Source organism: Actinomadura sp. ATCC 39365 (genome assembly GCF_054392275.1).
In genome coordinates this window covers 8,253,444-8,310,471 of record NZ_CP184335.1, presented here as the reverse complement: position 1 = coordinate 8,310,471, position 57,028 = coordinate 8,253,444, and the positions used below count along the sequence as shown (strand labels likewise).

The following is a 57,028-nucleotide window of genomic DNA, read 5'->3' as shown; positions in this document are numbered from 1 at the left end:
CAGGGTGAGCTTGGGCGTGTTGTTCACCAGGTGCTCGCCCAGGGAGGCCCACTCCTGTTGGGTGATGTGCTCGGCCGCGAGCGGGAGGAGGGTGGCCTCCTCGTCGTGAAGGTGTTCAAGCAGGACCGCGCGGTGCTCGCAGAGGGCGGCCGCCAGGGTGTCGCGTTCGTCGGCGCCCGCGGTGGCCTCCCAGGCGGGGAACGCGGCGTCCAGCCTGCTCAGGGTGGCCGCGACGTGTTCGTGCTGGGCCTGCATGCGCAGGACGATGTCGGCCTCCAGGTCCACCCGGGAAAGCAGCGGCGGCCACAGCAGCTCGTCCTCGCCCTCGTGATGGTTGTGCAGGCCCAGCCGGTAGATGCGGAAGTGGCCGGCGATCACCTTGGCGCGAGCGGTGTCACCCGGGGCGACGGCCGCGACGAGCTCCACCAGCCGCCGTGACTCACGGCGGAGCACGCGGTGGACGATCTCCATGTCCTGGGTGTTGACGCTCATCCGTTCCCGCTCCTTCATCGGTTGCGATGTGTTCAGGCTGCTCCTGGGTGTTTGGAGGGGATTTGGAAGGGATTTGGAACGTCCACGTGAGATGTGCGGATCATGGTCTACATCCGGGGGCTGAGCTCTTTCATGGCCGAGGTCGGCGGCGAGCCCGTTCCCCTGGGCGGGCCGCGGCAGCGGGGCCGGCCTCACTGGCGCGCGCCACGCCGCGGCGGCTTCCCCTGCCCGGCCTGGACGACGCGGCCGTATCCTCGAAGGCCGGTACGTCGCGCTCAGACGGCATCCGCGGCTCCGGACGCTGATCACCGCTAGAGTGCGTGATCATGACGACTGGACGATGGGCGTTGGGCGGCGACCTGAGCGTCGCCAGGGTCGGGTACGGCGCGATGAAGCTGACCGGCTGGCCGAGAGGCGACCGTCCCGGCAGGGACACCGCGCTCGCCGTCCTGCGCCGGGCCGTCGATCTGGGCGTGAACCACATCGACACCTCGCACTACTACGCTCGCGACGGCGTGGCGGCCAACGAGCTGATCCGGGAGGCGCTGCATCCCTACCCGGACGACCTGGTCATCGTGACGAAGGTGGGCGCGCTGGTCGAGGGCTCTGACCTCGCCTTGCCCGCCGAGGGCAAGACCGGCCTTACCCCCGACGGCCTGCGCCGCGGCGTCGAGGCGAACCTGCGCTCACTCGGCGTTGACCGCCTCGACGTCGTCAACCTGCGCATGGGCGACCTCGACCGCGCCGGGACGCCGCTCGCCGGGCCGCTGGAGACGTTGCTCGCGCTGCGCGAGGAGGGGCTGATCCGCCACCTCGGCGTCTCGAACGTGACGCCTGCCGAGTTCGCCGAGGCCCACGAGATCGCGCCGATCGTCTGCGTCCAGAACCTCTACAACCTGGCCAGCCGCGAGGACGACCCGCTGGTGGACGCCTGCGCCGAGGCGGGCATCGCGTACGTGCCGTTCTTCCCGGTCGGTGGGTTCCGGCCGCTCACGGCCGAGCGCCTGGACGCCGTCGCCGCCCGCCACGGCGCGACCGTGCCGCAGGTGGCGTTGGCCTGGCTGCTGGCTCGGTCGCCGAACATTCTGCTCATCCCCGGCACCGGCTCGCTCGCCCACCTGGAGGAGAACGTCGCCGCCGCGTCCCTGAAGCTGACCGAGGAGGACCTGGCCGACCTCGCCGACCAGGCGCACTGACCACGGAGTCCGATCGCCTGCTCCGCTGCCGCGTGGGCGGCGGAGAGGACGGGAGTCACCGGGTTCGCGTCACCAGCTCGCCGATCTCGGGGAGGACGGCGTCCGCGACCGTGATCTTCCGCTCGATGAGCCCGTTGGCGTGGAACAGGTCGGCGGCGTGCTGCTGCTCGGCGACGAACTCCGCGCTGACCGGGTGCAGCCCCCACGGGCGGGTGCGCAGCGCGTGCTCCCACGCGTCGAGGTCGCCGTCGAACAGGGCCGCGGCCTCGCGCGGGTGCTCCTCCGTCCAGCTGTCCGCCCGCTGCAGCGCGGTGACGATCCTGGCCAGCTCCTCCGGCCGTTCCCGGGCGAAGTCGCGACGGGTGAACCAGAGCGAGCGGTGGCTGAACAGGCCCTCGGTCTCCACCAGCGTCCGGGTGCGCGACTCGACCGGCGTCAGGTACGGGTAGGAGCCCACCCAGGCGTCCACGTCGCCGTTCACCAGCAGCTCGGCGGCGTTGCCGTAGGCGTCCACCGGGACGATGTCGCCCCACCCGAGCCCGGCCCGCTCCAGCGCCAGCAGCAGCAGGGTGGTCTGCCAGGAGCCGTGGCCGAGCGCCACCCGCCTGCCCTTCAGCTCCGCCACCGAGCCGATGGGGGAGTCGTCCCGCACCACCAGGCGGCCGTTCTCGACCCGCGGCCCCGAGATCGCCACGTACACGATGTCGTGCCCCTTGGCCTGGGCGGTGACCGGGGGCGTGGAGCCGGTGCCGATGAAGTCGTATCCGCCGTCGAACAGGTGGTCGCCGTGGGCGGACGGCAGGGCCCGGGTGGGATCGACGAGCTCGCCCCGGCCGAGGGCGTTCAGGTCCACCCATTCGACGCCGGGCAGCAGGTCCAGGTGGCGGGCCACCCAGAGCGTGTTGTTCTGCGGGAAGAAGCCGACCTTGGTGGTCATCAGGAGCGTCCTTTCAGTAGCGGCAGAACGTGGCGGCCCACGCGGCGGGCCTCTTCGAGATGGGGGATCCCGGCCAGGATGAGGGCGTCCACCCCGAGGTCCAGCAGCCGGTCGAGGCGGTCGGCGACCTGGTGGTAGTCGCCGACCAGGCCGAAGGCCGGGCCGTCGCGCAGTTGGCTGAACCCGCCCCACACGTGGGGCGCGACCTCCAGGGCGCGGGGATCGTCACCGACTCCGGCGAGGAAGGCGCGGCTGCGTCGCACGCCGACGGAGTCGCCCTCGCCGGCGTCGCTCTCGCGCGGCCGGGCCCGCCAGCCGGCCTCGATCTCCGCCCACGCCTCCTCCTCGCTCTCCCGGGCCAGCACGTCCACCCGCACGGCGAACCGGGGCGGCGTGGCACTGTGCGCGCGCACCGCGTCGAACTTCTCCTCCAGCGCCTCGAACGGCTCCAGCCAGGACAGGTAGTAGTCGGCGTGCCGCCCGGCGGCGTCGATGGCGGCGGGGGAGGAGCCGGAGAAGAAGATCTCGGGGAACGGCTGCCCGGCCAGCTCCTCCGGCAGCCCGGCGTTCTCCACCTGGTAGAAGCGGCCCCGGTGGGTGTGCCCGCCCTGCCAGACGCCCTTGAGCACGTCCAGGAACTCCGAGGTGCGCGCATAGCGGTCGTCGTGGTCGACCTTGTCGCCCCACCAGAGCTGCGCCGGGCCGCCGCCGCCGGAGATGACGTTGTAGACGATCCGGCCGCCGGTGGCCCGTTGCAGCGTGGCCGTCATCCGGGCGGCCTGGACGGGGTGCAGGAAGCCGGGCTGGAAGGCCACCATGAAGCGGTACGACGTGGTCTCGCGGGCCAGCGTCGCGGCGGCGGCCCACGGGTCGTCGGTGTGCGGGAAGTTCGGCAGCAGCCCGCCGGTGAAGCCGCTGTCCTCGGCGGCCCTGGCGACCTCGGCCATGTAGTCGGCGTGGCTGTAGCCGTCGTCCCGGCCGTCCCTGGTGCCGGGGGCGGTGCCGCCGGGGGCGAAACCGCCTCGGCTGCGGACGCGGCGGCGCAGCGAGGGCTGGTCACCCTCCATGTGAATGCGCCAGTAGATGTCAACGGTCAACAGACCGCTCCTTCACGTGCTCGCCGAGGCGGTAGACGTCCTCGGTCTGGAGGAAGAACTCGGTGACGCCGAGCGCGGCGTACTCGTCGGCGGCCTCGATCGAGGGCAGGTGCACGCCGTAGCGCAGGCCGGGCAGCTCGGGGACGAGGGCCGCCAGGTCGTCACCGGCCGCGAAGACGTGCACGTCGGCGTGGCGGCGCGACAGCTCCAGGGCCTCGGGCGAGACGCCTGCCAGGTGCACCTCGGGGAAGGGCGGGGACGACAGCGGCGCGCCGAAACCGCCCTTGACCACCTCGTAGAAGTTCCCGGCGAAGTCGAACGGTCCGCCGCCCCAGACGCCCTTGGCCACGGTGAGGAACTCGTCGGCGCGGGCGAACCGGGCGGCGCCGGTCAGGAAGTCGCCCTGCGCCCTGGCCGCGGCCGGGTCCAGATCCACCGCGAGCCGCCAGCCGAGCCGTCCGGCGGAGAAACGCTGCAGGGACGCCGAGAGCTTGGCCGCGTAGACCGGGGTGGCCACGGCCGGGTGGAACTCGGCCACGACCCGCAGGTGGCGGGTGCGGCGCAGCGCGTTGGCGGCTACGGCGAGAGATTCCTGGCCGGCGGGGTCGAAGGGCGCAAGCGCGCCCGCCCACCCGGACAGGTCCGCGGCCACGGCGGCCCGCCCGGCGGGGTCGCTGAGCGCCGGCCGAACGTCGGTGACGAAGTCCGGCAACGGGGCGAGGGCGGGGCTCCGGGTGGGCAGGACCAGGTGGAAGCGGCCGGTGCGGTGCGCCGTCATGCCGCCGCCCCCAGCGGGACCTCTTCCAGCAGGGCGTCGATGCGCGGGAGCAGCTCCCCGGCCAGCGGCTCGATCTGGGTGTCCAGCACGAACAGGCCGCGCGTGACGTGCCGGGCGCCGAGCACGCTCAGCACCGGGCGCAGGGCGTAGTCCACGGCCAGCAGGTGGGCCGGGGTGCCGCCGGTGGCGATCGGCACCACCGTCTTGCCGGCGAACGCGCCCTGCGGCAGGACGTCCAGGAACGCCTTCAGCAGCCCGGTGTAGGACGCCTTGTAGATCGGGGTGGCGACGACGATCGTGTCGGCCGCGGCCACCTGCGCGGTGGCCCGGGCCAGCTCGGGATGGGCGGTGTCACCGCGCAGCAGGGCCTCGGCGGGCAGGTCACGAAGGCGCAGTACGGTGGCGGGCCGGCCCAGCCGCCCGGCCAGGTGGTCGAGCAGGCGTACGGTGCGCGAGGCGGCCGATGGGCTGCCGGAGATGAGCAGGACGGACATGTCAGATCTTTCCTAGGGGTTCAGCGGAAACGGGCGGCGTCCGGGTCGGCCGCGGCGACTGGCCCGTCTCGTCGAGGAAGCCGGGCGGCGGCAGGTGGTACGGCGGCTCGGCGCCGGCCGGCAGGAGCGCGGGCTCCCGTTCGCGGGAGTCGAACTCCGCGCTGACCGCCGCCAGCGTCTCGGGCTGCTCGACCAGCGTGACCGCCGCCGTGGCCAGGTAGCGGGCGGCGGCCAGCAGCCCGGCGTGTGCGATCGGGGTGCCGGTCGCCGCGGTGGCCGCCCACGAGTGCAGGGGCACCCCGAGCGCCTGCAGCCGCCGCGCGAACGCGTGGTCGGCGTCGGTGAACGCCGGTGGGCCCAGCTCGCTCATCGTGTGGTGCAGCAGCTCGGCGCCCGCCCGGTTGCCGAGCCCCTGCCTGATGGCGGTGACCAGGCGGTGCTCCAGCCGGGTCCCGCTGCCGGCGGCGGCGGCGTGGGCGCAGGTCACGACCTGGTCGTAGAGGGTCCTGGCGGCGGCGGCCGTGGACTCGCGGACGTAGACCCAGACCGTCCGCAGGTCGGGGGTGACGTTGGGGGCGCCGCCGCCGCTGATCGTGTAGCTGACGCGGCCGGAGGGTGAGACGTGGCCGGCGCGCAGGCGCTCGACCATCTCCGTCAGCAGCAGCGCGCCGTCCAGGCCGCTGCGGGTGCCCAGCGGGTTCGAGCCGTGGCCGGGCGAGCCGAGGAAGGAGAACGTGGCCGAGTACAGGGCGCTGGTGACGTCCCAGCCGGTGCCGGTGACGGGGGCGGGGTGCCAGTCGAGGAAGGCGTCCAGCCCGTCGTAGGCGCCGTCGCGCACCGCGTACGCCTTGCCGACCAGGTGCTCCTCGCCGGTGGAGGCGAACACCTTGATCGTGGCCCGGTTCCCCAGTGCCGTGGCGGCGGCGATGGCCGCGCCTGCCGACGCCGCCGCCAGGGCGTTGTGGCCGCAGCCGTGGCCGGGGCCGTAGGCGGGGGCGTACTCGTCGCCCTCGAACGCGACCGGCTCGTGCCGGGCCACGCCGGCCCGCTGGGACAGGCCGGGCAGGGCGTCGTACTCGACGTTGAAGCCCAGCACCGGCCCGCGGTCGCCGTGGGTGGCGACGAACGCGGCAGGCAGGCCGGCCGTGCCCCACGCGATCGTGAAGCCGTGCGCGCGCAGGAGCGCGGCGGTGGCCTGCGCCGAGCGCCATTCGCGCAGCGACGGCTCGGCGTAGGCCCAGATCCGGTCGGCGAGCCCGGTCAGCGCGGCGGCGTTCCCGGCGATCCAGCCGGCCGCCGTCATGGCCCTGCTTCCGGGCGCCGTCATGGCGCCGCTCCCGCCTGGGCGTCCACGCCGAGGTCGGCGAGGAGCCGGCGGCGCAGCTCGACGAAGTCGGGATCGGTGCGGTCGCGCGGCCGGTCGAGCTCGACCCGCACATCGGTGACGAACGTGCCCGCGCGCAGCACCGCGATCCGGTCGGCGAGCAGGATCGCCTCCTCCACGTCATGTGTGACCAGCACCACGGCCGGGCGGTGCCGGGCGCACAGCTCGGCGATCAGGTCCTGCATGTGCAGCCGGGTCAGGGCGTCCAGCGCGGCGAACGGCTCGTCGAGCAGCAGCAGCTCCGGCTCGCGTACCAGGGCCCTGGCCAGCGCGACCCGCTGGGCCTCGCCGCCGGACAGCGTCGCGGGCCAGGCGTCGGCATGGCTGCTCAGCCCCACCTCGGCCAGGGCCGCCAGGCCCTTGGCGCGGGCGGCGCGGCCCTGCCCGATGATCACGTTGGCGAGGGCGCGCTTGGACGGGACGAGCCGCGGCTCCTGGAAGACGACGGTGCGCACCGGCGGTACCAGCACACTGCCGCCGTCGGCCGCGTCCAGCCCGGCCAGGATGCGCAGGAGCGTGGTCTTGCCGGTGCCGCTCGCGCCGAGCAGCGCCAGGAACTCGCCGCGCCGCACGTCCAGGTCAACCCCGTCGAGCACGGCCCGCTCGCCGAAGACCTTGCGCAGCCCCCGGGTGCGTACGGCGAGGCTCATCGGATCGTCACCGCCCTGCGCCAGGGCATCGTGACCCGCTCGGCCAGCCGCAGGGCCAGGTCGGCGGCGAGCCCGATCACCGCGTACAGCAGCACGCACAGAGCGAGGATGTCGGTGCGCAGGTAGTCGGTGGCCCGGGCCATGAGGTAGCCGAGCCCGGCCGTCACGTTGATCTCCTCGGCGGCGATGAGCGCGATCACGCTGAGCGTGGTGGACAACCGCAGCCCGGCGAAGATCGACGGCAGCGCGCCCGGCAGTACGACCTCGCGGGCGATGGCCGGCCGGCCCAGTCCGAACGAGCGCGCCGCCTCGACGACCTTGCGGTCCACGTTGCGCACCCCGCTGGAGACGTTGATGTACATGGGGAACGTGCAGGCCACCCCGATCAGCAGGATCTTGGACGCCTCCTCGATCCCGAACCAGACGATGAACAGCGAGGTCAGCGCCAGGAACGGGATGGCGCGCAGGGCCTGCATCGAGGAGTCGACGAGCTCCTCGCCGAGCCGGGTGAAGCCGGAGACGACGCCCAGCGCCAGCCCCGTGGAGGCGCCCAGCAGCAGGCCGAGCCCGGCCCTGGTGACCGACACGCGCAGCGCCTCGGGGAGCTGGCCGTCGGCCCACAGCTCGCCGAAGGTGTTGACGACGTCCTGAGGGCCGGCGAGCACGTCCTGGGTGAGGGCGCCGGTGGCGGTGGCCGCGTACCAGGCGGCGAGCAGCAGGACGGGGCCGGCGGCGCGCAGCGCGAGCGTGACGGCCGGGTGGCGGCCGGACGAGCGCGGCGGCTGGGGCGCGACGAGCCCTTCGACGCCGGCCTCCGCGTGAGTGGCCACGCTCATGACCGCGCGCTCCCGAGCGTGTTCACGTCCACGACGTGCTGGGAGACGTCCAGCGGCGCGGTGAGCACCTTCTGGTCGAGAAAGAACCTCGCCACGTCCTGATATTTCGTGATTTCGGCGGCGGTGACCGCCTGGACGGGCCTGCCCTTCTTCTGGATGCCGGCCACGAGCTCCTTCTGCTCGCCCTGCACGGCCTGCGGGCCGGTCTGGGTGAAGACGTTCAGATACGCCGCCGGATCGGCGATCTCCTTGGCGCTGCCCTCCTTGATGAACGCGAACAGCGCCTTGACCACCTCGGGATGCTCCTGCAACAGCTTGTTGGCGGCCACGTAGATCACGTAGTTGTCCGACTCGATCGCCTCGCCGTCGGCCAGGACGCGCGCGTCCAGATCGGTGACGGCGGGGATGAGGAAGGTGGAGAAGGTGGACCAGGCGTCCACCTTGCCCGAGCCGAAGACCGGCGCGGTCTGCGGCGGCGGCAGATAGACCCGCTTGACCTTCTCGACCGGCACGTCGAACGTCTGCAACGCCTTGAGCAGCAGGTACTCGCTGGTGCCGCCGTGCCCGACGGCCACGCTGCGCCCGGCCAGATCCGCCACGGACCTGATCGGCGAGTCCTTCTTCACCACGATGCCCTCCCCGGCCAGGTCGGGCGGGACGGTGGCGAAGATCTTGAAACTGGGCTTGACGGCCAGCGCGGTGACGCCCGAGGTGATCGAGCCGGTGGCGATGTCGAGCGAGCCCGCGTTGATGGCCTGGGCGGCCGGGGCGAACACGGAGAAGTCGCCGGCCCACTTGACCTTGGCGTTGACCTTGGCCAGGGCCGCGTCCAGGCTGCCGTCCTTCTTCGCGACGGCCAGGAAGCCGCTGTTGCCGGGGTCGGAGATGCGCACGACGACCTGCTCCTGGCCGGCGGTGGTGGTGGTGTCCGGGCCGCCGCAGGCCGTGGCCAGGAGGGCGAGCGGAAGGGCGAGCAGCAGCTTACGCATGGGTGACTCCTTGGAGCGGGGTGTGGTCGGCCCAGGCGGCGACGTCCACGGGTGATTCGAGGAAGCCGTGGCCGCGCAGGAAGCGCTCCTGCTCGGCCAGCAGGTCGAGGCGTTCGGCGGACAGGTCGAGGTGGAGCGAGGCGCCGGGGCGGTAGGCCGCGGCCACGCCGGTCGCGCCGGCGCCGGTCTCCGCGCCCAGGATCCTGGCCACCTCGGACGGGTGCGCGGCGGCCCAGTCCGCGGCGCGCAGCAGGACGGCCAGGAAGCGGGTGACCACCTGCGGATGCTCGTCCAGCAGGCGCTGGTGGACGGTGATCGGGCGGGGGGTGCCGTTGTTGATCCGCGCGCGCCGGTCCGGCACGGCGTCCAGGTCGATGCCCACCTCCGCGCCGTGGCGCAGGGCGGCCTCGACGGCGAGCGCGCCCTTGACGTAGACCGCGTCCACCCGGCCGGCGGCCAGCGCGGCCAGCTCCGCCTCCCACTGGCCGCCGCCTGGCTCGGCCTCGACGTCCACCAGTTCGGCGTCACCGAGCCCGAGCCCGGCCAGGGAGAGCGCGCCGTGGAAGCCGCGCAGGGCCATGGCCCGCCAGAAGTCGATGGCGATGCGATGCCGGGGCGCCGCCAGCCGCAGGCCCTTGAGCTGCTCGGGGCTCTCCAGGGCGGTGCCGCCGCGCACCAGCACGACCTGCCGCTCCTCGATCCAGGTGAGCCCGATGAGCCTGGTCGCCTCGCCGCGCGAGCGCGCCCACAGCGCCGGCACGTTGCCGCCCTCGCGGAACAGGCCGGTCAGAGCGTGGGTGTAGTGGGTCTCGCGGGGCACGCCGGGGTCGTCGTCCTGCAGCGAGCGGACCTCGATCCCGTCGCCGGCGAACTCTCCCGCCAGCCAGCCCTGGTCGGCCGCGATGCCTGTGGCGGTGGGGACGGGACAGCGGGTGAACCAGATGGCGTCGAGTGCGGCTGTGGTCATGGGGCAGAGTTTGCTAGTAAATTGGTAGGGAATGCAAAGATTGTCCCGCGATGCGGGAAGCGTTCCCGGCTGGACCGGCTCTTACCTGGTCCCCGATCTCCCTACTCGGAAGGCGGAGTTTCCCGCATGGCAACAGACGACAGCGTCCAGTCGGTGCGCAGGGCGATCGGCCTGCTCGGCTGCTTCGGGGGCGGTGACGCCTCGCTCGGCCTGTCCGACCTGGCGCGCAGGATGGGGCTGTCCACCTCGACCACCCACCGCCTGGCCAGGACGCTGGCCGCCACGGGCTTCCTGGAGCAGGAGGCGCGCACCGGCCGCTACCGGCTGGGGACGTCCATCACGGAGCTGGGGCAGCTCTCCTTCCACCGGCGCGGCCTGCACCGCATCGCCCCCGAACTGGCCGAGCTGGCCCGCATCACCTCCGCCACCGTGGACCTGGCCGTCCGCAACGACCGGCACGCGGTCATCCTGAGCGGCGGCTCGCTCAACCCCGACAGCGGCGCCGGGCTGCGCCGCCCCCTGCACTCCACGGCGCTGGGCAAGGTGCTGCTGGCCTGGGACCCGGAGGGCAGCGCCGACCTGGAGGCGCTCGGCCCGCTGCCGGCGCTGACCGGCCGCACCATCGTGGACCATGCCGAACTGCGCGAGGAGCTGGTCCGCGTGCGCGAGTCCGGGTACGCGCTCAACGACGGGGAGTCGGGCGACGGCATCCGCACCGTCGCGGTGCCGGTGCTCGACCGGCACAACCACGTCCGCTACGCGCTGGCCGTGCGCTCCACGCCGCTGGTCATCAGCGACGCGCGGATCGACTGGTTCGCCGCGCACGCGCGGGCCTGCGCCCGCGCGCTGGAGGTGCTGCTGATCCCACCGGCCGAGCGCCGCCTGCGCCCCTCCGCCTGAGTCACGCCTTCCGCCGGCTCCTGCCGCGGCAGGCGGCGCCGTACCGGACGACGGTGGTGACGCGCAGGCCGAACTTCAGCGGCGGATGCGCGCGGCCGCGTCCCCCGGGCGGCGGGCCGCGGCCGCACGGTGGAGCCGGTGACGCGGAAGTGCTCGCCGTGGTGGGTGACGTCCTCGCGGCGGCGGCGGCGAAGTGGGCCGGACGCCGGTAGCCGGGGCCTGCTTGAGGATGTAGCAGAGCAGTCGGGGGCTCATCCGCCGTACCCGCTCCAGATAACCCTGATTTTACGGGGAAGGCATGACGGAGGCGAGGAGTGCCAGCTTCTCGGCGCTGCCGGTGCCGGGGTCCGGGTGCAGGACGATGAGCGTCTGGCCTGCCGCGCCACTCACGCCCAGCCTCTCCCGGTTCAGCCACAGCTCACCGACCTGGGGATGGTCGAGGCGCTTGGGCGCGCCTTCGCACGTGTTCACGTCGTGGCGGGCCCAGAGCCTGCTGAACAGCGGGCTGGCGAGGGAGAGCTCGCCGACGAGTTCGACGAACCGGGGATCGTCGATGTCGGCGCCGACGGACTTGCGGAAGCCGGCGACCATGCCCTGCGCGGCGTTCTCCCAGTCCGGGTAGAGAGCCTGCTCGGCGGGGTCGAGGAACACGTCCCGCAGGCGGTTGCGCCCCGTCACGAGCCGCGGCGACAGGGCGGTCGCCGGCGCGTTGGCGGCCAGGACGTCGAAGGAGCGGCCCTCCACGTACGCGGGCAGCGCGAGCGCGGCGACGAGCCTGGCGATGCCCGTGGGAACGCTCTCCTTGCGGGGCCGCCGCCGTCGCCGCCGGGGATCGCCCGCCCCGAGGCGCAGCAGATGGGCCGTCGCCTCGTCGTCGAGCCGCAGCACGCGCGCGAGGGACACCAGCACCTGCCCGGACGGGTTGCGGTCGCGGCCCTGCTCCAGGCGCAGGTAGTAGTCGGCGCTGATGCCGGCGAGCATCGCGACCTCCTCCCGGCGCAGGCCCGGCACCCGCCGTACGCCCACGGAAGGGATGCCGGCCTGCTCAGGAGTGACGAGCTCCCGGCGGGCGCGTACGTATTCGCCCAGAAGGTTGGATTCGCCGCTCATGCACACCACGGTAATGGCGCACCTCGGCGCGTGCCTGGCCCCCTCACCCCCAGGATCGCGAGGGCTCTGGCTGCGCCGGCGGACGAGCGGAAACCTCACTCGGGAACGAACACCCCTTTGATGAGCAAGGAGCCGCACATGTCAACGTACGTGCTGGTACACGGGGCCTGGCACAGCGGCCGATGCTGGGAGCGGGTGGTCCCGCTCCTGACCTCGGCCGGGCATCAGGCGGCCGCGCCGTCGCTGACCGGCCACGGCGACAAGGCCCATTTGCTCGGCCCCGAGGTGGGACTGGACACCCACGCCGGCGACATCGTCGAGCTGATCACCGCGAACGACCTCACCGACGTGATTTTGGTCGGCCACAGCTACGCCGGGCTGGTCATCTCCTCCGCCGCCAACCGCATCCCGGAACGCATCGCCCACCTGGTCTACCTCGACGCGATGGTCCCGCAGGACGGCGAGAGCGCGGTGGACGTGCAACCCGTCACCCAGGCCCTCATCGACCGCGCCGCGCAGTCCGGGACCGGCTGGCGGATCCCGCCGATGCCCGAGCTGCCGCCGCCCCTGGGCCTGTTCGGGGTCACCGACCCGGCGGACGTGGCCTGGCTGCGGGCGATGCTGTCGGACCAGCCGGCGCTCTGCCTCCAGCAGCCGGTCCGACTGGACAACCCCGCCACGCACGCGATCCCGCGGACGCACATCCACTGCGTCGCGGGCGTACCGGAGGGCATCACTCGGCGGCCCGTTCCGGCGACGCAGCCCAACGGCAGCCCCGCACAGGTGTGGGAGCTGCCGACGGGCCACGACTGCATGATCACCATGCCGGCCGAGCTCACCGGACTACTGCTCAAGCTCGCGTGACCCGGTGGCCTGGGTCAGCCTGGGATCCGGTTGCCGTGGAAGCCCGTGGGGATGCGCACCGGGACGTGCACCTCGGCGAGCGGGGTCGCGGCCAGGTCCAGGCCGCACCGGTGAGCATTGTTCGGATCGGCGCCGAGCCGCCGGGCCAGCTCGTTGCCACCCATCCCTTCGGCCCACACGATGTGGAAACCCGGATATTCGGCCGCACCCTCGAACCCTCGGGCGGCAAAAAGCCATAGATATCGCCCTGCCATTGAATTGCGCGACGTTGTCACCGGACGTACCGAGGCACCGTCTTGATGCCGGCCTCGGTGAGGATCTTGAAGGCGGGGAACTTCCCGCCCCGATCTCGGAGCAGAAAGCGCGCCCGACAACTCGCATGGTCCAGGTCCGTCACCAGGTTCCTTATCGCCTGGGCGACCCAATTTGCGGTGGGGTGCGCAGGCCGAAGTGGGCCGCCCGCCCACGGTCCGCTCCATCCGCATTCTCATCCTGCGCCTTGTTAGCGCGGCGAGAAAGGCCCGATCCTCAGGTGCGCATCTCACTCTGATGTCAGCGCCGAGCCGGCGTTCCAGGACGGTGATCTGGTGACGCAGGACGAGAAGCTCCACGTCCGTGTCCCGATCGCCCTTGGGTGGTGATCGCAGCGCGGCGAAAGCGTTCGTGACGGTCAGGTAGGCCAGGCGAAGCACATCCATGACCTTGGCGGATGTAGCCATCGGCATGCGCAGTGTTCGTCCTGCACCGCAGCCCCGAGAGTCAGCGGTCCGGCAGGTCCAGCAGGTCGAGGAACGCGATCGCCGCCGGGGTACGTCCGACGCCGCTCCAGATGAGGTACTCGACGCGCATGGGTGCGTTGGTGATCTCGATGGTGGCCAGACCGGTCAGGTGGGGGACGTAGGCCGAGGGCAGCAGCGCGATCGCCAGCCCCTTCCGCACGAGCCGGGCCATCATGAAGTCCGCGGTGGTGACCTCGAACGCGACCTCACGGCTCAGACCCGCGGCGGCGAACGCCTCGTCCGACTGCGCCCGCGCGGCCGAGTGCGGGGGCAGGTCGATGAAGGTCTCGGTAGAGAGCCGGGCGAGGTCGACGGCCGGTTCGCCCACCAGCGGGTGGTCGGGGGCGACGACGGCGACCAGCCGGTCCCGGGCGAGTTCACGGGCGTTGACGCCCACCGGTCGCGCGCTGGTGGGCAAGCCGAGGAATGCGACCTCGATCCTGCCCTGTCTGACCTGCTCGGTGAGCTCTTCGCTGCCGCCGACCCGGATGTTCAGCTGGACCTGGGGATATCTGTCGCGGAACCGGCTCAGTGCGTCGGGGATGTCGACGGCGGCCACGGTGGGGATGAGGCCGAGGGCGAGCCTGCCGCGCACCTCGCCGGTCACCGCGGCGACGTCGGCGGCCGCCCGCTCCGCGGCGTTGAGGCTCTCGCGGGCCGCGGCCACGAACGCCTTCCCGGCCGGGGTGATGCGCACGTGGCGGCTGGTGCGCTCGAACAGCCGCGCGCCCAGTTCTCGTTCGAGGCTGGCGATCTGGCGGCTCAGCGCCGACTGGACGACCAGGCACTGCTCCGCCGCCCGGGTGAAGCTGTTCGTCTCGGCGACGGCGAGGACGTAACGCATCTGCTGGAGTTCCATGGATCAATGATGGATCGGCATCGCTGAAGTGACAACAATGCGTTGGACTCATCGCCGGCGCGCCGCAAGACTCGAGTCGTGGCAGGGCCACCATCGGAACTTCGGAGGTGAACGGATCGTCATGGCCAATGCGCCAGAGAAAGTGACCGCGATCGACGTCTGGGTCGATCCGCGCTGTCCGTGGGCCTGGATCACGTCGCGGTGGCTGCTGGAGGTCGAGCGGGTCCGGCCCGTGCGGACACGGTTCCACATCATGAGCCTCTCGGTGCTCAACGAGAACCGGGAGGTGCCGGAGAAGTACCGGCAGGCGCAGATCGAGGGCTGGGGTCCGGTGCGGGTGTGCGTCGCCGCGGCGCAACAGTACGGGGAAGCGGTGCTGCGCCCGCTGTACGAGGCGATGGGAGCGCGGATTCATCTCGAGGGCGCCGGGCTGGGCCGGGACATGATGCTCGTCGCGCTGCGTGCCGTCGCCCTGCCGGACACGCTTGTCGACGCGGCGGAGGGCACCCGCTACGACACGGCGTTGCGCGCCGGCCACCACGCGGGGATGGCTCCGGTCGGCGGCGAGGTGGGCACCCCTGTCATCCACGTTCCCGGTCCCGCCGGCGACCGGATCGCCTTCTTCGGTCCCGTCATCACCCCGGCGCCGCGCGGCGAGGCCGCGGGCGCGCTCTGGGACGGCGTCGTCACCGTCGCCGCGACGGACGGGTTCTTCGAGCTGAAGCGCGGCCGCGACCGCGAACCCAGCTTCTCCTGACCTCGCACTCTTCCCCGCTCGTGCGGGGATGTTCGTAAGGACACGCATGACCACTGTCAGTACTGAATCACGCTCACGGTTGCGGGCGTGGCTGGGCGTCGCGGCCATCACCGCGAGCCTGTTCGTCTTCGTCACCACCGAGCTGATGCCCGTCGGGCTGCTCACCCCGGTCAGCGCGGGACTGTCCGTCTCCGTCAGCCTCGCGGGCATGATGGTGACGCTGTACGGCATCTCCGCGGGCGTGGGGGTGCCGTTCCTGGTCGCGTGGAGCCGTACGGTGAACCGCCGTGCTCTCCTCGCCATGCTGCTGGTGATCATGGCACTCGGCAACCTCGTCACGGCCGTGTCGCCGAACTTCCCGATCGTCCTGGCCGCCCGGCTCGTCACCGGGTTCGCACACGGCGTGTTCTGGGCGATCGGCGTCGCCATGGCGATGCGGCTCGTCCCCGGCGAGAAGGCCAGCAAGGCCGCCGCGGTCGTGCTCTCCGGCATGTCGATCGCCACCGTCGTGGGCATGCCGCTGGGCACGCTCATCGAGAGCCTCACCGACTGGCGCACCACGTTCCTCATCTGGAGCGGCCTGAGCCTGGCCGTGCTCCTCGCCGTCGTGCTCACGCTTCCGTCGCTGCCGTCCCAGAGCGCCATCCCGGTGCGGGAGGTGTTCGCGCTGCCGATCCGGAACGGGCGGCTGCGGGTCGTGATGATCACCGTCGCGCTGTACGTGCTCGGGCACTTCGGGGCGTACACGTTCATCCGCCCCTTCATGGAGCAGCGTGCCGGGGCGTCGGCGGCGTGGGTGACCGGGCTGCTGATCGTCTTCGGGGTCGGCGGCGCGGTCGGCAACTTCGTCGCCGGGCACACGGTCAACAAGAACATGCGCGCGACGTTCGTAGGCGCCTGCACCGGGCTCGTCGCCTCGCTGCTGCTACTCCTGGTGATCGGCGACAGCCCGGCGGGTCTGGCGGTCGCCGTGGTGATATGGGGGTTGTCCTTCGGCGCCGCCAACCTCTGTCAGGTCAACATGATGCTCGCCGCGGCCCCGGACACCTTCGAGGCCGCCATGTCGCTCAACACCATGGGCTACAACATCTCGATCGCGCTCGGCGCGCTGCTGGGCGGGCTGTTCGCGGACGGCTTCGGGACCACGGGCGCGGTGTGGTTCGGCGTCGCGCTGACGGCGACCGCACTACTGACCGCCTTCAGCTCGCACCGCGACGCCGCGCACGCCTGAGAGGGGCACACGTGAACACCAGCACGCACAACGGGGCGATCCGCGTGACGGCACTGGACCACATCGTCCTGAACGTCGAGGACGTCGACCGCTCGCTGCGGTTCTACAGCGACATCCTGGGCCTCGAGGCCGAGCGGGTCGACAAGTGGCGCCGCGGCCAGGTCTCCTTCCCTTCGGTCCGTATCGACGCGGCCACGATCATCGACCTCGTCGAACGTCCGCGCGGGGAGTCCAACGTGGACCACATCTGTCTGGTCGTGGCGCCGCTCGACTGGTCGGCGGTCATCGACGCCGGAGTGCTCGACGTGGTCCAGGGCCCGGTTGTCCGCTCGGGCGCCCGCGGCGACGGCCAGTCGATCTACGTCCGCGACCCCGACGGCAACACCGTCGAACTCCGCTGGTACCCCCAGGACCTCGACCAGCCCCCGCTCGACGGCGAGCTCGTGCGTGACCCGGCGACCCGCGAGCGGGCCGCGGCGGACTTCGGTCACGTCGTGCACACCGTCCCCGAGGCGGTGCTCCGCCCGGGCTCGGTCGCCGACGTCGCCGCCGTCGTGCGGTGGGTGGCCGGCGCCGGCAGGCAGGTCGCTGTTCAGGGCGCGCGGCACTCGGTGTACGGCCGGTCCCAGGTCGAGCGCGGCGTTGTCGTCGACATGTCCGGGCACAACACGATCCACCATGTCGGCGCGGACCGGATCGTCGTCGACGCGGGCGCGACCTGGCGCAACGTCCTCACGGCCGCGCTCCGCGACGGCCGCACCCCACCGGTCCTCCCCGAGTACCTCGACCTGACGATCGGCGGCACCGTCACCGTCGGCGGCGTCGGCGGCACCAGCTGGCGGCACGGCGTCATGAGCGACTCCGTGCTCGCGCTCGAGGTCGTCACCGGCGACGGACACGTCCGCACCTGCTCACCCGACGAGCACCCGGACCTGTTCGACGCCGTGCGCGCCGGACTCGGCCAGGTGGGCGTCATCACGCGGGCGACCCTGCGACTGACGCCGGCGCCAGAGTCCGTCCGCAGGTACCAGCTCCTCTACTCCGACCTCGACGCGATGCTCACCGACCAGCGCCTGCTCCTCGACGAGGGCAGATGGGACTACCTCCAGGGCCGCGCCGTCCCCGGCCGGGAAGGCGGCTGGACCTACCTCGTCGACGGGGCGGCGCTGTTCTCCGGCGAGGTGCCCGACGACGACGCCATGCTCGCGGGACTCGCCGACGACCGCGCGAAGGCGACCATCGGCACACACGACTACCGCACCTACACCGACCGGTTCACGCCCCTGGAGAACGCCCTGCGCGACGCCGGGCGCTGGGATTCCCCGCACCCATGGCTGTTCACCTTCATCGGGGCGTCCCGCGCGGGTGCGGTCCTGGCCGAGACGCTCGCCGGGCTCACCGTCGGCGACCCCGGCGACCACGGCGTCGTCTCGGTCCTGCCGCTGCGGACGAATGCCGTACGCAGCCCGCTGTTCCGGCTCCCCGCGGAGCCGGTGGCGTTCGCGATGAACCTCATGCGATATCCGACACCGGGCCCCGCCGACATGGTCGCCGCCATGGTGGCCGGTAACCGCGCCGTGTATGAGCGGGTCGTCGCGGCGGGCGGCATGCTCAACCCGGCCAGCGCCCTGCCCATGTCCGCCCTCGACTGGCAGGCCCACTTCGGTCCGGTGTGGGACCGGCTCGCCGCCGCCAAGCGGGCGTATGACCCCGGCCGCGTCCTCACCCCCGGCTACGAGGTTTTCCCGAGGCAGGACGGGTGAGGAGTTTGCCCAGGAACCGGCACACCGGGTACTGGCAGAGACCGGATGGCCACCGATCCGGTGCCGGCGGTCAAGCTGGGAGCACTGCTTCGATACGGACCTCCAGCCGCGATGACCATGGGCTGCAGCCCGTGGAGGCCCGGCTGGCGCGGCGGACCTGCCCAGGGCCTGGCGCGCGCCTACTCCTCAGCGGCCCATGCCGCCGCTGCACGTGCCGTCCTCATGGCGGGCCCTGATTTGTGCACACTGGGCGTCCATTCGGGCGTGTGCCCCGGGAGCGGCGGGTGGCCTCCTCGCCGCGCGCCAGCGGCTCCGGTGGTCCAGCTCGACGGCCGCCGGGGTCGCCTGCACCAAGGTTCAGGCGCGCACGGCCCGAACCTAAGCTTGGTCCTTGATGCCGCTACCTGGCGGCTGAGGACAGGTTCGCGAGCGGTGGGCCAGGATGGGCCGCGCCACGGACTAATCACCCACCTATGGACATATGGGTGGTTATCCCTGGATGATTCCCCCGTGAAGATCAAGAAACTGCTTCCCGCCCTCGCGGCGTCCGTCCTTGCCCTGTCTCTGACCAGCGTCCCGGCGCAGGCGTCAGCCGCGACGGGTTACGTGGTCGCCACCACCGTGGGCGGCGGAAGCGTCTACGGCGAGGCCCACCTCGGCCCGAGCGGCGGGCAGACGTACCTGAAGGTCCAGGACTTCACCGACCTCGGCAACTGGCGCATCAGGGGCAGCATCGAGAAGTACTACCGCGGCGAATGGGTCCAGGTCGTCGCGTGCACGGCGAAGGACACCTACTCGACGACCTGCTACGCGAGCATCCCCGTGGGCACGCTGGTCAGGTCCCATGTGTGGGCGTTCCTCAACAACACTGTCCGCTACCACGGCTACAGCCCCTCGACCCGCGTCTGACGAATGCGGTGCGGCCCCAGCTTCCCGGCGGGGCCGCACACTCCCGCAGTTTCCCCAACCGTTGACGACCCGGTCGAGGGCGCCGAGGTCGCGCCGGCAACAGTCATGACGTCACACAGCGCCCATCGCGATGGAACGGGCAGAGAGTCCGCTCATGACTGATGTACCTTCTCCGGCCGGACGATTCGCCGTGGCGGAGAGGCAGACACCGCGTGCGGTGATCAAGGTGGGGGAGTGGCGACAATGACGGACATGTCTGATGGCGCGGTTGTACTAACCGGAGGACGCATGGCCTCGGAAGTCCTCCGCAGGCACGATACGGTCTTGCGACCCGTCTCGGGTTCCTCCGAATTCATGGCGTCACTTCTGAGAATCTTCGATCAACAGAACTTCGTCGGCGCCCCGAGGTATCTCGGCCCAGTAGACGGCAAAGACATGTTCACCTATATCGCGGGTGACGTCCCTGAGAAGTTCCCGGCCCCAACAACGCGGTCTTCCGGAACGGAATGCCGGTTGCGTTCATCGACTTCGAGCAGGCCGCTCCTGGGGGCCGCCTTGAAGACGTCGCGTACATGGCCTGGACCTGGTCCATCTCATCGAAACAGGCCGTGGCGCTGGAGGACCAGGCGGCGCAGGTGCGCCTCATCGCCGACACGTACGGTCTGCGGGAGACAGAGCGCCGCGCGTTGACGGACTGCGTCCTGGAGCGGCAATCGCGCAATGTTCGTTTCTGGGCGGAGCTTGCGACGCATCCGGAGACTGCTCCAGCTGCGCCGGAGGTGCTGGCTGACCGGATTGCCTGGAGCAGGCGGGAACGCCACTTCGTCTACGAGCACCGTGCGGTCTTCGAGGGGGCACTGGCCTGACGGCTGACGGGTGGGCCGCTGATGAAGGCGACAGCCCGTCGGGCGCAGCCGAGCAGGCGCGCGACGACGCTCTGCGCGAGCGGAGCAGACCCTGGCCGAGCACCGGACGCGCCGGTTGCCGCCGGGCTGGTGCTGCCCCGAGCCGGCTGACCTCAGCGGCGACCTCGGCGACGGCGTACGCGGGGTGAGGCTGCCCGAGGCGAGCGTTGCCGTCGCCCGGCTGCTGGACGGCGCCGTGGTGCTGCACCACCAGGGCCGGCAGATCCGGCGAGGACGAGCACACCGCCCTCACGGCTGCGCCCTGGCCGTCGGCCTGCTCGTCCTCTTCCACGACGCCCATGAGCACCTCCTCCGAAGCGGAACGCTTCCCGATGAGCACTGACAAGCCCCCCGCCGGCTGCGGTCTCCGCCGAAAACGGCCCATACAGCCCGACCAGGGATGACTCCTGGCCGAACGAGCCGTCGTCACGGATGCCCCACTGCCACGCAGGGCAAGATCCCGTGACCGCGGTGCACGGCGACCTCGACTCCGACAGACTCGCCCGCATGCTCGGCATCCAGATCGACGTCGCCGTCGCCTGGCAACCAGCCTCCGGCGACTGGATGACCTACGCCGCCAGCGTCAGCCGCCGAAGGAAGGACTCATGAAAGCATCGATAACGGTCGCGCAGATCCCCATCACCTGGGACATCGCAGAGAATCTGTCGACCATCGCGGCGGTCCTGGCCGACAGCCAGCCGGACGAGATCGTTGTGCTCCCGGAGGGCGCCCTGTCGGGTTACGGCTCTGACCTGTCGGTTCTCCACCATCTCGACCCCACGACGCTCGCCCGCGCCATCGACGATCTCGCCACGTTGGTGCGTGCGAAAGCGGTGCACCTGTTCTGCGGCTCGCTGCTGTTCGAGCACGGCGCCTGGTGGAACGCCGCCCTCTACCTCTCGCCACACGGCACCAGATGGACCTATCGGAAGATCAATTTGGCGATGAACGAGCGCGGCCTGCTGCAGGCCGGATCCGAGCTCCCCGCGCTCCAACTTCACCTGGCCAACGGCCCTCTCACCGTCGGCGTCCAGCTCTGCCGCGAGATCCGCTTTCCCGAACAGTGGCAGTACCTGGCCGACGCAGGAGCACAGGCTTTCATCTACCTCACCCACGCCGCCAACCTCACCGAGCCGGCTGGAGTTTGGCGAAGCCACCTGATCAGCCGGGCCGCAGAGAACCAGCGGTTTGTCTTCGCGGCCAACGTCGCCGATCCTCACCAGCACTGCCCCAGCATGATCATCTCCCCTCGCGGAGAGAGCCTCGCCGAGGTGCCCGCCACCGGCAAGGGCATGCTGCGGGCGACCATCGACACGGACGAGGCCGCCGACTGGTATCTCGGCCAGCGGAGGCGCGACGTCGTCCACCTTCGCTACCAGAACAGGCCAACAGGGCATGCATTCGGACGGTTTTGATATCCCCAGTGCGGGAGACGCGGCGCCGCGAGGCCGCCGACCGGGTCGCCACGCTGCAGTTCGACCGGCACGGCAACCGCATCTGGCGGCAGGCCAAGGCGCTGCTGGGCGCTGATGCCAGTACCGAGCGCGAAGTACATGCCAAGCCTCGGGACGTGGAGCCTGAGGTCGGCAGCCAGAGGACCCCGATCCCGGCTCGAGTTCTGCTCAAGAGGCCCTCTTCGGCTCGCGTCAGCGGCTGCACACCGTCTTCGCGCCATTCGAGTCAGGTGTCACTCGTGTCCGGGCGTGCCGCTGTGGTGCAGGTGACCGTACAGGAAGGCGTGGACGCCCGCGGTGACCGTCTCGGTGATCTTCTCGGCGGACAGGGTGGTGTGATGCGCCGGCAACCCGGCTGAGACCAGCAGGAGCAGGTGTAGCGCCGCGCGGTCGGGGTCGTCGATGCGGAGCATCCCTCGGTTCGCCAACCGACGCAGGTGGGCGGCCAGTTCGCGGCGGACCCGCCGTGGTCCGGTCTCCTGCCAGGCGTCGATGGCTTCCTTGGGGATGTGGTCCGCTTCGGCGTTGATCTGTCTGACCAGGGAGAAGTGGGCGGCGCTGTCGGGCCTCGGTGTCACCCAGTCCCGTCCGAAGTCGATGAGGTCGGTCTCCACGTCGGTGACCTTGCGCAGGTGGCGGTCGATGATCGCGATCTGGATGTCGGCGGCCTGTTCGGCGCTTTCCTGGATCACGACGCGAAACAGTTCGGCCTTGTCGGTGAAGTGGTTGTAGATGGTCCGGGTGGACACTCCTGCCTCGGACGCGATCGCGTCCACGCTGGCGCGGGTGTATCCGTCGCGGGCGAACACCGTCAGGGCGCCGTCCAGGATCGCCTGCCGTTTGCCGGTCGGCCCTCGGTGAGGGCGGGGTGTCGTGCTGTCTTCCGTGGTCATATGGGGCCTTCCAGCAATTTTACAAGGAGCGTTGTAATTTTTGCCATACACGTTGTACTTTACCTCGTGTCGCACCCGGGCGGCATCTTGTGAGGAGAGCCACGCATGATCAGGATCGCCATTGTCGTCGGCAGCACCCGTCCGCGGCGCCGGACCGCCGTAGCGGCCCGCTGGGTCGCCGAAGTCGCCGCCCATCACCCCGCCGTCATGGCGGGACAGGCCGCCTTCGAGGTCGTCGACCTGGCCGAATGCGGCCTGTCGGTACTGGACGAGCCGCTGCCCGCCCTGTTCGGCGACTACCGTCACCCGCACACCAACCGGTGGGCCGAGACCATCGCCTCCTTCGACGGGTTCGTGTTCGTCACCCCCGAGTACAACCACTCGGCCCCGGCCGCGCTGAAGAACGCCATCGACTTCCTGTTCGCCGAGTGGAACAACAAGGCCGCCGGGTTCGTCAGCCACGGCGTCCACGGCGGCGTGCGCGCCGTGGAGCACCTGCGGCACGTCATGACCGAACTCCAGGTCGCCAACGTGCGCACTCAGGTCGCGCTGTCGGCCTTCACCGACTTCGAGATCACCGACCCGGCCGAGCCCGGCACCCTCGCCCCCGGCCCACACCAGGAGCCGGCCCTGAACGAGTTGCTCGACGAGGTCATCGCCTGGTCCCGGGCGCTGCAGCCGCTGCGCCAGGAAACCGGTCAGGCGGTGAGCGCATGAGCATGCGATACCGGCTGCTGGGCCGTACCGGACTGCGGGTCTCGGAGGTCTTCCTCGGCGCGATGACCTTCGGCGAGGAAGAGATCGGCGCCTCGCCCCAGGAGGCCCGCCGCATCGTGGACCTGTACGGCGAGGCCGGCGGCAACCTCATCGACACCGCGAACTTCTACTCGGGCGGGCGCAGCGAGACCATCCTCGGCGAACTGCTGACCGGCCGCCGTGACAGGTTCGTGCTGGCCAGCAAGTACACCGTCGCACGCGACGGCAGTGATCCCAACGCCGCGGGCAGTCACCGCAAGAACCTCACCCTGTCCCTGGAAGCCAGCCTGCGCCGGTTGCGTACCGACTATCTCGACCTGTACTGGGTCAATCTGTGGGACCGGCACACCCCGATCCAGGAGACCATGCGGGCGCTGGACGACGCCGTCCGCGCCGGGAAGATCCTCCATATCGGCATGTCCGACGCGCCGGCGTGGGTCATCGCGCAGGCCAACACCCTGGCCGAGTGGCGCGGCTGGACCCCGTTCGCGGCCCTGCAGGCTCCTTACAGCCTGCTCAACCGGGACATCGAACGCGAGCTGCTGCCCATGGCCCAGGCGCTCGACCTGACGGTCGCCGCCTGGGGACCGCTTGCCCACGGCGTCCTGTCGGGCAAGTTCACCTCCGCCGGTGGGCCGCAAGCCGGCACGCGGGTCAGCCCGCGCTCCCTCGGAGCCCGCGAGCACGCCGTCGCCCAGGCCGTACGGGAGGTCGCCGACGAACTCGGCGCCACCTCCGCGCAGGTGGCCATCGCCTGGACCCGGGCGCGATCGTCCGCCGTGCACCCGATCCTGGGCGCCAGGAACGCGGCGCAACTCCAAGAGACCCTCGGCGCCCTGGACCTCACCCTGCCCGACCACGCCGTACGACGCCTGGAGGCGGCCACCGACTTCACCCTGGGCTTTCCCGGCGACTTCCTCGCCCAGGCCGGCCAGGCGGTGTTCGGCGAGGCCTCGGCCAGGCTCGATGGAAGACCTCTGCCATGAGCGAAGAACGCGGGCCCGCGGCCGCCGTCCATCTGGTGGCCGGCGTTCGCGGCCATGGGCACCTCCGCCGGCCGGGACCTCGGTCTCCGCGCTGTCCGGCGCGGACCCTGCGCGGCCTGTACCGATCGGTCTACTTGACGGTTGGGAGGAGGACGCCGCGTCGGAGTGTCCGCCATTCTGGTCTCAGAGCCTTGCGCTCACCCGCGACCGAAACCCTGAGCGGGCTACCAGCTCGAACTGGTTACTCCCGGGTAGAGCCAACCGCTGTTCCATTGTTCCCCTGGGCCGATCACGGCTGATGGCACCCGACACCGGCCGTCGCTGATCGTCCGGCTTTGCCGCGTTTGTCAAATGGGTGTCACCAGAGGTGTACTGCCTTCCGGAAAGCTGATCATCCGATCACGCACGAGGGAGGACCGGTGGACTTCGCGATCCTGGGCACCATTCGCCTCAATGGTCCCGGCGGCCGGATCCGTCTCAGCCGGAAGCAGCGGGCCGTGATCGGGGTCCTGCTGCTCCACCCGAACGCGACCGTTTCCACCGAACGCCTGATCGGCGCCCTCTGGGACGACCCGCCCCGCTCGGCACTGTCCAACGTCCAGACCTACGTCCATCAGCTCCGCCGCTCCCTGGAGGGCAGCGGCCTGTGGCTGGGGACCGAGGGGTCGGGGTACGCCTGCGAGGTCCCGCCGGAGCGTCTGGACCTGCTGGTGTTCGAGGAGGGCGTACGCCGGGCGCGCAGGACACGGGCGAACGGCGACCTGGTGGCGGCCGAACGGGAGTACGCGGCCGCGGTCGCGTTGTGGCGCGGAACCCCGGCCGAGGACGTACCGCTCAGCGGGGCCGTGGCGCCGCGGATCACCGAGCTGGAGGAGCAGCTGGCGGTGGCCAGATCGGAGTGGATCGACGTACGGCTCGCGCTCGGCCACGACGGGCTCGCCGCCGAACTGCGTACCCTCGTCGCCGCCCACCCGCTGCGTGAGCGGTTGCGAGAGCAGCTCGTGGTCGCCCTGCACCGCAGCGGGCGGCGGGACGAGGCCCTCGACGCCTTCCGCGAGGCGCGTGAGCTGCTGGTGGCCGAGCTGGGCATCGAGCCGGGCCCGGAACTGCGCCGCCTGCACGCCGCGCTGCTCTCCGGCGACGCCGATCGCCGTTCGCCGCTGCTCCCCGGCGAGGCCGATCATCACTCGCCACCGGCCGGAGAGGCCGGGCGCCACTCGCCGCCACCGACAGGAGAGGGCGGTCGTCATTCGCCGCCGCCGGCCGCAGACGCCGACCGGCAGGGCATGCCGCCTTCCGCGGACGTCGAAGCGGGCGCGCGGCCGATGGCGTTCCGGGGGCTGTGCCAGTTACCCGGCGATACCGCGGACTTCGTCGGGCGTGCGGGAGAGATAGCCGAGCTGCTGGGGCTGCTGCGGGCGGGCGCGGATCGGCTCGGTCCGCCCATCGTGGTCGTGTCCGGTCTGCCCGGGGTGGGCAAGACCACGCTCGCCGTACGACTGGCGCACCTGTTACGAGCCGACTATCCCGACGGGCAGCTCTTCGTCCGGCTCGGACGGGACGCGCGCGGTCCCCGGGAGCCCGGCGAGCTGCTGGACGTGCTGCTGCGCTCGCTCGGCCTCGACGGCGCGCTCATCCCCGTCCCGGTCGAGGAACGCGCGGCACTGCTGCGTCAGCGGCTGGCCGACTGGGCGGTGCTCCTCGTGCTGGACGACGCCGTCGAGGAGGACCAGCTCCGCCATCTGCTGCCGGGCACCGCACGCGGCGCCGTCCTGGTGACCTCCCGCTCTCCGCTGCCCGCCCTGGAAGGTGCCGTACGGCTCACGCTCGACCTCCCTGACGAGAAGGACGCCAGGCTCCTGCTGGAACGCGTGGCGGGTCCGGACCGCATCGGTTCGGCGCCCGGCGCGGCCGAGCAGATCCTGCGTTCCTGCGGCCGGTTGCCGCTGGCCATCCGGGTCGCGGGAGCCCGCCTGGCCACCCGGCCGGTCTGGCCGGTCAGCGAGTTCGCCACCCGGCTGGCCGGACGGGGCCTGGACGAGCTGGTCGTCGGCGGGCTGGACGTGCGCGCGACGTTCGAGCCGAGCTACGCGGCGCTGCCGGATCCGGCCAGGCGCGCGTTCCGGCTGCTGGGCCTGGCCGGGCTGGACAGCGTGGCGGAGTGGTCGGTCGCGGCCCTCCTCAGACGACCCGCCACGGAAACGGACGCGGCGCCCGCCGGACCGCCTGGCTCGGACGGCGATGCGGACAAGCCGGGGGCGGCCGCGCTGGAGGCCGATGCGCACGAGCCGGGGGCGGCCGTGCTGGAGGCGGACGCGGACAAGCTCGCGCTGGAGGCGGATGCGGCGCTGGAGACGCTGGTCGCGCGGGGCATGCTCACCTCGACCGAGGTGGACGGGGCCGGACAGCCCCGCTACCGGCTGCACGACCTGCTGCGGGTGTACGCGCGGGAACGGGCGCAGGCGGAGGAGACCCCCGAGGGGCGGCGTGCGGCGCTCACCTGGCACGTCCTGGAATGCCTGCGGCGTACCCGGGCCGCCACGCGCCGCCTGCCGATCCTGCTGGCCCCGCCGTACGAGCGCGAGCCGGAGGAGGGGCCGGCGCCCGACGTACGGGTGAGCGAGATGTGGCTGGCGGCCGAGCGCCGTACGCTGATGCTCGCCCTCAGCACCGCCGCCGAGCTGGGCCTGAACGACGTGGCGGCCGAGCTGGGGCACCACCTCACCAGCTATTTGATCATGGATCGGTTCCTGGCCGACGCCGAGCGGGTCCAGCGGATCGTGATCGGGCTGGGCGATGGGCGCGCCGCGCTGCGGGCCCGGCTGCTGCTGGCCACCGTGGAGATCGAATGGGGTCGGTTCCCGTCGGCCGAGGCCATGTGCGGCGTGCTTCTGGCGGAGTTCGGCCGCGCCGGCGACAGGCATGGAGCGGCGTACGCGCTGATCGTCAGGGCCGCCGCGCGGCACGGCATCGGCCATTTGGACGAGGCGCTGGCCGACGCGTACGCCTGCCTCGACCTGATGGCGGCTCACGGCGACGCCGCCGGGCTGGCGTACGCGTGGACCTGGCCTGTCTGGATCCACGTCGAGCGCGGTGAGCACGGGCGGGCCGTGGAGATCGCCAGGGCGCGGCTGGAGGTGACCGAGAAGGACGACTACGCCATCCGCGGCAACCTGCTGCGCGGCCTCGGCACCGCCCTCCACCAGCGGGGCGAGACGGCGGAGGCCGTCGTCCGCTACCGGGAGGGCCTGCTGACGGCGCAGGCGCTCGGCGATCGCGCCGAGACGAGCAAGGCGCTGCGCCGGCTGGGGGAGGCACTGGGTGCGCTGGGCCGCTTCGACGAGGCGACCGAGACACTGGCGGCGAGCCTGCGGCTGTTCGTGGTGAGCGGCGACACCCTCGGCGAGGCGCTGGCCGGGCACACGCTCGGCGTCGTGCACCTGCGCCAGGGCGAGCCCCACCGGGCGGTGGCGGACCTGCGGACCGCGCTGGAACGGCTCGGCGGCGACGGGCCTTCGGTGTGGCGAGCCCGCATTCTCAGGGAGCTGGGCCGGGCCTACGCCCTGCTGGGGCGGCACGAGGAGGCGGTGGCGGCGTGGCGCGGCTCCCTCGCCCTGTTCGGCGACGCGGCGGAGGGACGGGAGGTGGCCGCGTTCCTGACGCCCTGACCCACGCTATTCGCCGAGCCGCCACACGACCGGCACGCCCTGCGTTCCCGCCAGCCTGGCCTCCTTTCGCGCCAGCCCCGGTGTGGCGCCCTCGGCGACCAGCACGCCCTCGGGCGACAGGGCGGCCCACATCCCGGCGGGCGCGTCGGCCACCTCCAGCGCCCGGTTCACCTCCGGCCGGGCCGGGGCGGGCGTCCGGCGGGCCTGCCACCGCCGCCAGTACAGCCACTGCACGACGATCAGCGGCCCGAGCACGGTCAGCAGCGGCAGCAGCCGGCCATGGGACAGGACGAAGGCGATGGACAGAGCCAGCAGGACGGCCTCCAGACCGGCGGCGCACCACGCGGCCGCCTTCCCGTACGCCCGCAGCGCCACCACCGGCCAGATCGACAACATCAGGCAGTCGCCGAGCCCGATGAGGGCGGGATCGTCGCCGTAGGAGGAGGCCAGCACGGGCGCGAACGGCAGCCCCTGCATCCGCTGGACGAAGTCGGCGGTGAGCGACGTCAGCCCGGTGGCCAGCGTGTCGTACAGGGTGAGGGCGGCGGCCAGGGCGGCCACCTGCGCGGGCGTGATCGCCGCCTGCACCCACATGTTCACCACGCCGACGACGAGCAGGATCAGCAGGGCGTCGTTGATCACCAGGAGCGCGGCCGGCCATCCCAGCGCGAAGGCGGTGACGTCGGCGGCGCACAGGAGCAGGGCGGCGATCATGCCCCACCGGCCGCCCAGCACGGGGGCGAGGGTGAGCTGGGTCAACGTCAGGACCACAAGCCCGAAGATCGACACGACGACGCCCGTGGGCAGGTGCAGGTACGCGAACGGCATCACGACCAGCGTCACCACCATGACCGCGATGTCCGCACCCACCATCCGGCCGACCGGCGGTCTGGGCATGACGTAACGGCGCAGGTACGCGGCGGTGAGCGCGACGGCCAGAGCGACGAGGGCGTACAGGGCGAGCACGTACGGGGTCATCACAGTCCTCGCTCGAAGCTGATCTCCAGCAGGTCCGTGCGCAGCCGGCAGGGCGTGGGCAGGTCCTCGGCGGTCTCGACCAGAACGATGCCGGTCAGGGGCAGCCCGTGGGCGCGCTCCTCCAGCCGGCCGAGCAGGCCCTGCTCGGCCTTGCCCGCGACGACGTACAGGATGGTGCCCTCCAGGGCGTAGCGGGTGGGCAGCGGCAGCGCGTGCTCGGCCTGCAGCAGGTCCAGCACGTCACGCGTGGTCAGCCCGCCGGGCGACCGGCGGCCGAGCACCCGCGAGGTGGCGGGCAGGGCGGCGAGGGCGCACGTCGGGGCCTCGGCCAGAACCTGGACGAGGTCGCCGGTGACGTACCTGAGCAGGAGCGTCGTGTCGCGAAACGTGGAGTACGGCGTCACGACGATCGTGCCGATCTCGCCGGGAGCGGCGGGGGCCAGGGTCTCGGGGCCGAGTATCTCGACCAGGCCCTGGTCGGCGGACAGGTGCAGATGACCGTCGGGGCAGACGCGGCCGGACACCGGGGCGATCTCGGTCATGCCGTACCCGTCGCGGACCTCGGCCCCGAACGCGTGCTCCGCCCGCTCGCGCAGCGCGTCGGTGAGGACCTCGCCGCCGGACCAGATGGTGGTCAGCGCGAAGTCGGCGGCCCGCCAGCCGCCCCGCTCGGCCTCCTGGACGAGCGCCGCGAGGTGGGAGGCCGGCACGTTGAGGTGAGACATCTGCGCGCGCTTGCCCGGCACGTGCAGCGGAGTGGCCAGCCGGTCGAGCGTGGCGGCCGGGTCGATGGTGCCCAGATGGGCGAACACGGCCCCGGTACGGGTGACGGCCCGTTCGGTGAGGATCTGCGCAACGGACCGCGAGCTGCTCGCGTTGGCCCACACGTCGTCCGTGCGCACGTTCCCGGACATCATGAGCGAGAGCGCCGACAGGCACGACAGCAGCTCGATCTCGTAGGCGGAGAACCACACGAGCGTGGGCGTGCCCGTCGTGCCCGTCGTGTGCGCGAGCACGGATGGCTTGGCCAGGTCGGAGACGAACGCCGCCGGCCTGCCGCGCAGGTCGGCCTTGGAGGTGGGGGCGATCGAGGCCAGGGTCTGCGGGGTGATCGAGGCCGGGTCCACGCCGTGCTCCGCGAACCACCGCCGGTAGTAAGGGCTCTCCGCCGCCGCGTGGGCCACCGTGCGCCGCAGCCGCCGCCGGGTGAGGTCCTCCTGGAGCTCGGGGTCGTTGCCCGCGATCAGGTCGTCGGCGCCCTCGCCGGGCGAGCCGAACGTCTCCAGCGTCTCGCGCATGTCGTCGACCAGCGTGTAGACGTCCCGCAGCCGGAACCTGCGCCCCGACATCATCGACCAGGCGTAGCCGAGCTGGCGTACCGCGGTGCCGAACACGCCGCTTTCCTCCCGTCGTGGTGTCCCCCGGGAGCGGGCTCCCGGGGGATCACTCGCTGTTCGTCAGACCTGCAGACCGAAGATGGCGCTGGACAGGGTGCTGACGGCGTACTTCGCGTAACGACGGGTGGTCTTGACCATGACGAACTCCCAGTTCCTCAGGGGGCGCACCGATCGCGCCCTCTGCGATCAAGACTGGGAGCCGCTGCCAGAGACCCCCTACACAGCCGCTACAAAGTCATTACAAACAGCTGGTGGCGGGCCCCGTCCCGGTGCCGCGTTCCGCGCCGCAGCGGCTCAGCCTCGGGGAGTCGCCACTGTCCTGGTCCGGGTCGCGGGCAGTACGGCCGTCAGCACCGCGAGGACACTGCAGAGGCCGATCAGCCCGGTGACCGGTTGCCAGGGGACGTCGATGGCCACGGGCCCGGAGAGTTGCGCCAGCGCAGCGTACAGCCCGAGCAGTCCGAGCCCGGTCGCGACGGCGGCCAGGACCACGCCCACTGCCACCACCAGCAGCGCCTCGGCCATGACGTACCTCAGCACCTGAGCCTTGGCCGCACCGAGCAGGCGCAGGGCGGCGTGTTCGCCGACTCGGTCCGGGGCCGCCATCAGCAGCGTGTTGACCAGGGCGATCACGGTGTAGCTCAGCATGATGCCGAGCACCACCAACAGGCCGAGGCGGCTGGCGGAGGTCTGACGGTCGTTGGTGGCGGTGGCCCAGGCGGCTTTGGTCAGGGCACGAGCGTTGTGCCCGTCGGTGGCCCGTTGCAGTGCCTGCCGGACCTCGGTGGCAGAGGCGCCGGGGCGCAGTTTCACGTACGCGACCGACGGCGGGGCGGACAGGGCGTGGGCCGAGGCGAGGTAGGCGTCGGCGGGTGAGCCGGCGCCGAGCAGCGCGACGACTGTCAGGGTGGCCTGGCTGCCGTCGGCCCGCCACATCCTCACGCGCTGCCCCAGGTTCAGCTCCCAGGTGGGCGAGACGGCGATCGTGTCGTCCCCCAGCTTCGCGAGCGATCCTGCGGTGACGGGGACCGACAGGGTGCTGGTGAGTGCGGCTGGGTTCACGGCCTCGGCGGCCCGCCTGACCAGCTGCGTGCCCGCCCCCTCCAGTGTGTAGAGGCTGGTCGAGGTGACGGTGGCGACATCGGCGCCGGACACGTCACGCAGGCGGTCGAGGAGTTGCCGGTCGAGCCCGACCGCGCCGGTGGGCACCACCACGTAGTCGGCTCGGACGGGAGTGGTCTGCATCGCCGCCTTCGTGGCGTCGGTCATCGCGGTGGCTCCGAGCAGGGTCGCGGCCAGGGCCACGGTGACCATGACCGGTGCGGCGACGGCGGCGGTACGCCGCGCCGAGGCGCCCGCCCACGCCGCGACCACCAGCGCGCCCGCACCACGAAAGCGGCCGAGAGGAGCGGCCAGCAGCGCAGTGACCGGGCGGACGAAGACCGGGGCGAGCAGCCCGACAGCGGCGATGAGCAGCATGACGACGGGCATGAACGTCTTGTTGTTGGTCGCACCGTCCGGGTCACTGACGGCGTTGACGGTCATGCTGACGACCGCGGTGGCCAGCAGGCCGCCTCCGGCGACCCAGCGTCCGATCGTCATGGCCTTCGGTTCCACCGCAGCAGTGCGCAGTGCCTCCGCCGGCCGTACCCGGGCGGCGCGCCAGGCGGCGGCGACCACGCCGAGCACGGCGACCAGCAGCCCGACGGCGAAGGCCACGAAGGACGGCACGGGCGAGGTGGACGGCGTGAGCCAAGCGGGCGCCATCCCGAGCGAGATCAGCCAGTGCAGGATCGGCTGGGCACCCAGCGGGCCGAGCACCGCGCCGAGCACGGAGGCGGCGACCGCGATCAGGAGCGCCTCGCCGTACACCATGCGTCTGACCTGGCCGCTGGTCGCACCGATGGTACGGAGCAGGGCGAACTCCCGCTGCCGTTGACCGACCGCGAAGGCGAAGGTGGAGGAGACCACGAAGATGGCGATGAATCCGGCGAAACCGGCGGCGATGCCGATGATCGTGTTGGCGTTGTTCCGTGCCTGCTCGTCCGCTTCGCGGGTCGGATCGAGCAGCGCCCGATCCTGACCGGTCAGGACCATCGCCCGGCTGGAGACCTGCGGTGTGTCCTGCTGAGCCGAACGGGGCACGGCCGCCTGGCCCAACGCGGCGCGCACTTCCGCGACGGGACGCCAGAGGGCGAGCGCGTCGATGCGCGGCGACAGCCGGGCGGCGTGCTCGTCGGCGAAGAACACCGTGGGCTGTGAAGTCGCCGAGGCCAGCCCCACCACCTGGTACGTCCTGGTCCCCGCGGTGGTCACCACCCGGACGCGCTGACCGGCACGGGCCCCGGCGGTGACGACGATCTCGCCCTCCCCGGCGGGCGCCCTGCCGGCCACCAACCGCTGTGGCGCCGTACGGGCGGCGGACCAGGGACGGCCCACGGCGGACGGCCCTTCCACGAGCTGCGCGGGGAAGATCCGGTCGATCACGGCCCCGGGCAGCCGGTCGGCCAGTTCAGGCGCCAGGCCGCGTGGCTGGGCCAGCGGCGCGCTGCTCTCGCCGTACGGGCTGCTGAGGGTAAGCCGCTCATCGGGCGCCACCACGACGGGGGCGGCGGCGTACCGCTGCGGCACGCGGTCCGGCGAGGACAGGCTGGAGGCCAGCACCTGGCCGAGCGCGGCCATCAGGGCCGCGCCGAGCGCCAGGGCGAGAAAGGTGCCGACGAAGGACAACGATCGGGTACGCAGGGTGGACCAGGCGATGCTCAGCATGACGCCTCCAACTGCAACATCTTGGTCGCGACCTGCTCGGCGCTCGGATCCCGCAGTTCGCCGAACACCCGGCCGTCGGCCAGGAACACCACGCGGTCGGCGTAGGACGCGGCCACGGGATCGTGAGTGACCATGATGATCGTCTGAGCCTGCCTGTCGACCAGGTCCCGCATCAGCCGCAGCACGTCACGGCTGGTGCCGGTGTCCAGAGCACCGGTGGGCTCGTCGGCGAACAGTACGGCCGGCCTGGTGATCAGAGCGCGGGCGATGGCGACGCGCTGCTGCTGGCCGCCGGACATCTCGGCGGGCCGGTGGTGCATGCGCTCGGCCAGGCCTACGGAGGCCAGGCTCTGGCGTACCTGTCGGGTGTCGGGCCGGCGGCCGGCCAGGCGCAGCGGCAGCGCGACATTCTGGGCGGCGGTGAGCGAGGGCAGCAGGTTGAAGGACTGGAAGACGAACCCGATCCGATCGCGCCGCAGCAGCGTCAGCTTCCTGTCGCCGAGCGTGGCCAGGTCCCGCCCGTCGACGACCACTCGGCCGGAGGTCGGCCGGTCCAGCCCGGCGGCGCACTGCAGCAACGTCGACTTACCGGACCCCGAAGGCCCCATGACGGCGGTGAACGTACCGGCGCCGAACACGATAGACACGTCGTCGAGCGCCGTCACGCCGTGGGCGTGGTGTTTGGTGACCGAGCTCAGGTCGACCGCTTGCATGGGATTCATGGACGACGACACTAGGCACGCCAACATCTGGGCGGTACCGGACAAACGACTAGGATTCGTCCCATGCTTCGGGGGCGGGAGCCTGATCAGCAGGCCATTGACGTGCTGCTCGACCAGGCGCGCGCCGGACGTTCCGGCGTTCTGGTGTTCAAGGGCGAGCCGGGGATCGGCAAGACCTCGCTCCTGTCCTACGCCGGGGAACGCGCGCACGACATGACCGTGTTGCGCGGTCTGGGTATCGAGACCGAGGCCGACCTGCCGTACGCCTCCCTCCACCTGCTCCTGCGCGGCCGGCTCGACTGCCTGGACGCGTTGCCCGAGCCCCAGGCGGTGGCGCTCGCGGGCGCGCTGGGGCTGGCGCCCACCAGGACCGACGACCGCTTTCACGTGGGCGTCGCCGTCTTGTCGCTGCTGGCGGAGCTGGCCGAGGACCGGCCGCTGCTGTGCCTGGTCGACGACGCCCACTGGCTGGACGAGGCTTCCGCGCGCGCGTTGTGCTTCGCCGCGCACCGCCTGCACGCGGAAGGAGTCGTGATCGTGTTCGGTGCGCGCGACGGCTTCGACCCGGCGGGCCTGCCGGAACGGCGACTGGGCGGCCTGGACGACCAGAGCGCCGCCCAGGTGCTCGCCGACGTAGCCCCGGAACTGGCCGGACCGGCGCGCCGGCGGATTCTCCAGGAGAGCGCTGGAAACCCGCTCGCCCTGCGCGAGCTGCCGCGCACCGCCGACGTGCCGGCCTATGACCACAGCCCGTTGCCATTGCCGGAACGGCTGCGCTTGGCCTATGCCGACCGCATCGGCCGGCTGCCGCGGCCCGCTCAGACCGCATTGCTGGTCACCGCCCTCGTCGACGACGGCGACCTGGACAGGATCACCAACGCCTGTGCCGGACTCGGCATCGAGCCCGCGGCTCTGGGAGCGGCCGAACTCGCCGGCCTGATCAGGATCGCCGGCCGGCAGGCGGCATTCCGACACCCGCTCATGCGCGCCGCGGCCTTCCAGCTCAGCACGTACGATCAGCGCCTGGAGGTACACGCGGTCCTGGCTCGCCTGCTGGTCGATGATCCGGACCGGCGTGCCTGGCATCTGGCGGCCGCCGCGACGGGCCTGGACGAGAGCGTGGCACGAGCCCTGGAGGAGACAGCTCACCGGGCCAGAGAGCGAGGCGCGAACGTCAGCGCCTGCGCCGCGTTCGAGCGGGCAGCCGAGCTGAGCGAGGATCCGGAACTCAAGGGACGGCGGCTGCTCGCAGCCGCCGTGGACGCCACCGAGGAGGGACAGCTGCACCGGGCCCAACAGCTCCTCGATGCCGCCACCGGCCTGGTGCCGGACGCGTCGGCCCGTGCCACCCTTCCCACGCTGCGGGCCAGGATCGCCTTCGGCCAGGGCGCACCGCGTCTCGCGCACGAACTGCTGCTCAACGGCGCCGCCGACGTGGCCGACGACGACCGTGCCGCCGCAGGACTGATGCTGGTCGAGGCGGCACGCAACGCGCACCGTCTCGGCGACGCGGACGGCATCGTGGCAGCCGCCACCCGGCTGAGCAGGCTGGACCTGCGCCCGCAGGACGATCTCGACCTGGCCCGACAGACCGCCCTCAGCACGGCGATGCTGCTGACCGACGGGCCCGCCACCGCGCTGCCCGTCATGCGGGAGCTGGTGGCCAACAGCAGCCGGATCACCCCGGGCATGCACTCGCGCCGCATCAACGCCGCCTACTTCGCGCTCCAGACCGGCGACTTCCAGACCGCGTGGGAGATCGCCCGCGCCGCCGCCGACGAATGCCGGACGGCCGGCGAGATCAGCAAGCTCGCGGTGCTCCACATCACGCTGGCCACCAGCGAGATCTTCCTCGGCAGATTCACCGACGCCATCGCCACCGCAAGCGAAGGGCTGCACCTGACCACTGAGACGGGACGGCACAGCCGGGCCGGTTGCATGCAGGGCATGCTCGCCTGGATCGCCGCCGCCCGCGGCGACGTCGGCCGATGCACCGAGCTGGCCGGCGGCTCCCTGGAGCAGTACGACGCCAACGGCATCGTCAACGGCCTGGCCTGGGCGCAGTGGGCTCAGGCTCTGCTCGACCTGGGGCAGGGCCGGCTCGCCGAGGCGCTGGACCGGCTCGATGCGGCAATGGCCGGTCCCGTACGCCATCAGTACCAGGCCGTCCACTTCGCCCCCGACCAGATCGAAGCCGCCGCCCACCTCGGCTTGCCGGCCTATGAGCCGCTGCGCCGCTATGAGGCCTGGGCGCAGGCCTCCGGTCTGGCGTGGGCGCAAGCCGTCCTGCACCGTTGCCGGGCTCTGCTGGAACCCGACAGCGACCGTGCGGAGAGTCTCTTCCACACTGCCGTACGGCTGCACTCCCACGGCGGGCGCCCCTGGGAGTCGGCACGCACCGCGCTCCTGTACGGCGAGCGCCTGCGCAGGGAACGAAACAAGAGAGCCGCCCGCGTCCAGCTCCGTGCCGCGCTCGAGATCTTCCAACGCCTCGACGCCCGTCCGTGGGCCGAACGCGCCCGAAACGAGCTCCGCGCCGCCGGCGACACCACTCTGGCCGTCGGTGCCGGCGACGGCCTGCCGGCCCTGTCACCCCAGGAACTGCAGATCGTGCGCCTGGCCGCGGCAGGGCGGACCAACAAGGAAATCGGCGCCCAGCTCTTCCTCAGCCCCAAGACCGTCAGCTATCACCTCTACCGAGCCTTTCCCAAGCTCAACGTGACCGGCAGAGCCCAACTCGCCGGGCTCGACCTGACCTGAGCGGGCTGCACGCAGAAATCAGCGGTAGCGCCCCCTTCTGCGTACTCGGTCTGTCTCGGCTCGCCACTCGATCCCCCCCGGTGATCAACGGGGTGGCGGCTCGCCGTAGGTACGGGAATTCCAGGCCGCGTGCGGGGAGCATGGCCTTCGTGGGCCCATACGAGCGTTCCGGTGCCCCCATCGTGGGTTCTCTCTGACCGGCCGGATGACCAGCTCACGCAGTTCGTCCGGGATCGGCGGACGCCCCGTTGCGTTCGGGTAGGTCCAGCGTGGACTCATACACCTGCCGGGCCTCACCTCCAACCCGACCAGCGCCTGGACCACCAGACCAGATGGCTGTGCCAGGCCAACGATGTGCCCGGCGTCATGATCCGATGGATGCCTGCATCGGTCACCGGCTCCGCGTACGGCCCGTGCGTGGCCTCGCGTAACCGCATCCCCAGCCCCGTGTACGGCGCCACGTCCCCACGCGTGCCGACTCCGATGATCAGAACCCGCATGCGCGCCTCCTGCCGTCCCCGTGGATGGCAGTGCCCGGCGTGGGGCCGGATTGGCCCTCGCAGCTCTCACCGCGCTGACCTGCTCAGGCGCCGTCTCAGGAACCGGAAGGCCGGACTTCGCCTCCGAAGCTCGATCATGTGGCTGAGGCTCCTCGTCCCAACCACATGATCCGAACCCTGAACAGCTCCTGGGTCTACACGGCCGAAGGCGGGACCTGGGCGATGTGCGGCTGGGATCCCGGGGTCACCACTTCTTCCACTCGTCTTTCTCGTAGCACTTGTGCAGCCACCATGTGAGCTTCGGCATGCCCGTCCAGCCCATGTAGGGCCCGTGCCCCAGCACGCATCGCGCCTTCCTGAGCCCCTCCGGGGTCCAGCCCCTGCCTCTGCTGCACTGGGGGATGAACTTCCTCACGATCGGCTTGTTGCACAACCACTTGATGTTGGGGGTCGGCGGCGTGCTCATGGCCCCGGCGGCGCTGGAAGTCGCCGCGGGGGTCAGGGTCTGGGTTGCCGCTTGCGCCGTCCCGCCCGCGAGCACCAGGGCGAACGTACCCGCCGCGACTGCGGTGCCGAACTTTGCGATGGCCTTCATGTCATCTCCTTCGCTTGCGAATCCGCTGTAGGAGTGAAGCTAGGCCGGGCCTTGTTGAGGTCGTGTTGAGGATCCGTGAAGCGGTCTCCCTCGCTCCGGGGTACTCAGGCGCCAGGCGCGACCATGGCCTACCGGCGTACGCCGCTTAGCGTGGGCGTCCGGGAGATTGTCTGGAACCCCATCCGCTACCCAGACAAATCGGCGACACCGAGCCCCCACCCGCCGGGTGGTGCTCAGAGCCCGTTCGTCCCGCCGGTCTCACGATCGTCATCCAGTTTCGGCCTGAGCAGGAACACGAAGGTCAGTGCCTCTCGTCGTCCAGGGCGGTGGTGGTGTGCGGTCTGCCGGTCGGTGATGTGGTGTCCGCCGCCGTCGGGGATGGCGCCGAATTTCTTGACGTCGACGTGCACCAGGTCGCCGTTGTACGGGGGCGATGCGGGCAGCTGCCGTCAGGTGTGTCCTGTTGCGGCCACATCGGTAATGACCGCGCCATTCCAGCGAAAGGAGGGCGCAGGCATTTCGTCGATCGGCGATGGAGGGCACATGCGCGGTGAACGGTTCTTCCGCACGGGTCACCGACCCAGGCGTTCCACGACGACGCGGTGGCTCGTTCGAGCCGGCTGCTCCGTCCTGCTGCTGACCGCGACCGTCGGCCCTGGCCGGGCCTCCGCCGCTTCCGCAGACGCCCCCGTCACCTGCGGGAGCGTCGTGACGGCGAGCGTCACTCTGACCGGGGATCTGACGTGCCCCGGTGACGCGCTGATCGTCGGCGCCGACAACGTGACCATCGACCTGGCCGGGCACACCCTCCGGGGAGCGGGGACCGGCACAGGCGTTCAGGTCGGCTCCCAGGGGGCCGCCTGGACCGGAACCGTCATACGCGACGGCCGGATCGAAGGGTTCGCCACCAGCGTCGGCGACGACGCCCTCACACCCCACATCACTGTCGGCCTTCGCGACATGACGATCGCCGGAGGTCCCGTGAAGCTGCGCGGCGGCGCCTGGCCCGAGCTCTCCATCAGCGGTTCCTCCCTCCGCCGATGCGAAGTGGACGCCGTTGACGCCCGCCAGGTCCGCCTGACCATCGACGGCTGTACTCTGCACCGCGTCTCGGCCCGCAGCACCTACACGACGCTCACGTCGAGCAGAGTGATCTCGGGCGGCCTGTCCTTCAACGAGAACAACGCCGGCCTCGTCACCGGCAACGTCTTCGACAACGCCCCGATCAGCGCGGACAACAACAGCTGGAACGTCGTGCTGCGCGACAACGTCTTCAAGAACGCCGACATCGCGGTACGGGCCGGCTGGGCGCCGGGCACGCTCGTCGAGGACAACACGTTCAAGAACAACTCCATCGGCGTGTACGGCGATCGGTCGGACGCCACCATCGCCCGCAACCGGTTCATCGGCAACCGCACCGCCGGCATCTACGTCAGGAATTCCACCTCCTCCACGTCGTCGTTCATCGACAACGTGTTCAAGGGAAACGGCCGCGATCCCAGCGGGCTCACCGACGAGGCAGGCCATCCCGTACGAGGCGCCATCCACATCGGTCGGGGAAGCTCCCCGATCACCCTGACGGGGAACGTGGGCAAGCACAACGCGGGCTACTTCGTCTGGATCACGCCGCCCGCAGGAGTGATCGACGGCGGCGGCAACCGGGGCCGTCCCTGCGGTCCCCAACCACTCCCGCTGATCTGCCACTAATGGGAGCTACTGAGGATGCTCTTGGGGCAGACTCGGTGCCTGGTAGCTGTATTGACCACGAGCGTTGTTGACAGCCAAGGGTTCTCTCAATGGAGAGGCCTCCGCTGCGGTGCAGTTGGCGAATCTGCACCGGACGGGGGCCTCGTGTCAGACTGCACGCCCCGGAACTGGAAGCGCAGGTGTGCCGGCTGCGCACCGGCCGCAAGCTCGGCCCGGCCCGCATCGCGTCCTGGCGGCGAGGGGCGGGGTGTGGCCGTCGCAGGGCGCGGGATCCCGCCTGGCGGGCTGAGCCCTCATCTCTGAGAGCGGAGTGTTATCGCAGGTCGGCGGCCTCCGGGCGATTCTTCCGCGCGATCATGAGGGCCTCGGGGAAGCCGGGGCCGTGGACGACGTGGATCTGTGCGAGGTCGGTGACCTCCCCGCAGGTGTCGCAGGTGGTCTGCTCGGTGATCGCCCCATCGCAACCGGTGTGCCGGTACAGAATGGGCGGGCCGCCGGGCGCCGCCCATCGATCGCCCCACTGCGTCAGCGCGATGATCACGGGTGCCAGGTCGAGTCCCTTCCGGGTCGCGGCGTAGCGGCTCCGGTCGGGGTGTTCCTCGCTCGACCGGCGTTCGAGGACGCCCGCGTCGACCAGGCTGTCCAAGCGTTTGGCCAGGATGTTGGTCGCGATGCCCAGGCGCTGGAAGTCGGCGAACCGGGTCGCCCCGGCGAACAACACGTCGCGCACGATCAGCAGGCTCCATCGCTCGCCGATGACCTCCAGTGCCCTGGCGGCCGAGCACACCTGCGTGTCGTAGGTCTTGCCCAGCATGGCGACCCCACCTCTCCGAGGAGCACTTGCGTCATGCAAGGCTACCCCACTAGCCTCGCTTGCATCACGCAAGTGAGCTCTCGTGTGCCGGACGGCGGCCCGGCCGCGACCGGGGAGCCTGCCTGTCCGTCCGGAAGAACAATCATGTGGAGGTCACCGATGAGCGGATTGCTGCTCAAGGACAAGAACGCTGTGATCTACGGAGGCGGCGGCGCCATCGGCGGCGCCATCGCACGGGTCTTCGCCCGGGAGGGCGCGAGGGTCTTCATCGCCGGACGGACACCGGCGAAGCTCGACGCCGTGGCGCGTGACATCGCCGCCGCGGGCGGAAAGGTGGAGACCGCCCAGGTCGACGTGCTCGACCAGGAGGCGGTCGAGAAGCACGCCGACGCGGTCGCGGCGGCGGCCGGCGGCCTCGACATCGCCGTCAACGCCGTGAGTGTCCAGCACGACCAGGGGACTTCGCTGGCGGATCTGTCGCTGGAGGAGTTCATGCGGCCGATCGACGGCTTCTTGCGGACGCTGTTCATCACCAGCAAGGCTGTGGCCCGGCACATGGGTGGTGAGCGTCCCGGTGTGATCCTGACGCTGTCGGAGCCGGGTGCCAAGCTGGCCGTGGGCGGCATCCTGGGGCACGCCGTGAGTGCGGCCGGCAAGGAGGCGTTCTCCCGGGTTCTGGCCGCGGAGCTGGCGCCCGGGAACGTCCGGGTCATCGGCATCCGTCCCCACGCTGTCGTCGACGCGCCGGCAGCCGGTTCCTACACCAAGGAGCTCTTCGAGCAGACCGCGGCAGCGGCCGGGCAGTCGGTCCAGGAGATGCTCGAAGGCGGGGCGATGGCGCAGGGGACGCTGCTCAAGAGGCTTCCGACGCTCTCCGAGATCGCGGAGACGGCCGCGTTCCTGGCTTCGGATCGAGCGGGGGCCATGACCGGGACGATCGCCAATCTGACCGGCGGCGCGATCGTCGACTGAGCTCAGGCTCGCCGGATCGTCGAGTGGAAGGCCACCTGGCGACGCAACTCGCCGGCGGCACGGATATGGCGCTGCCCGGCGCGTCGTGCGGTGCCGTGCCAGTCGGCGATGTCCTGCGTTGGACGCGACGTGGCTGTCGCGGAGCCTGAGATGACCGGCTCGCGCGGGTTGTCGGAGTGCGGGGATCGGCCCACGCGGGACGCGCAGCGCGGCCGGGGCTTCAGGCCGCGCGGGAGCCGGTCCCGGAATGTCACCGATCCCGGTGCCGGCACGCCGATCGGGAGCAGCCGCTCCTTGAAGGGACGGGGCCGCATCAACGGGGCCGTCGCCAAGGTCGCCCCCAGGAAGTAGGTGGCCCTCGAGCTGCCGGCGAAATTACGCGGATCGGTGATCGAGCCGCCATCCTGAGGAGCGCCACTCCAGGCGGTGCCGGTGGCGCGCGTTCACCAGCGGTCTGCTGACCAATCTGCTGAACCCGGAGGCGGTCACCTTCACCATCGCCTTCCTCCCGCAGTTCATCGATCCGCAGCCTCGCGATGACCTTGCGTGCGGACGGCGAGCGCGCCGATCAAGGATTGGTGTGCTCGCCCGCCAGGCTTTCGAAGCAGGGACGCAGGAGCTCGATGATGTCGTCGGCGGAGGCGTCGGCGAGCGCGCTCAGCTTGAGAAGGTGACGGTCGATGACCACGCCGGTGATGATGGCCGTGATCAGGGCCGCCCGCAGGTGCGCGTTCCGGTGCGGGATGGCCTCGCCGACCTGGGACAGCCAGGCACGCCCGCTGTCGCGGAAGTCGTCACTGGCGCCGGCGTGGGTGAGTACGGAACGCAACAGCGCCAGCGACGCCGCCGGTTCGTCGTCGAGGCGTCTGCGCAGCATCGACAGCAGCGCCTCGGCGGGCTCACCGGGCGGCAGTTCGTGGGTTTCGACCTGGACGGCCTGCGTGAAGAGCTGTTCCTTGGAGCCGAAGTAGTGCATCACCAGGCCGGCGTTGACCCCGGCCGCGGCGGCGACGGCGCGAATGGTGGTGTGTTCGTAACCCAGTTCGGCGAAGGCATGCCGGGCCGCGGCGAGGATGCGCTGCTGCGTGTCGAGGCGCTGCTGCGCCCGCGTACGGCTGGGCTTGGACGACTCACTCACCGGCTCATTATACGGGCGTTGACCCAATCGCCTCTTTCGCTATACGCTCGTTCAATGAACATGCGTACAACGAAAGTCGTGACGGACATCCTCCAGGCGGGCAGGTCGGGAGACCATGAACGATTCCTCGACCTCATGGCTCCCGACGCCGTGATCGAGTGGCCGTACCGGCTGGAAGGCATGCCGGCCAAGCTGCGCGGCCGGGCGGAGATCGCCGCGTTCGTCTCCGCGAAGGGCTCGCTGATCAGCTTCGACGAATATGTCGACCTGGTAATGCACGAGACCGTCGACCCCGAGGTGGTCATCGTCGAATACACCGCGCACGGCACGGTCACTGGCACAGGAGCGCCGTTCACCCAGCGGGTCATCGCCGTGTTCCGGGTCCGCCACGGGCAGGTGGTGTCCTACCGGGACTACATCAACCTGCTCCCGCTCATGAAGGTGCTGGAGTCCCATGACGCGTGAACCGCGCCGAGGTTCGGCGCCGGATGGTCGCTGTCGTTCTCGCTGATCACGCCGACAAGAGCGGGCTCCTGGTAGCCGAGGCATTGTCTGCACTACTCGGCGACCAGGAGCCCGTGGTGTCCGTTGCACGCCCGCGTTCGTCAGGCCCCCGTCACGAGGACCCCGGTACCAAGACCTTCACAGCGCAGCCGCACGCAATGGTGCCGTTCATCTGGGGATTTCGGAGGAATGAGCCTGCCGCACAGACAGCAGGTGATTTGGAACTTCGGGCGCGCCGTCAAGGTCTCCCATGTTTCCTGAACGGTTTGGTCCCTAAGTGCGCCTCGATGAATGGAAAAATAGTTCAAATGCCGATTGATTCGCACCTGCTCGCCGTGTTCACGGCGACCACCATCGTTGCTCTGATCACCCCTGGCCCCGACATGCTGTTCGTCATGGGATGCGGCATGCGGGGCGGCGCCCGAGCCGGGCTGCTCGCCACGCTCGGCGTGATCACGGGTGACGCGTTGTACATCGCCGCAGCCGCAGCCGGCCTCTCCATGTTGTTGACGGCGTTTCCCGTCGTGTTCACGGTGTTGCGGCTCGCCGGCGCCGCGTACCTGATCTACCTCGGCGTGCAGATGTTCCGCAACCTCAGGAAGGGGCAAGCCGCCGATTCGGCCGCCGGGATGAGCGGCAGGCGAGCCTTCCTCAACGGCGTGGTGTCCTCTGCGGCCAACCCGCAGACGTTCGCGTTCATGGTCGCTTTCCTGCCCCAGTTCATCAATCCCGGGGCAGGGCCTGTCTGGCTGCAGTTCACCATCCTGGGCGCGGTGCTGATCATCTTGGAGTTCCTGGCCGACGCGACGGTCGGCGTGCTGGCAGGGCGGATCGGTGGCTGGCTGCGCGGTCGGCAGGCGGTGCGCCGCCGGCTCGACGCCGCGACCGGGACCATGTTCATCGGCCTGGGCATCACTCTCGCGGCCCAACGCTAGGGTTCGAGACCCTCGCTCCGCCTCGTCGACCAGATCGAACGCGTACTGGAGATCAACCAGCTGAGCACCATGACCGAGGAGGCCGTCGAAGCCGCTTTCACTGGGGCGATCGGACTCGCCTCGCTCCTGACGGAGGCCCGGTAGAACAACACCTGAAGCTCCTGGTTGCGGCGGCGGTCGCCTGGCCCGGGGCGGCTCACTGGTGGTCCTCACCCTCTTCGCCCGCGTCGTCGAAGCCGCCGGAGACGCCACCGCCGCCGCCATATGGACCGGCGCCGTCCTCGCCACCCTCGTCCACGAGCGGGCCCACCTCCAGCCGGCGCAGGGCTGACCCCGTTCAATGGGCTTTCGGTGTCAGGCTGGCGGCACGTGGGCGCACTGCGACGCGACCACGGTGCCGTTGACATAGCCAGCCGTCGGGCACAGGAACGTCTCGGGAGGCGAGGGCACTCCGGACCGGAGCGTGATGTAGGCCGGTTCCGTGCCCGACGCCGATCTCGTGCAGGGGCCGGCGAGGATGTCGATTCCTCCGCGGTAGGGGTTGAGCGACCAGAAGCCCTGGGCGCAGTCGTACACACGCTCCTGGGCGGCGGCCGGCGTCGCGGGCAGGAGCGCTGCCGCGACGAGGGCGAGGACGAGCGTTCGGACGGGGCGCATAATGTTTCCCTTCGGAGTCTTGAGGGTGGGCGGACGAAGCTGCCCAGGGCCCACGCCCGAGGAGCCGTTGGCGTGCGGCGGGGGCTTCACCCGGGTTCCTTCCTGCAGCCGTCGGCGCCGAGGAAGCCGTTCCAGGAGAAAGCGGTGGCGCAGCGGTGGGTTCCGGCGGCCGAGCCGGACCGTACCGTGATCACGACGTCGGCGTATCCGGTGCCGTCGCACGGGTTGCCGGAGAGGTGGTAGCCGTACTGACCAGGGGTGATGCTGCCGAAGAAGCACTCGTAGGAGCCTTCGGCGTGGGCGGCGGGGGGCGCCAGGAGGGGCGCCGCGAGCACTGCGGCGGCGATGACAGAACATTTGAGCGGACGCACGATGCTCCCTTCACGGAGACGGTTCCGTTCAAGAAACTAGGCAGCCCGGTCAGGGGTTGCCCAGAGGCATCTGTCACCGGTTCGTGTGTGCTTCTCCCAGGTCCGCTCATGTAGTTCAGCGAAGCGGTCAGGGGCGTGCCGCCGTCAGGCGTGCTGTACATCAGCCCGGCGTGCCCCGCGATGCCGCCGGCCGATAATTCCGTCCGCGCAGGTCAAGCGGCAGGAAGCGGCCTGTGGCGCGGATTCCCATGGGGATCAGGCCGCCGATGGCGTCCGTGGCGGGCTGTGCCGTTCTCAACCATGCGGGGCGGCCGGGGTTGCTGGAGTTCCCGGCGCGGGACGCCGTACTCCGTCGGCGCGTGATCAAGCAGCTCCGGCCCGGACGATGTTCAGCGGCCTGCATCCGGTCGCTGCCGGTGTGCGGGCCGGCGACGCGTGGGGACAGAAACCGGGACGGTTCCTGGTCCCTCTTGAGAGCTACCGCTGTGTCCGTTCCAGGGGGATGGCATGCCTGGCTCCGATCCCTAACCTCTCTTAAGCCGCGGAAGACACCGCGGCCACTTGATCGAAAGGATCGCGATCGTGGCGTCCCCGGAGCATCTGAGAACCAGCCCTTCGCACACCGGTTCGGCCACGGGCCGTGGCCGGTTGCGCAGGTTCCGGTTCCCCGTCCTGCTGGTCGCGTTGTTCGGTGTGATGTCGGTGATGACCGGGATCAACCAACTCGTCTCGCCCATACCCATCCTCGCCCTGCCGGTGGGGGTCGGCCTGGCCGTCCTCGCCGTCACCTGCTACCGCTGGTTGTGCCGGGCCGTCGAGCTCCGTCCGGACATCCCCGAACTCGGGAAGACGGGGCGATGGTCCCAGCTGTGGCGCGGGATGTTGCTCGGGTCGGGCCTGTTCATCGGGTTGATGGTGCTGATCGCGGCGTTCGGTGGCTGGCAGGAGCTGTCCTGGGGGTCCTTCGGCGGCTTCCTCGGCGCCGCGGGGTTGATGGCGAGCGTCGCCGTGGCCGAAGAACTGCTGTTTCGCGGGGTGGTGTTCCGCATCATGGAGGAACGTACCGGCACGGTGATCGCCCTGGTCGTATCCATGCTGCTGTTCGGCGCGATGCACCTGGTCAACGGCAACGCCACCCTGTGGGGCGCGTTCGCGATCGCCTTGACGGGCGGAGCCATGCTGGCCGCCGCCTACGTCGCCACCCGCTCGCTGTGGCTGCCCATCGGCCTGCACTTCGCCTGGAACTTCGCCCAAGCCGGGATCTTCGGTGTCACGGTCTCCGGATCGGCCGTGCCGCCCGAGGGCCTGCTGAACGTCACGCTGTCCGGCCCGACCGCACTGACCGGCGGCGTCTTCGGCCCAGAGGCCAGCCTTTTCGCGCTGCTGGTCTGCATGGTGCCCACGATTCTCCTGCTGCGGCGGGCCGCCCGCGCCGGCCGGATCCAGCCTCGGCCGCACCGCGCCAATCTCTCCGCCTGACCGCAAGGAGACCGGTCGGCGCGGGCGCCGCGTCAACCCTGATCGGCGGACACCAGTCCCACCCGGTAGGCGAGCACCACCGCCTGGACACGGTCGCGCAGGTCGAGTTTCGTCAGGATCCGCGACACGTACGTCTTGACGGTCTCGGTGCTGATGGACAGTCGTGTGGCGATCTCCGCGTTGGACAGGCCCTCGGCGAGCTGTTCGAGCACTTCCAGCTCCCGCTGGGTCAGTGCCCGCACGACCTGCTGCAGGGCCGGCCGGGCGGAGTCGGTGGGGCGCAGGCGCTCGGCGAAGTGGCCGATGAGGGCACGGGTGACGGCGGGCGCGAGCAGCGAGTCGCCACGCGCGACGGTGCGTACGCCGTCCACGAGTTCCTTCGGCCGCGCGTCCTTGAGCAGGAAGCCGCTGGCGCCCGCCCTGAGTGCTTCGTAGGCGTACTCGTCGACGTTGAACGTGGTCACCACCAGCACCTTCACCGGAGCGGCGACGCCTGGCCCGGCCAGTCGCCTGGTGACCTCGATGCCGTCCAGGACAGGCATCCGGATGTCCATCACGACGACGTCCGGCAGCAGCCGCCGGGCGGCCTCGAGCGCCGCGCGGCCGTCCGCGGCATCCCCGACGACCTCCATGTCGGGCTGGGCGGAGAAGATCGTGGTGTAGCCGGTACGCACCAGCTCATGGTCCTCACAGATGAGCACCCGGATCGGCGTACTGGTCATGCGGTGCTCCTGAAGGGGATGAGAGCCCGGACGCTGAACCCGCCCCCGGGCCGGGCGCCGGCGGACAGCTCACCGTTCAGCATCTGGATGCGCCGGCGCAGCCCGTCCAGCCCTCGTCCCCCGGACGGCACGACGGGACCTTCCACCGGAGCGGACCCGTCGGTGGTCACCTCGATGTCGATGTGGCCGGCGCGGTGGTGGACCGTGACCCTGGTGGGCCGGCCCGTCGCGTGCTTGATGGCATTCGTGAGGGCTTCCTGAACCACCCGATACGCGGCCAGCTCGACGTCGACGGGCTGAGGCAGGCGCTCGCCGTGCTCGGTCAGCTCGACGGGCTGGCCGGAGACGCGGGCCTGGTCGACCAGGTCGGCAATACTGTCGAGGCCCGGCGTACGGTGCATGAGCGCGTCGTCGCCGGTCGCCTCCAGCACGCCGAGCAGATGCCGAAGCTCCGTCAGCGCCCGCCGGCCGGTGTCGCTGATGGCGGCCAGCCCTTGCCCTGCGCGTTCCGGTGCGGTGCCGACCAGGAACTGTGCAGCGTCGGCCTGCACCACGATGGCGGTCACGTGATGGGTGACCACGTCGTGCAGCTCACGGGCGATGCGGGCGCGTTCGTCGGCGCCGGCCGCCAGCGCGCCGAGCCGCCGCCGTTCGGCCTCTTCGGTCCGCCACCGGCGCATCCCGGCACCGGCCGTCCAGATCACCGCCAGAACCAGGTAGAAAGCGAGGAAGTCCGAGATCCGGTTGGCAGATCCCCACCAGCTCAGAACGACCGCCAGCGCGGCGTAGCCGGCGCTCACCGCCGCCGCGAGCGTGCGTCGGTGCCTGGGCTGTTGGGCTCCGGCCGTGAACAGGGCCAGGTAGAAGCCGATGCTGGCGAACGTCGGCGGATAGCAGAGCGCCTGATGAACGGCGAAGGCGGCGCCGACGACGGCCAGGCATGCCGCCGGGTGACGGCTGCGGAGCGCCAGCGGCGCCGACTGCGCCACGGTCAGCGCCACCGCCAAGGCATCGGCAGGGCGCCGTGGCAGGTCGCCGATCTGCGCTCCGATGACGGACAGGGTCGGAACGAATGCCAGCGCGGTGAGCGTCGCCGCGAGCGCGCCGTCCTTGAGCGAGGACGGCCGGGCTCTCCACCAGGCCGGCCATGAGCGGACGGCCAGGGGAACGCGCGCGAACACCGGTGTAGTCTAACGGCCCTCTGCCCGCACCTGGGGCACTCAGGGACCTGGTCGACGGCGACGCCGACGACGATCGCCCCGCGGGCTTGGCAGCGGCGGACGCGTCCGCCGCCGCCTGAAATTTCCGGAAAACTCAGTGGATTTATAGTTGAGATTCCGGGGGCGGGTAAAAAGCGGGTGGTGAGCATTTGACCCGCCCGCCCGGGAATGGCGTACGACGCCGCCGACACATCACGAAGTACTGTGACCGCCAGGGCTCGCCACGGCCGATGGGCGGGAAGGTGCCATCGTGATCCGCATCCTTTATTGGAACCTCTGCAATTTCTCCCTGCCCAAGATCTCCGACCCGACGACCGTCACCACGACGAACGAGTCCGCCGCCCGGCAGAGCTATATCGTCACCAAAGTCATGCGCGGCCCCACCGGCGGCCCCATCCCCGACCTCATCGTCGTCGTCGAGGTCTTTTCGCGTATCACCGACGTCGACGCCGAAGGCATCGCGCTGAATCCGAGCAGCAACGCGGGAAAGGCCGTCCTGCGGTTGCTGGGCCAGATCCGCGCGGACGCCACCCTCGGCAACGCGACCGACTGGTGCCTCGTCCCGCCGATCAACATCGGCGGGCTCGGCCAGCAGGAGGCCGTGGCCGTCCTCTACAACGCCAACAGGCTCCAGTTCACCGGCCCGAACCTCTTCTACGAGCTCTACGGCCCGCCGGGCACCGTCGTCGGGCAGAGCCAGCCGGTCACCCTCGCGACCTCACAGAAGCTGACCCCCTACCCCGCTCCCTGGCTCGCCAGGATGGCGGCCCTGGGACGGACGACCACGTTCCCGGGGGTCCCTCAGCCGATCGCCGAGAACCAGCTGGCCGGCGAATGGCAGTACTACACCGCCGGCACCGTCCGGCCGATCCCCTCGCCGGCGCCGCCCCCGATGCCGCCCAACCGCCTGCAGTTCCCCAATGACGGCTGCCGGGCGCCGTTCTACACCCGCTTCCTCGACGTGGCCGGCAATCGCAGCATCAACCTCTTCGCCGTCCACACCTCCCCGGACACGGCGCGGGCCGGGGTCAAGCGGATGGCGCTCGTCCCCGAGATCGCCGCCGTCAACGCGGGCGAGGTCAACGTCCTGCTCGGCGACTTCAACGTGGACACGTTCGAGCCCGCCGCCGACGCCTTCACGGCCCTTCTCACCGGCTCGGGCGGCATCTACACGCTGGAACTCGACGCGCGGGTGGCGCACGCGGGCAACCCCGTCCCGAGCCGCAAACCGTACTGCATGACGCACCTGCTCCCGGCCAACGTGGCGATGCCGTACAACGACTCGGGGGTGGCGGCGGATCCGCAGCACAATGTCTATCCGCGCTTCGGTTACATGGGCAGCTCGTGGTCGGGGATCAGCGACACCGGCGCCATCGACAACATCCTGACGGCTTATGGCGGCGCGGGCGCCGCCGCCAACCTGACCGTCGTCAACACCTACACCGGAACGCCGTACAACCTGTTTCCACCGGCGCCGCAGGGGGTCACGGCGGAACTGACGGGAGGGCTGCCCTTTCCCAGCCACTTTCCCTCCAAAGTGCTCACCAAATGTCCACCGGCACTCCTGGGAACCGGCGGAATTCAGCCGAACACCGGTGGCGCCGCATTCCTGGAGCAGATCTTCCAAAGCTGGGACTACGCCGGTCTGCCGTTCAGCACCAGTGACCACCTGCCGCTGATGATCGACATTTAGGGGCGGAATGAGTCTCCAGGACCTGCAGACCGTCCTTCAGTCCCAGGCCGACGGGAACGGCGCCGTCACCGTCGCGGAATCCACCCTGACGGCGGCCGGGCTGACCCCGGCGGCCGGCTTCGACGCCACGATCCGGACCAGCCTGAACGTGACGTCCGGCTTGTCCGTCGCCTTCACCGGCCAGGTCCCGGCGCCCGTGGGAAACCAGCTCAGCCTCTCGGGCACGGCCGCCTTCCTGGGGGTGACCTCGGTTCCGACGCTGGTGGTCCTCACCCTTGAGACCGGCGGCACGGTCGACGCCCTGATCGTCGCCACCCTGCCCGCGGACTGGACCTTCGGCACCAGCTTCCAGGCGCTGGAGACTCAGCCGTTCACCAGCATGACCCTGACCCAGCCCGCGTTCCTGGTGACCACGGCCGCCCAGACCGCCTACGCCTGGCAGCCGGGGGCGCCCGCCCTCACCCTCGCCAAGGGACTGAACGTCGCCGCGCTCCTCGGGCTCGACGGCCCCGCCGCCCTCCTGCTGGGGCTGATCGACAGCCTCGAACCCACCGGCACGGTCGTCCTGTGCGGCACGATCGACCCCACGACCGACCGGCCGGCCGTGGCGCTGACCGGCACCATCGACGCGCCCATCACCGCGGACACGTCCTTCGACCTGTCGCTGCCGACGGTCCTGGTGACCAGCGAGCCCGACGAGAACGGGTTCCTGGCCTACTGGCTCTCCTTCGCCTCGACGCTCAATGTCGGCGGGCAGCCGTTCAGCACCTTCCAGGCCGCGCTGATCGAGGGATCGCCGAACCTCTGCCTCACCATGACGGCGACGGGCAAGCCCATCACGCCCGACGAGATCATCAAGCTGATCGGCAAGGTCGACTACACGCAGTCGATCCCCTCGGCGCTGACGGAGGTCTTCTCCTCAGTCGGGCTGACCGGCCTCGGCGCGACCTTCAACGTCGAGACGCCCGCGGTCCTGGACATCACCGGCGGGATCGGCACGACGTCGTCCTGGACGCTGGGGGACTTCACGCTGGAGAACCTGACGCTCAACTGCTCGGTCATGTCGCCGTTCGACGCCTCCCCGATGGTGCTGGCCGGCTTCGGCGCCACCGCGCAGATCTTCCCGGACGTCTTCCAAGGCGTGTTCGAGTTCGAGCTGACCGCCGACACGGCCGGTGACCTCGGGATCGTGGCCGGTTTCAGCGGTACGGTCACACTGAAGGACCTGGTGGACGGGATCTCGGGCAACACCGTCGACCTGCCGGACTGCCTGCAGGGCATCCAGTTCGACGACTTCGGCATGAGCTTCGCCAAGGGCGGCGACGGCTCCGACTGGCAGATCTACGGTACGGCGCAGGGGTTGTTCAGCCTCGGCCTCGACACCGGGCCGCTGAACGTCACCGTCACGGCGGTCATCTCCTCGGCCGGCGGGCAGAAGACGTACCAGCTGGTGGGCGCGCTGCAGATCGGCGAGGAGTTCTTCGACGTCGAGATCGACCTGGGCGGCGCCGGCAGCAGGATGACCGCCTCCTGGATCGACCAGGGGGAACCGCTCGGGTTCGCCGACGTCGCCGCCGCCTTCGGCTGGACGTCCATGCCGGCCGTCCCGCCCGACCTCGACCTGGGGCTCACGGGCGCCACGCTGGTCTACCACTTCACCGACGACAGCATGGCCTTCGGAGCGCAGTCGCGAACCTACGGCGAGGCCGCGTTCGTCACGCTCAAGACCGGCCAGACCCGCGTCTGGACCTTCTGCCTGGCCGGCGGCCAGAGTTTCAGCCTGTCGGACCTGCCGCTGGTCGGCGACGAACTCGCCCGCGTCGAGGACGTCTCGATCGGCGCCCTCAAGGTCCTGGCCGCCAGCGCCCCGATCGCCGACCCGAGCGCGGTCAACAACCTGATCCAGGATCTCGGCGGGGACTACCCGCTCCTCCCGGCCCAGGGCGTGGCGGGGACCCTGCTGATCTCGGCCGTCCTGCGGATCGGCGACGACGCGCTGCCGATCGACGTCGCCATGGGCGGTCCGAGCCGGCCCCAGGCGTACGCGTCCGCTCCGGCGGCGGACGGGACCACCTGGTTCGCCGTCCAGCGCAGCTTCGGCCCCGTGTCGATCAACCGCATCGGCGTCCTGTACCAGTCGAGCCAGCAGGCCCTGTGGTTCGAACTGGACGCCACGCTGGCCTTCGGCCCGCTGACGCTCAACCTCGACGGGCTCGGCGTCGGCTCGCCCCTGACCAGCTTCGCCCCGCAGTTCTGCCTCCAGGGCCTCGGGGTGGCCTACAGCACGCCGCCGCTGGAGATCGCCGGCACCCTGATCAACATGGAGCCGCCGGGCAGTGACGCCGTCGACATCGAAGGCGGGCTCATCGTCTCGGCGAGCGGACTGACACTGGAGGCCTTCGGTTACTACGGCAACGCGTCGGGCTTCTCGTCGATGTTCGTCTTCGGCGACCTGAGCTACGCCGTCGGCGGCCCGCCCGCGTTCTTCGTCACGGGCGCGGCGCTCGGCTTCGGCTACAACTCCGCCCTGCGCCTGCCGTCCATCGACGAGGTCCAGGTCTTTCCCTTCGTCCAGGTACTGCCGGGTTCGACCGCCGCCAAGGCCGGGCTCTTCGGCCCCGACCCGACGCCCGCCACGGTGCTCGACGTCATCAGGAAGCCGCAGCCGCCGTGGGTGAGCGACGAGGCCGGGGCGCTGTGGTTCGGCGCGGGGATCACCTTCACCAGCTACGAACTCGTCGACTCCCAGGCCATGCTCTTCGTCGAGACCGGGCAGGAGCTGGTCATCTCGCTGGTCGGCGACGCGCGGGCGTCGTTCCCGCACCCGACGGGGACGGCGGGCGAGCCGTGCTACGCCAGTGTCGAGCTGGACCTCGACGTCCGGTTCGCGCCCGGCGAAGGGGTGTTCTCGGCCCAGGCCGTGCTGGCCCGCAGCTCCTTCCTGCTCGACCCCGCCTGCGTCCTGACCGGCGGCTTCGCCTTCTTCGTCTGGTACGGCGACAACCCCCACGCCGGCGACTTCGTGGTGACACTCGGGGGCTACAACCCCGGTTTCCAGCGGCCCGCCCACTATCCCGCCGTACCGCCGGTGGGCTTCCACTGGGCGATGGACTCGACCATCTCCATCAGCGGCGACGCCTACCTCGCCCTCACCCCGGCCGCCATGATGGTCGGCGGCCGGCTCGACGCCACCTACCAGTCCGGCAGCCTCAAGGCGTGGTTCGACGCCCACGCCGACATCGTCGTACGGTGGAAGCCGTTCTGGTTCGACGCCGGCATCGGGATCACGATCGGCGCCTCGTACAAGATGAACCTGCTGGTCACCTCGGCGACCGTCTCGGTGGAGCTGGGCTGCGACCTGGAGTTCTGGGGGCCGCCGACCGGCGGCACGGTCACCGTCGACTGGACCGTCATCTCCTTCACCGTCCCCTTCGGCTCCGCCAGGCAGGCCGGGCCGCGGATCAAGGGCTGGAGCGACGTCGAGGCGATGCTCCCCGACACCCGCGACCAGGCCGAGCCCAACATCCTGTCGGCCACGCCCACCTCCGGCATGATTCCGACGGGCGCCTCGGGCCCCGGCTCGGGCGACGACACGTCGTGGCCGGTACGCGGTGGCACGTTCGGCTTCACCGTGACCACCCCCGTCCCGGTGACCACGGCCGGGGTCGGGTCCGCCCACGCCTTCAGCGGCGACACGTTCGACGTCCACCCGCTGGGGTGGACCGGCGTCTCCTCCGGCCTGACCGTCACCCTGACCGACCAGGCGGGAGACGACAGATCCGCAGCCTTCGACGTCGCGCCGCTGCGCGCGGCCGTACCCGCCTCACTGTGGGGGGCGCCGCCCCAGAACGGGGGCGTGCCGGCAGGCGGCGCCCAGCTCGTACCGGACCAGATGACGGGCCTGACGATCGTCGTGCGGCCGCCGCGGACGGGCGCCACCCCGGGACCGGTCGACGTCGGGCTCGCCCCGGCCTCGGTCGACCTCGCCCTCCCGGACGCGCAGCTGCCGCTCAGCGGCTCGGCGCAACCGGCGGGCCCCACCCCGGCGAACGGCGGCAACACGATCAGCCGGATCGCCGATGCCGCCTCCGGCATCGCCTCGGACCCGGTACGCGCCGCGCGCGCCTCCATCCTGACCGGCCTCGACATCCTCGGCTACGGCCCTGACACGCCCGACGACCCGATGACGTCCTTCGCCGGCGAGGCCGGCCGTCTGTTCGCCGCCGAGCCTCTGATGGTCGGCTGATGCCACTCATGCGACCAGGTCTGGAGAAAGCACGCCTCATGCCGACCGTCAGCGAGCCCGGCACGATCCAGTTCTTCGACGGCTACGTCCCCTCGTTGCCGGCCGACACCTACCACGTCGAGGTGAAGCAGGTCGTCTCCGGCGACGGATCGACGCCCACGTACGACATCCAGCAGGAGTTCGTCGTCCAGGCACCGGAGTTCGTCATCGACCGGGGCGTCGTCCGGACCGTCCATCCGCCGGCCGGGTCCTGCGGCGTCTACGGTCAGACGCTTGCCTTCGTCGTGCTCACCGATCCCTGCCTGCCGTGGGAGCGCAGTCTCGTCCCGGGCGACGCGGCCGGCGACACGCCGTGGATGGCGCTGCTGGTCTTCGCCGAGGGGGAGATCCGCCTCCAGGAGGGCACGAACAACCCGGTGTCGACCTGCACGGTGGGGGAGCTGACGGCCGAGGACCCGGACGTGCTCAAACCCGCGTTCCCCCAGGGCTGGTTGTCGGACACCACCCTGGCCTCGCAGTGCCAGACCATCACCGTCACCGGAGACGCCTTCACCGCAGCCGCCCCCCAGACCGGCGACCTGCCCTATCTGGCGCACTGCCGGGCGGTGCCGTCGGCCGCCGAAGGCGAGGCGATGTCGTCGGTGCTGGTGGCGAACCGGCTGGCGGTCGCCGACACCCGGCAGGACGCCCCCGCGCCCTTGCGCTACCACGCCCACCTGGTCTCCCTGGAGGGGTACGCCGCCTACCTCGGCCCCGGCGGCACCCCCGTCCCGCAGCGGCAGGACGGCAGCGGGCCGAAGGACGTCCGGCTGGTGTCGCTGACCGGCTGGACGTTCGTCTCCCAGCCGCAGACCGGCGAGAGCTTCACCCAGCTGATGCAGGGACTCATCGACAGCCAGGCGGCCACCCCCTCCCTGTCGCTGCCTGCCCCCTTCGTCCTGGGCGTCGACCCGGTCGTGTACGAACGGCTGGGACTCGGCTATGCACCCCTGACCTTCGCCGCCGGGACCGGTGAGACGAGCTACGCCTGGTACCGGGGGCCCTTCACCCCGTTCGTCGCGCAGGAGCTGCCGCCGGTGGGCGACCCGGCGGTCGAGCCGCGCGACGCCACCAGCGCCGACGCCCTGATGATCTACCTGGCGGACGAGGGGCTGTTCGACCTCAGCTACGCGGTGGCGTGGAACATCGGCCGCCAGCTGGCCCTGGCCGACAGCGCGTTCGCCCGGACGGTCAACGGTTACCGCCGGTCGGCCCATGCGGCGCTGGGCAGGCTCTCGCAACGCCTGACCTTCGGCCACTTCTCCCGGTACGACGACCTGACCCCGCTGGCCGCGCCCACGGCGACCCGCCCGCGATTCTCGTCCCTGATCGGCGACGGCCTGGGACGTACGTGGACGCGGGTGCTGGAGTCGGTGCACGACGGCGACCGGCCCCCGGGTCCCGTACGGCGGCGGCCGGTGCCGGCGGGCCGCCGCAGGGCCCTCCATCCGCGTGACGTGCTGGCCCTGCCGGGCGCCGCCGACGCGGTGACGGACAACCTGCACGAGGTCCTCGGAGCCGATCGCCAAATGGCTCGCCAAACTCAGCCTGCTGCGCCCGGTGCCGTTCTCGTACCTGGTGCCCGATCCGCGCATGTTGCCGGCGGAGTCGGTCCGCTTCTTCTACGTCGACCAGGGCTGGATCGACGCCGCCGTCGCGGGCGCGCTCAGCCTGGCCGTGCACGGCTCGGCGGACGTGGCCCTCCTGTCGTCCTCCTGGCCGTACCTGCGGCAGGCCGTGGCGCGGCACCGGGTGCGGTTGTCGGGAGGCGCGGTCCAGGCGGAGGGCGACGGCCCCGGCGTGACCGGCATGCTGATCCGCTCCCAGCTCGTCGCCGGCTGGCCGTCCCTCGTGGTCAGCCCGAGCATGGGCGGGGCGCCGCTGCCGGTGATCCGCGACGACTGCCTGTCACCGGCGGTCCGCCTGTCGTTGTTCCAGGGGGTGCCCGACGTGGTCCGGCTGAGCGAGCCGTGCCAGGGGCTGCGCTTCGGCGCCGAGGACGAGGAGATCTACCCGCGCTGCCTCACCCTGCCCGCCGCGACCGGGGCGCAGATCGCCAACGCCACCCCGGTGCCCCTGGCGCCGATGCTGCGGGCACCGGCCGACGGCGCGGTCGGCGGCGTGATCCAGACCGCGGACCTCGCCGCGCGGCTCGAAACCGCGGCCGGGGTCCTGCCCTTCGCCGCCGACGCCGTCGTGCACTGGAACGGCGCCCCGCTGGTCACGACCGTCGGCGGCGGCCAGCTGCGGGCCACCGTGGACGCCACCCTGGTGGCCACCGCCGGGACCGCCGCCGTGACGGTCACGACCGGCGGCGCCACCTCGGCGCCCGTGACCTTCACCATCGACGCCGCGCTGGCCGTGGACGAGCTGGCGCCCGCCCTGACCGGCGCGGGGAGCGGCCCGCTCAAGCTGACGGTGCTGGGGCGCGGCTTCGGCGCCGACGCCGTCGTGCGGTGGAACGGCGACGCGCTCACCACCCAGGTGGTCAGCGTCATGGAGGTGACGGCCGCCGTCCCCGCACAGGAGCTCGCCTCTCCCGGTACCGCCACCGTGACCGTCACCTCGGGCGACGCGACCTCGAACCCGGCCACCTTCACCGTGGCCGGCGCCGGCCCGGCGATCGACAGCCTGGAACCATCCCTGCGACCGGCCGGCTCACCGGGCTTCACCCTGACCGTGCAGGGCTCGGGCTTCACCTCCGGCACCACCGTGCAGTGGAACGGCTCGCCGCTCGTCACCCGGATCGTCGCCGACGGCACGCTCCTGGCGGCGGCCGTGCCGAAGGACCTCATCGCCACCGAGGGCACCGCGTCGGTCACGGCCGGCGCGGACGGGCAGCCGTCCTCACCGGCCGTCTTCACCGTCACGGGGCCCGACCCCACCCTGGGCCTGATCAGCCCCGCCGTCGCCCTCGCCGGAGGCGCCGGGCTGACCCTGACGGTCGACGGTGTCAACTTCGGCGCCGACGCGGCCGTCCACTGGGACGGCACCTCACTGGTCACGACGTGGCACGACGCCGAGCAGGTCACGGCCACCGTGCCGGCGGACCTGCTGACGGCGGGCGGGCAACCGGCCGTCACCGTGGTGTCCGGCGGCGTCACCTCCAACGCCCTGCCGTTCGGCGTCATCACGCCCCAGCCCGTCGTCGGCCTG

General features: G+C 71.2%; 51 protein-coding genes and 2 pseudogenes (2 of these 53 only partly in view). 24 read left to right on the top strand and 29 right to left on the bottom strand.

What is annotated here, in order from left to right; translation table 11 throughout:
• Window positions 1-492, bottom strand: partial view of a hemerythrin domain-containing protein gene (locus ACNF49_RS40080; protein WP_482940972.1) — the 5' portion only. 147 nt of this gene lie to the left of the window's left edge; only the first 492 of its 639 coding nucleotides appear in the window; it begins with the start codon at window positions 490-492; its stop codon lies beyond the left edge, outside the window.
• 326 nt (window positions 493-818) lie between these two features.
• Between ACNF49_RS40080 and ACNF49_RS40075 the strand changes: the two genes are divergently transcribed.
• A complete protein-coding gene (locus tag ACNF49_RS40075) occupies window positions 819-1,688 on the top strand; it encodes an oxidoreductase (protein WP_482940971.1) in 870 nt (289 codons plus the stop codon).
• 55 nt (window positions 1,689-1,743) lie between these two features.
• On the opposite strand, the gene ACNF49_RS40070 is transcribed toward ACNF49_RS40075, so the two are convergent.
• The 9 genes from ACNF49_RS40070 to ACNF49_RS40030 are packed head-to-tail and all read right to left on the bottom strand — an operon-like array spanning window position 1,744 to window position 9,820.
• Window positions 1,744-2,625 (bottom strand): ABC transporter substrate-binding protein, encoded by an 882-nt coding sequence (locus tag ACNF49_RS40070; protein WP_482940970.1) that lies wholly within the window; start codon window positions 2,623-2,625, stop codon window positions 1,744-1,746.
• A complete protein-coding gene (locus ACNF49_RS40065; protein WP_482940969.1) occupies window positions 2,625-3,722 on the bottom strand; it encodes an LLM class flavin-dependent oxidoreductase in 1,098 nt (365 codons plus the stop codon). The genes ACNF49_RS40070 and ACNF49_RS40065 overlap by 1 nt, the downstream gene beginning before the upstream one ends.
• The gene (locus ACNF49_RS40060; RefSeq protein ID WP_482940968.1) at window positions 3,712-4,500 is read right to left on the bottom strand and encodes an LLM class flavin-dependent oxidoreductase; all 789 of its coding nucleotides are present in this window, start codon (window positions 4,498-4,500) and stop codon (window positions 3,712-3,714) included. Before ACNF49_RS40060 ends, ACNF49_RS40065 begins: the two co-directional genes overlap by 11 nt.
• Entirely contained in the window at window positions 4,497-4,994 is a 498-nt protein-coding gene (gene ssuE / locus ACNF49_RS40055; RefSeq protein WP_357971494.1) for an NADPH-dependent FMN reductase, read from the bottom strand. Before ssuE ends, ACNF49_RS40060 begins: the two co-directional genes overlap by 4 nt.
• Window position 4,995: 1 nt before the next feature.
• Window positions 4,996-6,321: a zinc-binding metallopeptidase family protein gene (locus tag ACNF49_RS40050; RefSeq protein ID WP_482940967.1), complete on the bottom strand. Its 1,326-nt coding sequence runs from the start codon at window positions 6,319-6,321 to the stop codon at window positions 4,996-4,998.
• Complete coding sequence (locus ACNF49_RS40045; protein WP_482940966.1) at window positions 6,318-7,028, bottom strand: ABC transporter ATP-binding protein; 711 nt, start codon at window positions 7,026-7,028, stop codon at window positions 6,318-6,320. The genes ACNF49_RS40050 and ACNF49_RS40045 overlap by 4 nt, the downstream gene beginning before the upstream one ends.
• Window positions 7,025-7,864, bottom strand: a complete 840-nt coding sequence (locus tag ACNF49_RS40040; protein ID WP_357971491.1) for an ABC transporter permease — start codon at window positions 7,862-7,864, stop codon at window positions 7,025-7,027. Before ACNF49_RS40040 ends, ACNF49_RS40045 begins: the two co-directional genes overlap by 4 nt.
• Window positions 7,861-8,853, bottom strand: a complete 993-nt coding sequence (locus ACNF49_RS40035) for an ABC transporter substrate-binding protein (RefSeq protein ID WP_482940965.1) — start codon at window positions 8,851-8,853, stop codon at window positions 7,861-7,863. Before ACNF49_RS40035 ends, ACNF49_RS40040 begins: the two co-directional genes overlap by 4 nt.
• Window positions 8,846-9,820, bottom strand: a complete 975-nt coding sequence (locus ACNF49_RS40030; RefSeq protein WP_357971489.1) for an ABC transporter substrate-binding protein — start codon at window positions 9,818-9,820, stop codon at window positions 8,846-8,848. Before ACNF49_RS40030 ends, ACNF49_RS40035 begins: the two co-directional genes overlap by 8 nt.
• Before the next feature lie 126 nt (window positions 9,821-9,946).
• Here ACNF49_RS40030 and ACNF49_RS40025 point away from each other — a divergent pair, with 126 nt between their 5' ends.
• Window positions 9,947-10,720 (top strand): IclR family transcriptional regulator, encoded by a 774-nt coding sequence (locus tag ACNF49_RS40025; protein WP_482940964.1) that lies wholly within the window; start codon window positions 9,947-9,949, stop codon window positions 10,718-10,720.
• A gap of 285 nt (window positions 10,721-11,005) precedes the next feature.
• On the opposite strand, the gene ACNF49_RS40020 is transcribed toward ACNF49_RS40025, so the two are convergent.
• A complete protein-coding gene (locus tag ACNF49_RS40020; protein ID WP_482940963.1) occupies window positions 11,006-11,830 on the bottom strand; it encodes a helix-turn-helix domain-containing protein in 825 nt (274 codons plus the stop codon).
• A gap of 138 nt (window positions 11,831-11,968) precedes the next feature.
• Between ACNF49_RS40020 and ACNF49_RS40015 the strand changes: the two genes are divergently transcribed.
• Window positions 11,969-12,694, top strand: a complete 726-nt coding sequence (locus ACNF49_RS40015) for an alpha/beta fold hydrolase (RefSeq protein ID WP_482940962.1) — start codon at window positions 11,969-11,971, stop codon at window positions 12,692-12,694.
• A gap of 14 nt (window positions 12,695-12,708) precedes the next feature.
• Here ACNF49_RS40015 and ACNF49_RS40010 read toward each other — a convergent pair whose 3' ends face one another.
• Both ACNF49_RS40010 and ACNF49_RS40005 read right to left on the bottom strand, forming a co-directional pair.
• A complete protein-coding gene (locus ACNF49_RS40010) occupies window positions 12,709-12,873 on the bottom strand; it encodes a hypothetical protein (RefSeq protein ID WP_482940961.1) in 165 nt (54 codons plus the stop codon).
• Between the two features lie 580 nt (window positions 12,874-13,453).
• A complete protein-coding gene (locus tag ACNF49_RS40005) occupies window positions 13,454-14,332 on the bottom strand; it encodes a LysR family transcriptional regulator (protein ID WP_357971486.1) in 879 nt (292 codons plus the stop codon).
• A gap of 121 nt (window positions 14,333-14,453) precedes the next feature.
• Here ACNF49_RS40005 and ACNF49_RS40000 point away from each other — a divergent pair, with 121 nt between their 5' ends.
• The 8 genes and pseudogenes from ACNF49_RS40000 to ACNF49_RS39965 all read left to right on the top strand — a co-directional run bounded on the left by ACNF49_RS40000 (window position 14,454) and on the right by ACNF49_RS39965 (window position 21,312).
• Window positions 14,454-15,089: a mycothiol-dependent nitroreductase Rv2466c family protein gene (locus ACNF49_RS40000; RefSeq protein ID WP_482940960.1), complete on the top strand. Its 636-nt coding sequence runs from the start codon at window positions 14,454-14,456 to the stop codon at window positions 15,087-15,089.
• Between the two features lie 46 nt (window positions 15,090-15,135).
• A complete protein-coding gene (locus tag ACNF49_RS39995; protein WP_482940959.1) occupies window positions 15,136-16,320 on the top strand; it encodes an MFS transporter in 1,185 nt (394 codons plus the stop codon).
• Between the two features lie 11 nt (window positions 16,321-16,331).
• Entirely contained in the window at window positions 16,332-18,083 is a 1,752-nt protein-coding gene (locus ACNF49_RS39990; RefSeq protein WP_482940958.1) for an FAD-binding protein, read from the top strand.
• Window positions 18,084-18,593: 510 nt separating this feature from the next.
• Window positions 18,594-18,992 (top strand): hypothetical protein, encoded by a 399-nt coding sequence (locus ACNF49_RS39985; protein ID WP_357971482.1) that lies wholly within the window; start codon window positions 18,594-18,596, stop codon window positions 18,990-18,992.
• Window positions 18,993-19,483: 491 nt separating this feature from the next.
• Window positions 19,484-19,858, top strand: a pseudogene (locus tag ACNF49_RS39980) (hypothetical protein); the annotation flags it as partial.
• 115 nt (window positions 19,859-19,973) lie between these two features.
• Window positions 19,974-20,240: a hypothetical protein gene (locus ACNF49_RS39975; protein ID WP_482940956.1), complete on the top strand. Its 267-nt coding sequence runs from the start codon at window positions 19,974-19,976 to the stop codon at window positions 20,238-20,240.
• A 119-nt stretch (window positions 20,241-20,359) separates the two neighbouring features.
• Window positions 20,360-20,506, top strand: coding sequence for a hypothetical protein (locus ACNF49_RS39970; RefSeq protein WP_482940955.1), 147 nt, complete (start codon window positions 20,360-20,362; stop codon window positions 20,504-20,506).
• A complete protein-coding gene (locus tag ACNF49_RS39965) occupies window positions 20,503-21,312 on the top strand; it encodes a carbon-nitrogen hydrolase family protein (protein ID WP_482940954.1) in 810 nt (269 codons plus the stop codon). The genes ACNF49_RS39970 and ACNF49_RS39965 overlap by 4 nt, the downstream gene beginning before the upstream one ends.
• A gap of 272 nt (window positions 21,313-21,584) precedes the next feature.
• Here the strand turns inward: ACNF49_RS39965 and ACNF49_RS39960 are convergent, their stop codons facing one another.
• The gene (locus ACNF49_RS39960) at window positions 21,585-22,319 is read right to left on the bottom strand and encodes a TetR/AcrR family transcriptional regulator (RefSeq protein WP_482940953.1); all 735 of its coding nucleotides are present in this window, start codon (window positions 22,317-22,319) and stop codon (window positions 21,585-21,587) included.
• A gap of 30 nt (window positions 22,320-22,349) precedes the next feature.
• On the opposite strand from ACNF49_RS39960, the gene ACNF49_RS39955 reads away from it, so the two are divergent.
• From ACNF49_RS39955 to ACNF49_RS39945, 3 genes are all read left to right on the top strand, one after another.
• On the top strand, window positions 22,350-22,961 hold the full coding sequence (locus ACNF49_RS39955) for an NADPH-dependent FMN reductase (RefSeq protein ID WP_482940952.1): 612 nt from the start codon (window positions 22,350-22,352) through the stop codon (window positions 22,959-22,961).
• Window positions 22,962-22,963: 2 nt separating this feature from the next.
• Complete coding sequence (locus ACNF49_RS39950) at window positions 22,964-23,986, top strand: aldo/keto reductase (protein WP_482945646.1); 1,023 nt, start codon at window positions 22,964-22,966, stop codon at window positions 23,984-23,986.
• A gap of 419 nt (window positions 23,987-24,405) precedes the next feature.
• Window positions 24,406-27,654 carry an AfsR/SARP family transcriptional regulator gene (locus tag ACNF49_RS39945; protein ID WP_482940951.1) on the top strand — a complete coding sequence of 1,083 codons (3,249 nt, stop codon included), beginning with the start codon at window positions 24,406-24,408 and terminating at the stop codon, window positions 27,652-27,654.
• Window positions 27,655-27,660: 6 nt separating this feature from the next.
• Here ACNF49_RS39945 and ACNF49_RS39940 read toward each other — a convergent pair whose 3' ends face one another.
• The 4 genes from ACNF49_RS39940 to ACNF49_RS39925 all read right to left on the bottom strand — a co-directional run bounded on the left by ACNF49_RS39940 (window position 27,661) and on the right by ACNF49_RS39925 (window position 33,520).
• A complete protein-coding gene (locus ACNF49_RS39940) occupies window positions 27,661-28,632 on the bottom strand; it encodes a hypothetical protein (RefSeq protein WP_482940950.1) in 972 nt (323 codons plus the stop codon).
• Window positions 28,632-30,026 (bottom strand): phenylacetate--CoA ligase family protein, encoded by a 1,395-nt coding sequence (locus ACNF49_RS39935; RefSeq protein WP_482940949.1) that lies wholly within the window; start codon window positions 30,024-30,026, stop codon window positions 28,632-28,634. The genes ACNF49_RS39940 and ACNF49_RS39935 overlap by 1 nt, the downstream gene beginning before the upstream one ends.
• A gap of 297 nt (window positions 30,027-30,323) precedes the next feature.
• Window positions 30,324-32,798, bottom strand: a complete 2,475-nt coding sequence (locus tag ACNF49_RS39930) for an FtsX-like permease family protein (protein WP_482940948.1) — start codon at window positions 32,796-32,798, stop codon at window positions 30,324-30,326.
• Window positions 32,792-33,520: an ABC transporter ATP-binding protein gene (locus ACNF49_RS39925; RefSeq protein WP_482940947.1), complete on the bottom strand. Its 729-nt coding sequence runs from the start codon at window positions 33,518-33,520 to the stop codon at window positions 32,792-32,794. Before ACNF49_RS39925 ends, ACNF49_RS39930 begins: the two co-directional genes overlap by 7 nt.
• 63 nt (window positions 33,521-33,583) lie before the next feature.
• Here ACNF49_RS39925 and ACNF49_RS39920 point away from each other — a divergent pair, with 63 nt between their 5' ends.
• Window positions 33,584-36,280: a helix-turn-helix transcriptional regulator gene (locus ACNF49_RS39920; RefSeq protein ID WP_482940946.1), complete on the top strand. Its 2,697-nt coding sequence runs from the start codon at window positions 33,584-33,586 to the stop codon at window positions 36,278-36,280.
• A gap of 744 nt (window positions 36,281-37,024) precedes the next feature.
• Here the strand turns inward: ACNF49_RS39920 and ACNF49_RS39915 are convergent.
• Together ACNF49_RS39915 and ACNF49_RS39910 are read right to left on the bottom strand one after the other, a co-directional pair.
• Window positions 37,025-37,375, bottom strand: a complete 351-nt coding sequence (locus ACNF49_RS39915) for a hypothetical protein (RefSeq protein WP_357971469.1) — start codon at window positions 37,373-37,375, stop codon at window positions 37,025-37,027.
• Window positions 37,376-37,692: 317 nt separating this feature from the next.
• Window positions 37,693-37,794, bottom strand: a pseudogene (locus tag ACNF49_RS39910) (IS481 family transposase); the annotation flags it as partial.
• A gap of 289 nt (window positions 37,795-38,083) precedes the next feature.
• Here ACNF49_RS39910 and ACNF49_RS39905 point away from each other — a divergent pair.
• Window positions 38,084-39,082 carry a right-handed parallel beta-helix repeat-containing protein gene (locus ACNF49_RS39905; RefSeq protein WP_482940945.1) on the top strand — a complete coding sequence of 333 codons (999 nt, stop codon included), beginning with the start codon at window positions 38,084-38,086 and terminating at the stop codon, window positions 39,080-39,082.
• 313 nt (window positions 39,083-39,395) lie between these two features.
• Here ACNF49_RS39905 and ACNF49_RS39900 read toward each other — a convergent pair whose 3' ends face one another.
• Window positions 39,396-39,896, bottom strand: a complete 501-nt coding sequence (locus ACNF49_RS39900) for a winged helix-turn-helix transcriptional regulator (protein WP_357971467.1) — start codon at window positions 39,894-39,896, stop codon at window positions 39,396-39,398.
• Between the two features lie 168 nt (window positions 39,897-40,064).
• Here ACNF49_RS39900 and ACNF49_RS39895 point away from each other — a divergent pair, with 168 nt between their 5' ends.
• A complete protein-coding gene (locus ACNF49_RS39895; RefSeq protein ID WP_357971466.1) occupies window positions 40,065-40,868 on the top strand; it encodes an SDR family NAD(P)-dependent oxidoreductase in 804 nt (267 codons plus the stop codon).
• Window positions 40,869-41,436: 568 nt separating this feature from the next.
• Here ACNF49_RS39895 and ACNF49_RS39890 read toward each other — a convergent pair.
• Entirely contained in the window at window positions 41,437-42,006 is a 570-nt protein-coding gene (locus ACNF49_RS39890; protein ID WP_482940944.1) for a TetR/AcrR family transcriptional regulator, read from the bottom strand.
• A gap of 78 nt (window positions 42,007-42,084) precedes the next feature.
• On the opposite strand from ACNF49_RS39890, the gene ACNF49_RS39885 reads away from it, so the two are divergent.
• The 3 genes from ACNF49_RS39885 (at window position 42,085) to ACNF49_RS39875 (ending at window position 43,776) form a co-directional block, all read left to right on the top strand.
• Window positions 42,085-42,471 carry a nuclear transport factor 2 family protein gene (locus tag ACNF49_RS39885; RefSeq protein WP_482940943.1) on the top strand — a complete coding sequence of 129 codons (387 nt, stop codon included), beginning with the start codon at window positions 42,085-42,087 and terminating at the stop codon, window positions 42,469-42,471.
• A gap of 347 nt (window positions 42,472-42,818) precedes the next feature.
• Window positions 42,819-43,445, top strand: a complete 627-nt coding sequence (locus ACNF49_RS39880) for a LysE family translocator (protein ID WP_482940942.1) — start codon at window positions 42,819-42,821, stop codon at window positions 43,443-43,445.
• A gap of 202 nt (window positions 43,446-43,647) precedes the next feature.
• Window positions 43,648-43,776, top strand: coding sequence for a hypothetical protein (locus ACNF49_RS39875; RefSeq protein ID WP_482940941.1), 129 nt, complete (start codon window positions 43,648-43,650; stop codon window positions 43,774-43,776).
• 23 nt (window positions 43,777-43,799) lie between these two features.
• Here ACNF49_RS39875 and ACNF49_RS39870 read toward each other — a convergent pair whose 3' ends face one another.
• Window positions 43,800-44,102, bottom strand: a complete 303-nt coding sequence (locus ACNF49_RS39870; RefSeq protein ID WP_357971461.1) for a hypothetical protein — start codon at window positions 44,100-44,102, stop codon at window positions 43,800-43,802.
• An 86-nt stretch (window positions 44,103-44,188) separates the two neighbouring features.
• The gene (locus ACNF49_RS39865) at window positions 44,189-44,473 is read right to left on the bottom strand and encodes a hypothetical protein (RefSeq protein ID WP_482940940.1); all 285 of its coding nucleotides are present in this window, start codon (window positions 44,471-44,473) and stop codon (window positions 44,189-44,191) included.
• A 582-nt stretch (window positions 44,474-45,055) separates the two neighbouring features.
• On the opposite strand from ACNF49_RS39865, the gene ACNF49_RS39860 reads away from it, so the two are divergent.
• The gene (locus ACNF49_RS39860; RefSeq protein WP_482940939.1) at window positions 45,056-45,952 is read left to right on the top strand and encodes a CPBP family intramembrane glutamic endopeptidase; all 897 of its coding nucleotides are present in this window, start codon (window positions 45,056-45,058) and stop codon (window positions 45,950-45,952) included.
• A 32-nt stretch (window positions 45,953-45,984) separates the two neighbouring features.
• On the opposite strand, the gene ACNF49_RS39855 is transcribed toward ACNF49_RS39860, so the two are convergent.
• Window positions 45,985-46,674: a response regulator gene (locus tag ACNF49_RS39855; RefSeq protein WP_357971458.1), complete on the bottom strand. Its 690-nt coding sequence runs from the start codon at window positions 46,672-46,674 to the stop codon at window positions 45,985-45,987.
• A complete protein-coding gene (locus tag ACNF49_RS39850; protein ID WP_482940938.1) occupies window positions 46,671-47,855 on the bottom strand; it encodes a sensor histidine kinase in 1,185 nt (394 codons plus the stop codon). The genes ACNF49_RS39855 and ACNF49_RS39850 overlap by 4 nt, the downstream gene beginning before the upstream one ends.
• 289 nt (window positions 47,856-48,144) lie before the next feature.
• On the opposite strand from ACNF49_RS39850, the gene ACNF49_RS39845 reads away from it, so the two are divergent.
• Together ACNF49_RS39845 and ACNF49_RS39840 are read left to right on the top strand one after the other, a co-directional pair.
• Entirely contained in the window at window positions 48,145-49,587 is a 1,443-nt protein-coding gene (locus ACNF49_RS39845) for a hypothetical protein (RefSeq protein WP_482940937.1), read from the top strand.
• 7 nt (window positions 49,588-49,594) lie between these two features.
• Window positions 49,595-53,833, top strand: a complete 4,239-nt coding sequence (locus tag ACNF49_RS39840) for a DUF6603 domain-containing protein (protein WP_482940936.1) — start codon at window positions 49,595-49,597, stop codon at window positions 53,831-53,833.
• Between the two features lie 265 nt (window positions 53,834-54,098).
• Here the strand turns inward: ACNF49_RS39840 and ACNF49_RS39835 are convergent, their stop codons facing one another.
• The 3 genes from ACNF49_RS39835 to ACNF49_RS39825 form a co-directional block, all read right to left on the bottom strand.
• Window positions 54,099-54,371 (bottom strand): hypothetical protein, encoded by a 273-nt coding sequence (locus ACNF49_RS39835; RefSeq protein ID WP_482940935.1) that lies wholly within the window; start codon window positions 54,369-54,371, stop codon window positions 54,099-54,101.
• Window positions 54,372-54,575: 204 nt separating this feature from the next.
• Window positions 54,576-54,722 carry a hypothetical protein gene (locus tag ACNF49_RS39830; RefSeq protein ID WP_482940934.1) on the bottom strand — a complete coding sequence of 49 codons (147 nt, stop codon included), beginning with the start codon at window positions 54,720-54,722 and terminating at the stop codon, window positions 54,576-54,578.
• A gap of 348 nt (window positions 54,723-55,070) precedes the next feature.
• A complete protein-coding gene (locus ACNF49_RS39825; RefSeq protein ID WP_482940933.1) occupies window positions 55,071-55,370 on the bottom strand; it encodes a hypothetical protein in 300 nt (99 codons plus the stop codon).
• 62 nt (window positions 55,371-55,432) lie between these two features.
• Here ACNF49_RS39825 and ACNF49_RS39820 point away from each other — a divergent pair, with 62 nt between their 5' ends.
• A protein-coding gene (locus tag ACNF49_RS39820) for a choice-of-anchor Z repeating domain-containing protein (protein WP_482940932.1) crosses the window boundary here: on the top strand, window positions 55,433-57,028 show its 5' portion. It continues 138 nt past the right edge of the window; the window shows 1,596 of its 1,734 coding nt (coding positions 1-1,596); the start codon lies at window positions 55,433-55,435; its stop codon lies beyond the right edge, outside the window.

Coding starts and splice junctions, on each gene's coding strand:
- ACNF49_RS39930 (WP_482940948.1), bottom strand. CDS start 32,798: ATGCTGAGCATCGCCTGGTCCACCCTGCGTACCCGATCGTTGTCCTTC.
- ACNF49_RS39880 (WP_482940942.1), top strand. CDS start 42,819: ATGCCGATTGATTCGCACCTGCTCGCCGTGTTCACGGCGACCACCATC.
- ACNF49_RS39955 (WP_482940952.1), top strand. CDS start 22,350: ATGATCAGGATCGCCATTGTCGTCGGCAGCACCCGTCCGCGGCGCCGG.
- ACNF49_RS40050 (WP_482940967.1), bottom strand. CDS start 6,321: ATGACGGCGCCCGGAAGCAGGGCCATGACGGCGGCCGGCTGGATCGCC.
- ACNF49_RS39855 (WP_357971458.1), bottom strand. CDS start 46,674: ATGACCAGTACGCCGATCCGGGTGCTCATCTGTGAGGACCATGAGCTG.
- ACNF49_RS39920 (WP_482940946.1), top strand. CDS start 33,584: ATGCTTCGGGGGCGGGAGCCTGATCAGCAGGCCATTGACGTGCTGCTC.
- ACNF49_RS40015 (WP_482940962.1), top strand. CDS start 11,969: ATGTCAACGTACGTGCTGGTACACGGGGCCTGGCACAGCGGCCGATGC.
- ACNF49_RS39925 (WP_482940947.1), bottom strand. CDS start 33,520: ATGAATCCCATGCAAGCGGTCGACCTGAGCTCGGTCACCAAACACCAC.
- ACNF49_RS39995 (WP_482940959.1), top strand. CDS start 15,136: ATGACCACTGTCAGTACTGAATCACGCTCACGGTTGCGGGCGTGGCTG.
- ACNF49_RS40025 (WP_482940964.1), top strand. CDS start 9,947: ATGGCAACAGACGACAGCGTCCAGTCGGTGCGCAGGGCGATCGGCCTG.
- ACNF49_RS39870 (WP_357971461.1), bottom strand. CDS start 44,102: ATGCGCCCCGTCCGAACGCTCGTCCTCGCCCTCGTCGCGGCAGCGCTC.
- ACNF49_RS39940 (WP_482940950.1), bottom strand. CDS start 28,632: ATGACCCCGTACGTGCTCGCCCTGTACGCCCTCGTCGCTCTGGCCGTC.
- ACNF49_RS40070 (WP_482940970.1), bottom strand. CDS start 2,625: ATGACCACCAAGGTCGGCTTCTTCCCGCAGAACAACACGCTCTGGGTG.
- ACNF49_RS39830 (WP_482940934.1), bottom strand. CDS start 54,722: ATGAGTCCCTGCATCAGCTGGGTGAAGCTCTCGCCGGTCTGCGGCTGG.
- ACNF49_RS40045 (WP_482940966.1), bottom strand. CDS start 7,028: ATGAGCCTCGCCGTACGCACCCGGGGGCTGCGCAAGGTCTTCGGCGAG.
- ACNF49_RS39965 (WP_482940954.1), top strand. CDS start 20,503: ATGAAAGCATCGATAACGGTCGCGCAGATCCCCATCACCTGGGACATC.
- ACNF49_RS39900 (WP_357971467.1), bottom strand. CDS start 39,896: ATGCTGGGCAAGACCTACGACACGCAGGTGTGCTCGGCCGCCAGGGCA.
- ACNF49_RS40075 (WP_482940971.1), top strand. CDS start 819: ATGACGACTGGACGATGGGCGTTGGGCGGCGACCTGAGCGTCGCCAGG.
- ACNF49_RS39950 (WP_482945646.1), top strand. CDS start 22,964: ATGCGATACCGGCTGCTGGGCCGTACCGGACTGCGGGTCTCGGAGGTC.
- ACNF49_RS40000 (WP_482940960.1), top strand. CDS start 14,454: ATGGCCAATGCGCCAGAGAAAGTGACCGCGATCGACGTCTGGGTCGAT.
- ACNF49_RS40020 (WP_482940963.1), bottom strand. CDS start 11,830: ATGAGCGGCGAATCCAACCTTCTGGGCGAATACGTACGCGCCCGCCGG.
- ACNF49_RS40035 (WP_482940965.1), bottom strand. CDS start 8,853: ATGCGTAAGCTGCTGCTCGCCCTTCCGCTCGCCCTCCTGGCCACGGCC.
- ACNF49_RS40030 (WP_357971489.1), bottom strand. CDS start 9,820: ATGACCACAGCCGCACTCGACGCCATCTGGTTCACCCGCTGTCCCGTC.
- ACNF49_RS39915 (WP_357971469.1), bottom strand. CDS start 37,375: ATGAAGGCCATCGCAAAGTTCGGCACCGCAGTCGCGGCGGGTACGTTC.
- ssuE (WP_357971494.1), bottom strand. CDS start 4,994: ATGTCCGTCCTGCTCATCTCCGGCAGCCCATCGGCCGCCTCGCGCACC.
- ACNF49_RS40060 (WP_482940968.1), bottom strand. CDS start 4,500: ATGACGGCGCACCGCACCGGCCGCTTCCACCTGGTCCTGCCCACCCGG.
- ACNF49_RS40005 (WP_357971486.1), bottom strand. CDS start 14,332: ATGGAACTCCAGCAGATGCGTTACGTCCTCGCCGTCGCCGAGACGAAC.
- ACNF49_RS39840 (WP_482940936.1), top strand. CDS start 49,595: ATGAGTCTCCAGGACCTGCAGACCGTCCTTCAGTCCCAGGCCGACGGG.
- ACNF49_RS40040 (WP_357971491.1), bottom strand. CDS start 7,864: ATGAGCGTGGCCACTCACGCGGAGGCCGGCGTCGAAGGGCTCGTCGCG.